Annotated in this window: 57 protein-coding genes (1 of these 57 only partly in view); 31 read left to right on the forward strand and 26 right to left on the reverse strand. The window is 69.3% G+C overall.

Annotated elements, in window-relative coordinates; translation table 11 throughout:
- The 3 genes from OO70_RS45960 to OO70_RS45970 all read right to left on the reverse strand — a co-directional run.
- On the reverse strand, window positions 1–358 hold a 358-nt coding region (locus OO70_RS45960), incomplete at its 3' end, for a DUF2637 domain-containing protein (protein ID WP_158711607.1).
- Between the two features lie 166 nt (window positions 359–524).
- The gene (locus OO70_RS45965; protein ID WP_043686158.1) at window positions 525–1391 is read right to left on the reverse strand and encodes a DUF3558 domain-containing protein; all 867 of its coding nucleotides are present in this window, start codon (window positions 1389–1391) and stop codon (window positions 525–527) included.
- A 118-nt stretch (window positions 1392–1509) separates the two neighbouring features.
- Window positions 1510–2328: a hypothetical protein gene (locus OO70_RS45970; protein ID WP_043686161.1), complete on the reverse strand. Its 819-nt coding sequence runs from the start codon at window positions 2326–2328 to the stop codon at window positions 1510–1512.
- A 288-nt stretch (window positions 2329–2616) separates the two neighbouring features.
- On the opposite strand from OO70_RS45970, the gene OO70_RS45975 reads away from it, so the two are divergent.
- Window positions 2617–3810: an RtcB family protein gene (locus tag OO70_RS45975; protein ID WP_043686163.1), complete on the forward strand. Its 1194-nt coding sequence runs from the start codon at window positions 2617–2619 to the stop codon at window positions 3808–3810.
- 43 nt (window positions 3811–3853) lie between these two features.
- Here the strand turns inward: OO70_RS45975 and OO70_RS45980 are convergent, their stop codons facing one another.
- Window positions 3854–4654 (reverse strand): hypothetical protein, encoded by an 801-nt coding sequence (locus OO70_RS45980; RefSeq protein ID WP_234337098.1) that lies wholly within the window; start codon window positions 4652–4654, stop codon window positions 3854–3856.
- A gap of 171 nt (window positions 4655–4825) precedes the next feature.
- Here OO70_RS45980 and OO70_RS45985 point away from each other — a divergent pair, with 171 nt between their 5' ends.
- From OO70_RS45985 to OO70_RS45995, 3 genes are all read left to right on the forward strand, one after another.
- Window positions 4826–5332 carry a DinB family protein gene (locus tag OO70_RS45985; RefSeq protein ID WP_051742238.1) on the forward strand — a complete coding sequence of 169 codons (507 nt, stop codon included), beginning with the start codon at window positions 4826–4828 and terminating at the stop codon, window positions 5330–5332.
- 209 nt (window positions 5333–5541) lie between these two features.
- Window positions 5542–6909 (forward strand): hypothetical protein, encoded by a 1368-nt coding sequence (locus tag OO70_RS45990; protein ID WP_043686175.1) that lies wholly within the window; start codon window positions 5542–5544, stop codon window positions 6907–6909.
- 180 nt (window positions 6910–7089) lie between these two features.
- Window positions 7090–8505: a PHB depolymerase family esterase gene (locus tag OO70_RS45995; RefSeq protein ID WP_051742241.1), complete on the forward strand. Its 1416-nt coding sequence runs from the start codon at window positions 7090–7092 to the stop codon at window positions 8503–8505.
- On the opposite strand, the gene OO70_RS46000 is transcribed toward OO70_RS45995, so the two are convergent.
- The 4 genes from OO70_RS46000 to OO70_RS46015 all read right to left on the reverse strand — a co-directional run bounded on the left by OO70_RS46000 (window position 8495) and on the right by OO70_RS46015 (window position 11146).
- Window positions 8495–9763, reverse strand: coding sequence for a GNAT family N-acetyltransferase (locus tag OO70_RS46000; RefSeq protein WP_043686180.1), 1269 nt, complete (start codon window positions 9761–9763; stop codon window positions 8495–8497). The two genes, OO70_RS45995 and OO70_RS46000, sit on opposite strands and share 11 nt — an antisense overlap.
- Window positions 9764–9785: 22 nt before the next feature.
- The gene (locus tag OO70_RS46005; RefSeq protein WP_043686185.1) at window positions 9786–9971 is read right to left on the reverse strand and encodes a hypothetical protein; all 186 of its coding nucleotides are present in this window, start codon (window positions 9969–9971) and stop codon (window positions 9786–9788) included.
- A complete protein-coding gene (locus tag OO70_RS46010; RefSeq protein ID WP_043686187.1) occupies window positions 9971–10747 on the reverse strand; it encodes an SDR family NAD(P)-dependent oxidoreductase in 777 nt (258 codons plus the stop codon). Before OO70_RS46010 ends, OO70_RS46005 begins: the two co-directional genes overlap by 1 nt.
- A 63-nt stretch (window positions 10748–10810) precedes the next feature.
- A complete protein-coding gene (locus OO70_RS46015; RefSeq protein WP_043686189.1) occupies window positions 10811–11146 on the reverse strand; it encodes a YnfA family protein in 336 nt (111 codons plus the stop codon).
- Between the two features lie 151 nt (window positions 11147–11297).
- Here OO70_RS46015 and OO70_RS46020 point away from each other — a divergent pair, with 151 nt between their 5' ends.
- Together OO70_RS46020 and OO70_RS46025 are read left to right on the forward strand one after the other, a co-directional pair.
- Window positions 11298–11765: a hypothetical protein gene (locus tag OO70_RS46020; protein ID WP_043686279.1), complete on the forward strand. Its 468-nt coding sequence runs from the start codon at window positions 11298–11300 to the stop codon at window positions 11763–11765.
- Between the two features lie 136 nt (window positions 11766–11901).
- Entirely contained in the window at window positions 11902–12381 is a 480-nt protein-coding gene (locus OO70_RS46025; protein WP_043686190.1) for a MarR family winged helix-turn-helix transcriptional regulator, read from the forward strand.
- Here the strand turns inward: OO70_RS46025 and OO70_RS46030 are convergent.
- Window positions 12332–12787: a winged helix-turn-helix transcriptional regulator gene (locus tag OO70_RS46030; RefSeq protein ID WP_051742243.1), complete on the reverse strand. Its 456-nt coding sequence runs from the start codon at window positions 12785–12787 to the stop codon at window positions 12332–12334. The genes OO70_RS46025 and OO70_RS46030 overlap by 50 nt on opposite strands.
- Window positions 12788–12945: 158 nt before the next feature.
- Between OO70_RS46030 and OO70_RS46035 the strand changes: the two genes are divergently transcribed.
- Together OO70_RS46035 and OO70_RS46040 are read left to right on the forward strand one after the other, a co-directional pair.
- A complete protein-coding gene (locus OO70_RS46035; RefSeq protein ID WP_043686192.1) occupies window positions 12946–13836 on the forward strand; it encodes an NADP-dependent oxidoreductase in 891 nt (296 codons plus the stop codon).
- A 197-nt stretch (window positions 13837–14033) separates the two neighbouring features.
- Window positions 14034–14582: a hypothetical protein gene (locus OO70_RS46040; RefSeq protein WP_043686193.1), complete on the forward strand. Its 549-nt coding sequence runs from the start codon at window positions 14034–14036 to the stop codon at window positions 14580–14582.
- Here OO70_RS46040 and OO70_RS46045 read toward each other — a convergent pair.
- The 4 genes from OO70_RS46045 to OO70_RS46060 all read right to left on the reverse strand — a co-directional run bounded on the left by OO70_RS46045 (window position 14551) and on the right by OO70_RS46060 (window position 18834).
- Window positions 14551–15261: a response regulator gene (locus OO70_RS46045; RefSeq protein WP_051742245.1), complete on the reverse strand. Its 711-nt coding sequence runs from the start codon at window positions 15259–15261 to the stop codon at window positions 14551–14553. The two genes, OO70_RS46040 and OO70_RS46045, sit on opposite strands and share 32 nt — an antisense overlap.
- Complete coding sequence (locus OO70_RS46050) at window positions 15258–16415, reverse strand: sensor histidine kinase (RefSeq protein WP_078651833.1); 1158 nt, start codon at window positions 16413–16415, stop codon at window positions 15258–15260. Before OO70_RS46050 ends, OO70_RS46045 begins: the two co-directional genes overlap by 4 nt.
- A 113-nt stretch (window positions 16416–16528) precedes the next feature.
- Window positions 16529–17962: an MFS transporter gene (locus OO70_RS46055; protein WP_043686195.1), complete on the reverse strand. Its 1434-nt coding sequence runs from the start codon at window positions 17960–17962 to the stop codon at window positions 16529–16531.
- Window positions 17963–18021: 59 nt separating this feature from the next.
- A complete protein-coding gene (locus OO70_RS46060) occupies window positions 18022–18834 on the reverse strand; it encodes a helix-turn-helix domain-containing protein (RefSeq protein ID WP_043686197.1) in 813 nt (270 codons plus the stop codon).
- Window positions 18835–18985: 151 nt separating this feature from the next.
- Here OO70_RS46060 and OO70_RS46065 point away from each other — a divergent pair, with 151 nt between their 5' ends.
- The 4 genes from OO70_RS46065 to OO70_RS46080 all read left to right on the forward strand — a co-directional run bounded on the left by OO70_RS46065 (window position 18986) and on the right by OO70_RS46080 (window position 23109).
- Window positions 18986–20077 carry an LLM class flavin-dependent oxidoreductase gene (locus tag OO70_RS46065; RefSeq protein ID WP_043686199.1) on the forward strand — a complete coding sequence of 364 codons (1092 nt, stop codon included), beginning with the start codon at window positions 18986–18988 and terminating at the stop codon, window positions 20075–20077.
- Window positions 20074–20661: an FMN reductase gene (locus OO70_RS46070; protein WP_043686201.1), complete on the forward strand. Its 588-nt coding sequence runs from the start codon at window positions 20074–20076 to the stop codon at window positions 20659–20661. Before OO70_RS46065 ends, OO70_RS46070 begins: the two co-directional genes overlap by 4 nt.
- Window positions 20662–20892: 231 nt before the next feature.
- On the forward strand, window positions 20893–21663 hold the full coding sequence (locus OO70_RS46075; RefSeq protein WP_078651834.1) for a response regulator transcription factor: 771 nt from the start codon (window positions 20893–20895) through the stop codon (window positions 21661–21663).
- The gene (locus OO70_RS46080; RefSeq protein WP_043686208.1) at window positions 21664–23109 is read left to right on the forward strand and encodes a sensor histidine kinase; all 1446 of its coding nucleotides are present in this window, start codon (window positions 21664–21666) and stop codon (window positions 23107–23109) included.
- A 16-nt stretch (window positions 23110–23125) separates the two neighbouring features.
- Here OO70_RS46080 and OO70_RS46085 read toward each other — a convergent pair whose 3' ends face one another.
- On the reverse strand, window positions 23126–24493 hold the full coding sequence (locus OO70_RS46085) for a histidine-type phosphatase (RefSeq protein WP_043686209.1): 1368 nt from the start codon (window positions 24491–24493) through the stop codon (window positions 23126–23128).
- 104 nt (window positions 24494–24597) lie between these two features.
- On the opposite strand from OO70_RS46085, the gene OO70_RS54990 reads away from it, so the two are divergent.
- Window positions 24598–24774, forward strand: a complete 177-nt coding sequence (locus OO70_RS54990) for a hypothetical protein (protein ID WP_158711608.1) — start codon at window positions 24598–24600, stop codon at window positions 24772–24774.
- Here OO70_RS54990 and OO70_RS46090 read toward each other — a convergent pair.
- Window positions 24744–25562, reverse strand: a complete 819-nt coding sequence (locus tag OO70_RS46090) for an SAM-dependent methyltransferase (RefSeq protein WP_043686211.1) — start codon at window positions 25560–25562, stop codon at window positions 24744–24746. The two genes, OO70_RS54990 and OO70_RS46090, sit on opposite strands and share 31 nt — an antisense overlap.
- Before the next feature lie 431 nt (window positions 25563–25993).
- On the opposite strand from OO70_RS46090, the gene OO70_RS51530 reads away from it, so the two are divergent.
- The 3 genes from OO70_RS51530 to OO70_RS46110 all read left to right on the forward strand — a co-directional run bounded on the left by OO70_RS51530 (window position 25994) and on the right by OO70_RS46110 (window position 29036).
- The gene (locus OO70_RS51530) at window positions 25994–27193 is read left to right on the forward strand and encodes an ice-binding family protein (protein ID WP_051742247.1); all 1200 of its coding nucleotides are present in this window, start codon (window positions 25994–25996) and stop codon (window positions 27191–27193) included.
- A gap of 87 nt (window positions 27194–27280) precedes the next feature.
- Window positions 27281–27973 (forward strand): DUF5819 family protein, encoded by a 693-nt coding sequence (locus OO70_RS46105; RefSeq protein WP_234337099.1) that lies wholly within the window; start codon window positions 27281–27283, stop codon window positions 27971–27973.
- The gene (locus OO70_RS46110) at window positions 27963–29036 is read left to right on the forward strand and encodes an HTTM domain-containing protein (protein WP_051742249.1); all 1074 of its coding nucleotides are present in this window, start codon (window positions 27963–27965) and stop codon (window positions 29034–29036) included. The genes OO70_RS46105 and OO70_RS46110 overlap by 11 nt, the downstream gene beginning before the upstream one ends.
- Window positions 29037–29093: 57 nt before the next feature.
- Here the strand turns inward: OO70_RS46110 and OO70_RS46115 are convergent, their stop codons facing one another.
- On the reverse strand, window positions 29094–30152 hold the full coding sequence (locus OO70_RS46115; protein ID WP_043686214.1) for a LacI family DNA-binding transcriptional regulator: 1059 nt from the start codon (window positions 30150–30152) through the stop codon (window positions 29094–29096).
- A 148-nt stretch (window positions 30153–30300) separates the two neighbouring features.
- Between OO70_RS46115 and OO70_RS46120 the strand changes: the two genes are divergently transcribed.
- From OO70_RS46120 to OO70_RS46135, 4 genes are all read left to right on the forward strand, one after another.
- Window positions 30301–31419, forward strand: coding sequence for a substrate-binding domain-containing protein (locus tag OO70_RS46120; protein ID WP_043686216.1), 1119 nt, complete (start codon window positions 30301–30303; stop codon window positions 31417–31419).
- A 99-nt stretch (window positions 31420–31518) separates the two neighbouring features.
- A complete protein-coding gene (locus OO70_RS46125; protein ID WP_051742252.1) occupies window positions 31519–32553 on the forward strand; it encodes an ABC transporter permease in 1035 nt (344 codons plus the stop codon).
- A complete protein-coding gene (locus tag OO70_RS46130) occupies window positions 32550–33338 on the forward strand; it encodes an ATP-binding cassette domain-containing protein (RefSeq protein ID WP_043686227.1) in 789 nt (262 codons plus the stop codon). The genes OO70_RS46125 and OO70_RS46130 overlap by 4 nt, the downstream gene beginning before the upstream one ends.
- Before the next feature lie 176 nt (window positions 33339–33514).
- On the forward strand, window positions 33515–34558 hold the full coding sequence (locus OO70_RS46135; RefSeq protein WP_051742254.1) for an aldose 1-epimerase: 1044 nt from the start codon (window positions 33515–33517) through the stop codon (window positions 34556–34558).
- Between the two features lie 34 nt (window positions 34559–34592).
- Here OO70_RS46135 and OO70_RS46140 read toward each other — a convergent pair whose 3' ends face one another.
- Entirely contained in the window at window positions 34593–35639 is a 1047-nt protein-coding gene (locus OO70_RS46140; protein WP_043686230.1) for a carbon-nitrogen hydrolase family protein, read from the reverse strand.
- Window positions 35640–35658: 19 nt separating this feature from the next.
- On the reverse strand, window positions 35659–36693 hold the full coding sequence (locus OO70_RS46145) for a phenylacetaldoxime dehydratase family protein (protein WP_043686232.1): 1035 nt from the start codon (window positions 36691–36693) through the stop codon (window positions 35659–35661).
- 228 nt (window positions 36694–36921) lie between these two features.
- Here OO70_RS46145 and OO70_RS46150 point away from each other — a divergent pair, with 228 nt between their 5' ends.
- A complete protein-coding gene (locus tag OO70_RS46150; RefSeq protein WP_043686234.1) occupies window positions 36922–37887 on the forward strand; it encodes an AraC-like ligand-binding domain-containing protein in 966 nt (321 codons plus the stop codon).
- Between the two features lie 267 nt (window positions 37888–38154).
- Here OO70_RS46150 and OO70_RS46155 read toward each other — a convergent pair whose 3' ends face one another.
- From OO70_RS46155 to OO70_RS46175, 5 genes are all read right to left on the reverse strand, one after another.
- The gene (locus tag OO70_RS46155; RefSeq protein WP_043686236.1) at window positions 38155–38967 is read right to left on the reverse strand and encodes a hypothetical protein; all 813 of its coding nucleotides are present in this window, start codon (window positions 38965–38967) and stop codon (window positions 38155–38157) included.
- Window positions 38968–39250: 283 nt separating this feature from the next.
- Complete coding sequence (locus OO70_RS46160; protein ID WP_043686239.1) at window positions 39251–39604, reverse strand: ASCH domain-containing protein; 354 nt, start codon at window positions 39602–39604, stop codon at window positions 39251–39253.
- Window positions 39601–40722, reverse strand: coding sequence for a hypothetical protein (locus tag OO70_RS46165; RefSeq protein ID WP_043686241.1), 1122 nt, complete (start codon window positions 40720–40722; stop codon window positions 39601–39603). Before OO70_RS46165 ends, OO70_RS46160 begins: the two co-directional genes overlap by 4 nt.
- Window positions 40723–40789: 67 nt before the next feature.
- A complete protein-coding gene (locus OO70_RS46170; RefSeq protein WP_234337100.1) occupies window positions 40790–41173 on the reverse strand; it encodes a hypothetical protein in 384 nt (127 codons plus the stop codon).
- 44 nt (window positions 41174–41217) lie between these two features.
- Entirely contained in the window at window positions 41218–41634 is a 417-nt protein-coding gene (locus OO70_RS46175) for a hypothetical protein (RefSeq protein ID WP_043686243.1), read from the reverse strand.
- A gap of 118 nt (window positions 41635–41752) precedes the next feature.
- On the opposite strand from OO70_RS46175, the gene OO70_RS46180 reads away from it, so the two are divergent.
- From OO70_RS46180 to OO70_RS46190, 3 genes are read left to right on the forward strand one after another with little or no spacing between them, the layout of a single operon-like run.
- Window positions 41753–42796 carry a helix-turn-helix domain-containing protein gene (locus OO70_RS46180; RefSeq protein WP_043686246.1) on the forward strand — a complete coding sequence of 348 codons (1044 nt, stop codon included), beginning with the start codon at window positions 41753–41755 and terminating at the stop codon, window positions 42794–42796.
- Window positions 42793–43482, forward strand: coding sequence for a YdcF family protein (locus OO70_RS46185; RefSeq protein ID WP_051742275.1), 690 nt, complete (start codon window positions 42793–42795; stop codon window positions 43480–43482). Before OO70_RS46180 ends, OO70_RS46185 begins: the two co-directional genes overlap by 4 nt.
- Entirely contained in the window at window positions 43424–44371 is a 948-nt protein-coding gene (locus OO70_RS46190) for a WbqC family protein (protein WP_234337101.1), read from the forward strand. The genes OO70_RS46185 and OO70_RS46190 overlap by 59 nt, the downstream gene beginning before the upstream one ends.
- Here OO70_RS46190 and OO70_RS46195 read toward each other — a convergent pair.
- A complete protein-coding gene (locus OO70_RS46195; RefSeq protein WP_019061278.1) occupies window positions 44316–44753 on the reverse strand; it encodes a hypothetical protein in 438 nt (145 codons plus the stop codon). The genes OO70_RS46190 and OO70_RS46195 overlap by 56 nt on opposite strands.
- Window positions 44754–45336: 583 nt before the next feature.
- Here OO70_RS46195 and hemL point away from each other — a divergent pair.
- The 7 genes from hemL (at window position 45337) to ccsB (ending at window position 53189) form a co-directional block, all read left to right on the forward strand.
- Window positions 45337–46704, forward strand: coding sequence for a glutamate-1-semialdehyde 2,1-aminomutase (gene hemL, locus OO70_RS46200; RefSeq protein ID WP_051742276.1), 1368 nt, complete (start codon window positions 45337–45339; stop codon window positions 46702–46704).
- The gene (locus OO70_RS46205) at window positions 46701–47408 is read left to right on the forward strand and encodes a histidine phosphatase family protein (protein WP_051742278.1); all 708 of its coding nucleotides are present in this window, start codon (window positions 46701–46703) and stop codon (window positions 47406–47408) included. The genes hemL and OO70_RS46205 overlap by 4 nt, the downstream gene beginning before the upstream one ends.
- A 179-nt stretch (window positions 47409–47587) precedes the next feature.
- On the forward strand, window positions 47588–48877 hold the full coding sequence (locus OO70_RS46210) for a polysaccharide deacetylase family protein (RefSeq protein ID WP_043686255.1): 1290 nt from the start codon (window positions 47588–47590) through the stop codon (window positions 48875–48877).
- A 113-nt stretch (window positions 48878–48990) separates the two neighbouring features.
- Window positions 48991–49593: a TlpA family protein disulfide reductase gene (locus tag OO70_RS46215; RefSeq protein ID WP_043686258.1), complete on the forward strand. Its 603-nt coding sequence runs from the start codon at window positions 48991–48993 to the stop codon at window positions 49591–49593.
- Window positions 49594–49599: 6 nt separating this feature from the next.
- Complete coding sequence (locus OO70_RS46220; RefSeq protein ID WP_043686262.1) at window positions 49600–50361, forward strand: cytochrome c biogenesis CcdA family protein; 762 nt, start codon at window positions 49600–49602, stop codon at window positions 50359–50361.
- Between the two features lie 3 nt (window positions 50362–50364).
- The gene (resB, locus tag OO70_RS46225; RefSeq protein ID WP_043686264.1) at window positions 50365–52110 is read left to right on the forward strand and encodes a cytochrome c biogenesis protein ResB; all 1746 of its coding nucleotides are present in this window, start codon (window positions 50365–50367) and stop codon (window positions 52108–52110) included.
- Window positions 52107–53189, forward strand: coding sequence for a c-type cytochrome biogenesis protein CcsB (gene ccsB / locus OO70_RS46230; RefSeq protein ID WP_043686266.1), 1083 nt, complete (start codon window positions 52107–52109; stop codon window positions 53187–53189). The genes resB and ccsB overlap by 4 nt, the downstream gene beginning before the upstream one ends.
- 22 nt (window positions 53190–53211) lie before the next feature.
- Here the strand turns inward: ccsB and OO70_RS46235 are convergent, their stop codons facing one another.
- The gene (locus OO70_RS46235; protein WP_043686268.1) at window positions 53212–54753 is read right to left on the reverse strand and encodes a type 1 periplasmic-binding domain-containing protein; all 1542 of its coding nucleotides are present in this window, start codon (window positions 54751–54753) and stop codon (window positions 53212–53214) included.
- A protein-coding gene (locus OO70_RS46240) for a hypothetical protein (protein ID WP_043686270.1) crosses the window boundary here: on the reverse strand, window positions 54750–56235 show its 3' portion. It continues 647 nt past the right edge of the window; the window shows 1486 of its 2133 coding nt (coding positions 648–2133); its start codon lies off the right edge, out of view; its stop codon occupies window positions 54750–54752. Before OO70_RS46240 ends, OO70_RS46235 begins: the two co-directional genes overlap by 4 nt.

Genomic DNA, 56235 nt, shown 5'->3' on the forward strand with positions numbered 1-56235 from the left:
AGACCACGAACAGGATCGGGATCACCGCGTGCATACCGACACCCAGCGGGTCCGGCCAGGCCGCCGCGCCGTTGAACGCGATCGTCGCGACCGTCAGCAGCCACGCCGTCTGACGCAGCAGCGGGAAGGGAATCCTGATCCAGGTCAGGAGCAGGTCCAGGGCGAGCAGGACGCAGATGCCCGCGTCGATACCGACCGGGAAGACGTACGCGAAGTTCCCGAAGCCCTTTTTCAGGGCGAGTTCGCGCACGGCGGCGTACGAACCGGCGAAGCCGATACCGGCGATGACGACCGCACCGGAGACCACCACGCCGATGAGCACCCGGTGCATACGTGTGAGCTGAATGGGCGCGGACACCCGGACTCCCCTCCCCTTACATGTTGTTGCGCGCAACAGGGTGGCACATGTGTGCGGCGTCCCGGGTGCCGGTCTGTCAGGAGCCCGGCCCCCAAAGGTGCCGGGCTCCGTCAAAACGCTTCATTGACCTGCGACTTGAGGCTCGAACGTGATGTGGATGTGACGGTCAGCTCTTCTTGGTCGCTGAGGGGGAGGGAGCGGTGGATGCGGCCTTGGACGCCGACTTGGAGGCGGAGGGGGAGGGGGACGGAGACACCGGGGCTGAGCCGGTGCCGTTGGCCGTCGTGACCGCCGCCACGGCCTCCTTCGCGGCCTTCTCCGCCGCCTTCGTCAACGCGTCCGCGCTCGGCGCCTTCTCGCCCGCCAGACCCGCGCCGTTGTAGTCGATCGTGACGACCACGTTCTCGACCCGCGCCACCACCGTCTGCTGCTTGAAGGCGCCTTCCTTCTTCTTCAGGTCGTAGCGCACAGCCGTGGCCTCGTCGCCCGCACCCGCGACCGGCACCGACTTGGCGTTCTTCGCGCCGGTGACCGACTGCGCCTCCTGCACCTGCTTCGCGTAGTACGCCTGCGCCAGCTTGTCGCCCTCGCCCTGCGTCTGCGACGAGTCGAACCGCAGCAACGACACGTTCAGCCAGCGGAACTGCGAACCCTTGACCCCGTTGTTGTCCAGGCTCGTCCAGGAGCAACTGCCCCGCGACGCCGTGTCGCTCGACGTGCCCTCCTTGCCCGACGTGGCGCCCTTCGGCACCAGATCGGTCAACGTCTTCTTCGACAACACCTGACACGGCTCGGGCAGCTTCTTGTACGCCGCCGCCTGCACCGTCGGAGCGGCCGACGCGGTCGCGGTCAGATCGCTCCCCGCGTTCTCCTTGTTCGCCCCGTCACCGGAGCCGGAGTCGGAGGAGCAGCCGGCCGCGATCAGCATCACCGGGACGGCGGCCGCACAGACAAGGACGCGGCTCAGACGCTTCGCCCGCTGCTGGTCACTCTGGTCTCGCTGTGCTGGTTGATGCATGGTTCCTTCACTCATGACGCTCGTGGTTCCTGCCGTCGGATCGGGTCCGAGGGGCCACGGTACGCGGTGAGTCAGCTGTGCGGTCTCCGTTCACGGCCTTTGCGCGGGGCCCCGAAAGGCGCCGCGCGAGCCCCTAACCGTTCAGCGAGTCGGCCAGCTGCGCGGCCAGTTTCCGCGCCCTGTCCTGCATCTTCTGGCTGTCCGGCACCACACCGACCGTCGCCGGCTGCTCGTCGTACTCGACGGTCACGATGACGTTGGACGTGCGAAACACCACAGTCACCGTGCGCTGCTTCGCCGTCGAACCCGAACTGCTCAACGCGTCGTCCACGAACGCCTCGTCACCGAGATCGGAGAGGGTGCGGGGCTCGAGACCGGTGGGCGACGGAGAGGCGGAGGCGGAGGCAGACGCGGACGACGAGGAGGTGGCGGAGGAGGAAGGCGTCGCGGAGGCCGATGCCGATGCCGACGCGGAATCCGACGCCGTGGCGCTCGCCGTCGGCTCCGGAAGATCCGCCGCCGTCTCCTTCGTCGCGAAGATCGTCTGCGCCTCGCTGTCGTCGCTCACGGCGTTGTCGTAGGACACCACCCGCTCGAAGTCGACCAGCAGATGGTCGGTCGCGTCCGTGGACTCCACCTTCCAACGGCAGCCCACCTTGCGGTCCGTGTCGAACGTCAGCGTCGCGTCGCCCTCGTACGCCGTCTCGCGCTGATCCGTGTCCGTGATCTGCTTGATGCCGGGCAGCAGGGAGTCCAGCGTGCCGTGACTGACCGCCCCGCAGGGCTCCGGAAGCGTGCGGTACTTGCCCGGCTGGGCCACCGCCGTCGCCGTACCGGCCTCACCCGGGTTCGCGTCGTCCGTCGTACCGCTGTCGGCCGAGCCGCTCGTACAGCCGGCCAGCAACGCCACGAGGAGCGCGGCGGCGCCGGGTACGTAGGCCTTCCGCTGCACGGTCGGGCTCCTCTCGACGGTATGTCGGTATGTCGGTATGTCGGCGTGTCGGTATGCAGGTGTGTGCCGGGGGTGTCCGCTGTCCCCCGACGTCCCTCGACCCCTTGAACGATCCAGGGTCTGCCAGTGTCCCCGCTGGTTAATCGCTTGCCGCACCGGGGGACCCCCTGGAGACAATGTGTATCGCACGCACAGCCGTGGACGCCGGTCCGCTGTCCCTTTCGTTGACCTTGGCGCCGGTTTTGCGATGTATGACTTTTGGTGTGATTCCGGGGGAATGAGGACGAGATGTCGTATGTGGAGATGCCGGGCGCGAAGGTTCCGATCCGCATGTGGACGGACCCGGCGACGGTCGAGGAGGGCGCGCTCCAGCAGCTGCGCAACGTGGCGACCCTGCCGTGGATCAAGGGCCTGGCGGTCATGCCGGACGTGCACTACGGAAAGGGTGCGACGGTCGGATCGGTCATCGCGATGCGGGGTGCGGTGTGTCCTGCGGCGGTGGGGGTCGACATCGGCTGCGGGATGTCGGCGGTGAAGACGTCACTCACGGCGAACGATCTTCCCGGCGATCTGTCCCGGCTGCGGTCGAAGATCGAGCAGGCGATTCCGGTGGGGCGGGGGATGCATGACAGTCCTGTTGAGCCGGGGCGGTTGCATGGGTTCGCTACTGCGGGGTGGGAGGAGTTCTGGGGGCGGTTTGACGGGGTTGCGGATGCGGTGAAGTTCCGGGGGGAGCGTGCAGAAAAGCAGATGGGGACGCTCGGATCAGGCAACCACATGATCGAAATTTGCCTTGATCAGTCAGATTCCGTCTGGCTCATGCTGCACTCCGGGTCCCGGAACATCGGCAAGGAACTGGCCGAGCACCACATCGGCGTGGCCCAGAAGCTTCCGCACAACCAGGGCCTGGTCGACCGTGACCTCGCTGTCTTCGTTGCGGACACTCCGCAGATGGCCGCGTACCGGAATGACCTCTACTGGGCTCAGGAGTACGCCAAGCACAACCGCGCGATCATGATGGGGCTTCTGAAGGACGTGATCCGCAAGGAGTTCAAGAAGGCGAAGCCGACCTTCGAAACGGAGGTCAGCTGTCACCACAACTACGTTGCCGAGGAACGCTACGAGGGCATGGATCTGCTCGTGACCCGCAAGGGAGCGATCCGCGCCGGCTCCGGCGAGTACGGGATCATCCCGGGCTCGATGGGCACCAGTTCGTACATCGTGAAGGGGCTCGGCAACGAGAAGGCCTTCAACTCGGCCTCGCACGGGGCGGGTCGGCGTATGAGCCGTAACGCGGCGAAGCGGCACTTCACCGTGCGGGACCTGGAGGACCAGACACGGGGTGTGGAGTGCCGTAAGGACTCCGGTGTGCTGGACGAAATTCCGGGCGCGTACAAGAACATCGATCAGGTGATGGCGCAGCAGCGGGATCTCGTCGAGGTCGTGGCGAAGCTGAAGCAGTTCATCTGTGTGAAGGGTTGATGGACGAGGCCCCGGTCGGAAACCCGGGGCCTCGATCAATTAGTCAGCGGTCACTCGGCAACGGAACCTTGCCTGTGCGTAGGCGCCAGAGGCGGATGTAGCAGCTTTTCTCGGTTCGGCCCAGCGCCTTGGCTGCTGCGGGGTCATTGTTCAGTTCGAGGAGCACTCGGTCTTCGTGGGCCGTCCAGCGCCGGCGGTCCGGTGCGACCCTCATGTCTGCTGGCCGGACCCAGTCGGCCAGGGAGTTGGCCGCCGCTTGCTTGCGACCCAACGACAGGCAGCCCGGGTAGTAGAGGTGCGTGCTCAGCGTCTGGGCCGCCTCCGTCCAGTAGAGGATGTTGTAGATGCTGTCGCGGGCATTGCGCTTGAGGCTTCGCTCGACGCCGGTGACCTTTCCTGCGTAGAAGCACGCATAGGAGCCGATTGCGGTGCTGGCCGTGGTCAGCGACACGAAGGGCAGCCCCTTGCTCGTATACCCCACTGATCCGTCGGCGTCGATGATCCCCCGGAGATAGTCGCGGTGTGAGAACGAGACGCTGGGCGGGGCGATTGCCTTCGATTTGCGGCCGTAGGGCAGCCCGAGTTCGTTGATCCTGGTCCTGGCTTCGAGGGAACAGAGACTCCAGACCGCCGAGTGCAAGGTCTCGGCGAAGTTCGTGGACCGTGTGCGTTCGTTGACGCTGCTGTAGTACGGCGTCAGCTCCTGGAATTTGTGCAGCAGCTCGATGTCTCGGACGTTGATCTCGACGGACAACTTGCCCTTCTGCCCGACGCCTTGCTGCAGATGCCCATCCGCCTGCAAGAACCCGAACATGTACGCGTACTCAGGGACCGTCAGGTCCATGAACTGGTGAGCGATAGGCTCGCAATCAGCCACAGGGAAGCCTCACTTCCGTGCTGGTCAGGCCCTCGGTCGGGATGGCCGTCCCGGTCGAGGGCCGTCGTGTTGATGTTGTGGCGTGAGCCTAGGTCGGCAGTTCGAGCGACGTGCTGGTGATCGATACGGTTCACCCTTGTGAGTGAACTGAGAGATGTGCAGCCGCCCGATGTCGACGGTGTCGACGCCGGCGAAAAGGCGACCCTGGTTGCCTTCCTGGACTACGTACGGGAAGCCGTCGTAGCGAAGGCGGAGGGTATGGGTGAGGAGCACGGGAGGGCGCCCGGTGTTCCCTCCGGGACCAGCGTCTTCGGGCTCGTCAAGCATCTGGCCGCCGCCGAGGTGTACTGGTTCGAGTGGGCGTTCGCCGGTGCTGATGTTCCGTATCCGGACTTCGGGATGGATGTCGGGGACGAGGAGACCGGGGAGGGGCTCGTCGCCGCGTATCGGGACGCCGTCGTGCGGGCCAATGACGTCATCGCGCGGTGTGGTGACCTCACCCGTCCTGCCGCTCGCGCCGCCGGTGGGGCGGATGTCGTTCGGTCGTTGCGGTGGATTCTTGTGCACATGATCGAGGAGACCGCCCGGCATGCGGGGCATGTGGATATTTTGCGGGAGCAGGTGGACGGTTCGGTAGGGCGGTGAGCCAAAAGGGGCATCGCGCTGCGGTCGCTCTGAGATTGCTGTGAATTCGCGTTTCGTTGCTGTGATTTCCTGTGGGTGGCTCATTTCAATAGGTGCGCTATTTGTGAAAGCAATGATTGCGCCCGTTCCTTATTGCTGGCCTCGAAATTCGCTGTGATGCTGCCCGGGTGTTAGCCGAACCCCACCCGTAGCGTCCTGGAGGTCAGCACATGCTTGAGCGGTATCTGAATCAGAGCGAGTTGAGCCGGCGGGCCGTCGTGGCCGCCGGTGCGGCTACCGCCCTCGAGGCGACCGCCCTCGGCACCGCCACCTCCGCCCAGGCGGCCACGCAGGCGGTGGGCGGGCTGAAGGTCGGTGTCGGCAAGGCCGTGTTCACCCCGGCCGCCTCGCTGCTGCCGCTGGACAGCTTCACCGCCGTGCACGACGACCTCAACGTCCGTGTCCTGCTGGTGGAGTCCGGCTCCCGCCGTATCGCGCTCGCCGTGCTGGACCTGACCTCGATCAGCGCCGAGGCGATCGCGCTGATGCGCCAGGCCGTCACTGCCGCCACCGGCATCGCCGCCGCGAACATCATGGTCACCGTCACGCACTGCTTCTCCGCGCCGCACGTCCAGGCGAGCACGTCGTCGGCCGGCGCCGCGGCCTACGTACAGAACATCGTCGCCGCCACCAAGACCGCGGTCGCCGACGCCGTGAAGGGCCTCCAGGACGCCCAAGTCGGCTACGGCAGCGGGAAGTCCGACGTCAACGTCAACCGCAACGTCCTCACCGCCGACGGCTACTGGCTCGGGGTGAACGAGCAACTCCCCTCGGACAAGGGCGTGTACGTCGCTCGCTTCGACGACCTCGACGGCAACCCGATCGCCGTGCTGGCCAACTACAACGTGCAGTCCTGCGTGATGCAGGACTCGGTGATGGCCGACGGCACCCTGCCGATCACCGCCGACCTCGCCGGCGCGGCCGTGGCCCACGTCGAGGCGCAGTACCCCGGCGCCGTCGGCTTCTGGCTCGTCGGGGCGTGCGGGGACCAGTTCCCGGCCTACCGTGCGAAGCGGTACACGATCGACAAGGACAAGGGCTGGACCTACGGCGTCGATCTGCACGACGCCGGGTTCGCGCTGCTGACCGTGCAGGGCGAGCGGCTCGGGAACGAGATCGTGCGGGTGGCGCGGGGGATCACCAAGTACGAGAGCGGCAAGGGAGTTGTCGTGCGGCTGGTCACCGACGACATCACCACCACGCAGGTCGAGGGTGCTCAGCCCGGCGGGCCCACCAAGACGGCCACCTTCACCCCCACCGGCACCGCCCAGGTGCCGATCTGGGTCTTCCAGGTCGGCCGGGGTGTCTTCGCCGGTGTGGAACCGGAGCTGTCCACCACCACCGCGAACGCGATCCGCGAGAACTCGTCCTTCTCCAGCACTTTTGTCATGTCGATGTTCGAGGGCGGCGCCAAGAACATGCCCGACAAGTGGAATTTCGACCACCTCACCTACGAGTCGCTCGACGGCTTCTATATCAAGGGCACCGCCGAGAAGGCCGCGGCGCGCATCGACCGCATCATCAAATCCCTGAACTGAATCGAGGCGATGAGGCGATGAGGCGATGAGGGAATGAGGGAATGAGGGAATGAGGGAATGAGGGAAATGGCTACGAGGCGTGCTTTTTTAGGGCGGGTTCTGGGAGCGGCCGCAGTGGCCACCACAGGACTGGTCGCCTGTGAATCGGGTTCAGCAGGAGGAAGCGGTGGCGGTGGGCACATGAAAAGCGCCACGGCGATCACCAAGGTCTACGGGGAGGGCCAGAAATTCATCGCGGTCGCCGTCGAGTACGACACCGAGATCGACACGTCCGCACTCTCGCCGTCGTCCTTCAAGGTCGAGGGCCGCACGGTCGCGAGGGTCTACGCCAACACCGCCGCGGCGACGGCCGATCAGGGCACCAACGGGACGTACGTCATCGTCGAGTTGTCCCCCGACGACGACAGCGCGCTGCTGTGGGGGATCTCCGGCCCGTACGGGAACGGGGGCGGGGGTGGAAACGGGGGCGGGAATGCCTCCGCCAAGCCTTCGGCGTCCCAGCCCCAGCCCCAGCCCCAGCCCCAGTCCAAGTCCTCGTCCTCGTCCTCGGCCGCTCAGCCGACGCAGTCGTCCGGTACCCCCGGCGTCGTCCCCGGCCCCACCCTCGGTGCGACAGGCGGCGCGGCCAACATCAAGAAGGCGCAGGCGACCGTCATCCAGACGGGCACCGTCACGACCACCGGCGGTTCCACCTACGCGGCCGACAGCGCCGCCAAGGTCACCACCAGCCGTACCGTGAACCCCGTCGTGGACGACTTCAAGCAGTTCACGTTCCAGGACCCGAAGACCGGCAAGTCCCTGCCCTACAACCTCTACATCCCCAAGGGCTACGACAAGGACGACAAGGACGACAAGAGCGGCAAGAGCGGCACCGCCAAGTCGTACCCGCTCGTGCTCTTCATGCATGATGCGAGCGTGGTCAGCACCACGGTGAAGGCGACCCTTGTGCAGGGGCTCGGTGCCGTGTGCTGGGCGGGCCCGGAGGACCAGGCCGTGCGCGAGGCGTTCGTGCTGGCGCCGCAGTACCCGTCCGTGGTCGTCAGCGACGACTACAAGCCGACGGCGTACTTCGACGCGACGGCCAACCTGGTCGAGGAGTTGACGAGCCGGTACCGCATCGACGCGGACCGGCTGTACTCCACCGGCCAGTCCATGGGCGCGATGATGACTCTCGGCCTGAACATCAAGTACCCGGATCTCTTCGCGGCCTCGTTCGTGGTCGCCGGCCAGTGGCCCGCCGCCCAGGCCGCTCCCCTCGCGAAGAAGAACCTGTGGATCACCGTCTCCGAGGGCGACACCAAGGCCTACCCCGGCGAGAACGCCATCACGAAGGTCATCGAGCAGGCCGGCACGAAGGTCGCCCGCGCGACCTGGAACGGCAGGTCCACCGCCGCCCAATTCGCGACGGATGTCGAGGAGTTGGAGGCCAAGGGGACGACGGTCAACTACTCGGCCTTCCTGAAGGGGACGACCCTCACCGCGACCCAGGCCGCGCAGAACCCCAACGCCCTTGAGCACAACTCCACTTGGCCGATCGCCTACACGATCGAGGACATCCGGGAGTGGATCTTCAAGCAGCGGCGGGTCAAGCGGTGAGGCGTTTCTCCAGCAGCGTCACCGAGTAGGGGCTCCCCAACCCGCCGTCCTTCGCCCGCTGTTCGCCCACGACCGTGTAGCCCGCCGACTCGTAGTAGGCGCGCAGGCGGGGGTTGGAGGCCAGACAGTCCAGGCGGGCGAAGGTGCGGCCCGAGGCCGCGATACGGGACTCCGCCTGTGCGAGGAGTCGGCGTCCCGTGCCCGGCGGTGCCGTGTGCGGGGTCGTCATCAGGCGGTGGACGTAGCCCGCGTCGGGCGGGCGCGGGCCCCACGCCTCCAGGTCGTGCCACCAGAGTTCGCAGGCACCGGCCGGCGAACCGTCGGCGTACGCCAGCCAGACCTCGCCCTCCGCGACACGTCTGCGGAAGTGGGCCTCGCCCTTCTCGCCCGGCTTCCACTGGTCGATGCCCCGGGCCAGTTGCCACAGGGCCGCCGTGTCCCGCAGGCGGACAAGCAGGGCGGCGTCCGCGGCAGAGGCCTTGCGGTACGTCAACTCGGGCCAGGTGGTGGGCTGTTGCTCGAGCAGGCCGCGGCGCAGGGTGGTGGAGAGGGCTGCGGTGTCCAGGGACAGGGCCTTGGTGACGTACCCGTCGATCGAGCCGTAGCGGCTCGTCAGTGCTGCGAGGAAGAGCCGCATCACCGCCTCCGGTGCGTGGCCCCAGGCCGGCCAGGTCGGGGCGCGGCCGTCGTGGCGGCTCCGCCATGCCGACAGGAGGGCGGGGGTGGCCAGTTCGGTGAGGGTGAAGTCCTCGATGATCGTCGGTTCGGGGACGCCCAGCAGGCCGAGGACCAGCGCGGCCAGCAGGCCCGTGCGGTCCTTGCCCGACGCGCAGTGGAAGACGAGGGGCGTGTTCTGCTCGGCTGCCGCCGCCACCACGCGCAGCGCCTGCCCGATCTCCTCCGTGCCGTCCTCGGCCACCTCCGCGAACCGCTCCGCCAGGTACGGTCCCGGGTCGATGTCCGGGGTCAGGGACGTCTGGCTGTACGGCCGGTGCTCGATGCTCAGGTTGTGGTACGTGAACGACGCGTGCTCGGGGACGCGGCCTCTGCGCTCGATCTCCCAGGGGTAGCGGAGGTCGATCACCGTGCCGATGCCGAGGGAGAGGAAGCGCCTCCAGTCGGGGGTGCCCTCGGTCAACTCGCCCAGGGAGTCGGCGCGGTAGAGGAGCCCGGGGCGGACCCGGCGGCCGTCAGGGGTCGGATAGCCGCCCAGGTCACGGAAGTTGGGCAGGTTCTGGAACGGTATGTGTCTGTCCACGGAGCCCTTTTGCTTGGTCGGCCTACTTGTTCGGCGCGTGCGTCACCGCGTAGATCATCACGAACGCGACGATGTGGATGCCGAAGAGGAAGTAGCCGAGGAAGTACCAGACTTTGCGCTCGTTCCTGGTCTCCTCGGCCAACCGGCGCTTGTCCATGGCCTCTTGGGAGTTGTCGGGGCGGCCCGGGTGCTCCTCTTCGTCGGGCATCACAGCTCCCGGTGGACCTTGGTGTTCGAGGCCTGGGCTCGGGGGCGGACGACGAGGAGGTCGATGTTGACGTGGCTGGGGCGGGTGACCGCCCAGGTGATGGTGTCGGCGACGTCGTCTGCGGTGAGGGGTTCGGCGACGCCCGCGTAGACCTTCGCCGCCTTCTCGGCGTCGCCGCCGAAGCGGGTCAGCGCGAACTCGTCGGTCTTGACCATGCCGGGCGCGACCTCGATGACCCGCACCGGGGTGCCGACGATCTCCAGGCGCAGCGTCTCGGCGAGGACGTGGGCGCCGTGCTTGGCGGCGACATAGCCCGCGCCGCCCTCGTACGTGCCGTGGCCGGCCGTGGAGGAGACGACCACGACCGTGCCGTCGCCGCTCGCGGTGAGGGCGGGGAGGAGGGCCTGGGTGATGTTCAGGGTGCCGAGGACGTTCGTCTCGTACATCGTGCGCCAGTCGGCGGGGTCGCCGGTCGCGACGGGGTCGGCGCCGAGTGCGCCGCCCGCGTTGTTGACCAGGACGCCGATCGTCTTGAAGGCGGTCGCGAACTCGTCGACGGCAGCGCGGTCGGTGATGTCCAGGGCGTACGCCGTGGCCTGGCCGCCGTTCGTGTTGATCTCCTCGGCGAGCGCCTCGATGCGGTCCTTGCGGCGGGCGGTGAGGACGACGCGGTAACCGGCCGAGGCGAGCTGCCGGGCGGTGGCGGCGCCGATTCCGCCGCTGGCCCCGGTGACGACCGCGATACGGGAGGCGGCGGACGGTGCGGCGGTGGCCATGGGGCTGCTCCTCGGGAGGGATCAACGGGTTCGTGCGGGCGACTCCGTCCAGGATAGGGGGGCTCAGTTTCCGCGCGGCGCCCACATGATCACGGCCATGCCGGCCAGGCAGATCAGGGCGCCGGTGAGGTCCCAGCGGTCGGGCCGGTAGCCGTCCGCGACCGCGCCCCAGGCCAGTGACCCGGCGACGAAGATCCCGCCGTACGCCGCGAGGATGCGGCCGAAGTGGGCGTCGGGCTGGAAGGTGGCGACGAAGCCGTACGCGCCGAGGGCCATGACCCCGCCGACGGCCCACAGCCAGCCGCGGTGTTCGCGCACCCCCTGCCAGACCAGCCAGGCGCCGCCGATCTCGAAGACGGCGGCGACGACGAAGAGGGCTGCGGAGCGGAGGACGAGCATGGCCGCCACCCAATCACGCGGGGTGTCGCCCGCACGCGGGGTGTCACCTGATGGACGGCGCCTGTCGGGCGCTCCGCGTGGGATACATCCGTACGACCGCAGCGGCGGTCGGTGGACGGGCGTACTGAGGAGTGGATGACACGTGGACGGCATGCGGGTACTACGGGTACTACGGGTCGGCGCTGTGGCGGGTGCCGCGCTCGCGGTGATGGGCGCGGCCCCCGGTGTGCCGGGCCCGGAGGCGGATCTCGCCTATCACGGCTCCGCCGCCATGACCGCCGGCCGGTTCGACGTGCGGTTCACCCCGCGCAACCACGGACCGTCCGCGGTCCCCGACGCGACCGTACGGCTGCGCTGGTCGAAGCCGCTCGCGGATCGGCAGACGCTGCCGGAGGGGTGTGCGCGGTCGGGGGACCGGGTGGTGGTCTGTCGGACGGGGGCTTTGGCCGCCGACGAGGCGGGCGAGCGGATCGAGCTGCGGGTACGGCTGGCGGGCACGCCCTCCGAGGTGCTGCTGGAGCTGGACACGGTGTGGGGCGGCGGCGCCGTGGACGGGAACCGGGCCAACGACCAGCAGCGGGTGCTCGTCCTGGACACCAGTGACACCTACTACTTCTGAGCCCCGACACCGGTGACACGTAGTACTTCCGAGCCACACCCGTAGTACCGCTGAGCCACGCCCGCGACCTCGTCGTACGATCTCGATCTCTGCACGGCACAGATCTCCGCACGGCACAGGCGACGAGGGGTACGACATGTCCGGGAACGCGCGGGCGCGGCTGCTGGACGAGTTGTCCTCCGTCTCGCGCCGTTACATGGCGTCGTACGCCCTGTTCAACCAGGCCGTCGCCGACCGCCTCGGGCTGCACCCCACCGATCTGCAGTGTCTGAACCTGCTCACGCTGGAGGCCGGGCCGGTGACCACGGGCCGGATCGCCGAGCTGACCGGGCTGACGACCGGGTCGGCGACGCGCCTCGTGGACCGGCTGGAGCGGGCGGGTTACGTCGTCCGGGAGCGGGACGCGGAGGACCGGCGGCGGGTGCTGGTGGCGACCGTGCCGGAGAAGATCACCGAGTTCGGGCGGATGTGGAACCGGCTCGGCGGTGGCTGGTTCGCGCTCTTCGACGACCTCGACGACTCCCAACTGGCCGTGATCGTCGACCACATGAGGCGTACGACGGAGTTCAGCGCGCGGCAGATCGCGCGTCTGCGCGCGGGGGACGTGGACGTGTGACCGGCTCCTGGCCGTCCCCGTCGTAGCGGTCGCGTGCCTCGTGCACTTCCTCGATGTGGGTCTCCGCCCAGTCCTTCACGGCGAGCAGCAGCATGCTCAGACTGCTGCCGAGCGGGGTGAGTTCGTAGTCGACGCGGACCGGCACGGACGGGGTGACCGTGCGGGAGAGGATGCCGTCGCGTTCCAGTGAACGGAGCGTCTGCGTCAGCATCTTGGGGCTGACGCCGGCGATCTTGCGGGCGAGGTCGCTGTAGCGCATCGGGCCGGGGGCCAGGGCCGCGACGACCAGGCTGACCCACTTGTCGCTGATGCGGTCGAGGAGCTGGTTGGTGGGGCAGCTGCGGATGAACGCGTCGTACTCGACACGCGCCTGTTCGCGCCGCTGGGCCGCCGTCATGGTCGCCATGGGTCGTGGCCTCCGCTCTCTCCGGGTCGCTTCCGGTCACTTGCGGGGTAGGTAGGCACCTTCAGGTAACTACTTCCCCGTGGATAGTAGCTCTTCCTAGGGTTGCCGACAGCTGAGGAGACACCGAGGCGAACACCCCATACGAGGAGCTGTCAGGCATGCGTGCAGCAGTGGTGACGACGTTCGGCGGGCCCGAGTCGGTTCGGGTCGTGGAGACGGAACTTCCCGAGCCGGGTGCCCGGCAGGTGCGGATCAAGGTGGCGGCGGCCGCGCTGAACCCGGTGGACGCCGGGGTGCGGGCCGGCGCGTTCGGCGGCGCGGGCAAGCAGCTCGGGTTCGGCTGGGACGTCGCCGGGACGGTGGACGCGACCGGCGTCGCCACCGCGTGGCAGGTCGGCGACGAGGTGATCGCCCTGGACCACGGCATGATCAAGCCGCTGGGCACGCACGCCGAGTACGTCGTCGTGGACACGGACGCGGTGGCGAAGGCACCGGAGGGCGTCGACGCGGCACACGCCACCACCCTCCCGCTGAACGCGCTGACCGCCGTACAGGCCCTGGATCTGCTGGAGTTGACGCCGGGGCAGTCGCTGCTGGTGACGGGGGCGGCGGGGGCCGTGGGCGGGTTCGCCGTCCAACTCGCCGCTCACCGCGGTGTGTTGGTGACCGGGCTCGCGCGTGCGGACGACGAGGAGTTCGTACGGGCCCTGGGGGCCGCCGAGTTCACGACCGACGGGGTGCCGGCGGGCAGCGTCGACGCGGTGCTGGACGCGGCGATTCTCGGGGAGCGGGCGCTGGAGTGGGTGCGGGACGGGGGTGTGTTCGCGGGGGTGATTCCGCAGGCCGCGCCGGCGTCGGTGCGCGGGGTGCGGACCGGGGCGGTGGAGGTGAGCGCGGACGGGGCGCGGCTCGCCGAACTGGTGCGGCTGGTGGAGGAGGGCGTACTGACGCTGCGGGTGGCGGAGACGTACGCCCTGGAGGACGCGGCCAAGGCGCACGCCCGGCTCGCGGAGGGCGGGGTGCGGGGGCGGCTGGTGCTGGTGCCCTGAGGGGCACCGGGGATCGCCGGGCGATCCCCGGGCTGTCTCTCGACGGCCCCTGACCTGCCCTTAGGGGATGGCTCCACCTTTCATCTCCACCCGGATTTCCACCCGTGGGTCCGGGAGCTTTTCCGGCATCGGCGGCAGAGTCGCACTCAGGAAAACGCACGGCGGACGGACCGCCGGAAACCGAGGAGTGCGACGTCATGACGGACATGGAGCAGGCACTGGCGATCAGCGGGGGCATCTTCGCGGTGATGATGCTGACGCAGTACGGACGCCGGAAGTACGACCTGCACAAGGTGCTGATGCCGATCGGCACGGTGTCGGCGATCGGCTACTTCTATCTGAAGGGGGCGCCCACCCAGCACGTCGACGTGGTCGTCTACCTGGTGGGTGCCGCGATCGGACTGGCCTGCGGTGTCGTCGCCACCTTCACCACCGGCGTCGAGCGGGACCCGGGCTCGGGTCACGTCCACACCCGGTGCGGAGCGGGGTTCGTGGCGATCTGGACGGCGGTGGTCGCCCTGCGCGTCGCCTTCATCTACCTCGCCGAGCACAACACCTGGTTCCGCGACCACCTCGGCACGTTCATGGCGGAGCACCAGATAGTGCAGGACGCCATCGCACCGTTCTTCGTCATCATGGCGCTGGCCATGGTCCTCACCCGGGTGTTCCTGCTGCTGGCCCGCGTGCGCTTCCTGGCACCGGCCGGGGCGGCCGTCACCCAGGGGTCTTCACCAGTCCGTGGATGAACGCGTACTTCACGGCATGCGCCCGGTCCCGCAGATGCGCCTTGGAGAAGAGGTTGTTGATATGCGTCTTCACCGTCGCCTCGCTCACCACCAGCCGCTCGGCGATCCCCCGGTTGGTGAGGCCCTCGCCGATCAGCGTGAGGACCTCGACCTCCCGGGGAGTGAGGTCCGGGGCGAGTCCCGTGCCCGGCCGCTCGACGGGGGTCCCGCCCCGCGCGGCGGCGGCGACGAGCCGGTCCCGTACGGCGGGGTCGAGCACGGACTGTCCGGCCGCCGCGGCCCGCACCGCGCGGGTGATGTCCTGCCGGCCGGACTCCTTGGTGAGGTAGCCGCGGGCGCCGGCGCCGAGCGCGGCGAGGATGTACTCCTCGTCGGCGAAGGTGGTGAGCACCACGACGGCGACCTGCGGGAAGCGCTCGGCGAGCAGCCGGGTGGCCTCCACCCCGTCCATCCGCGGCATGTTGAGATCCATCAGGATCACGTCGGGCGCGTACTCCTCGGCGGCCCGCACGGCTTCCTCGCCGTCCTTCGCCGTCGCCACGACCTCCACACCGGCCTGCAGATCCAGTACGGTCGCCAGCGCCTCACGGACCGCGGTCTGGTCGTCGGCGACGACGACCCGCACCACGGCCTGCTGCCCGTCCTGCCCCCGCTCCTGCCCCTGTCGCTCCTCGCTCATCCCGGGATCACCACGCGCACTCGCCATCCTCCTGTGTCGTCGCCGTCCACGATCGGCCCGGCCGTGACCGTGCCGCCCACCAGGTCGAGGCGCTCGCGCATCCCGACAAGCCCCATCCCGCTCCCCGCACCGGCCAGCGGCCGCGAACCCGCCGGCGGCGCGGAGTTCACCACCTCGAAGACGGTCTCCTCGGGGAGGTGCTCCAGGCGCATGCGGACCGGGGCGCCGGGCGCGTACTTGTGCGCGTTGGTCAGCGCCTCCTGGGCGCAGCGCACGATCACCTGGGCGAGGCGGACGGGCAGTTCCCGCGGCGGCCCGTCGACGGTCAGCGTACCGGCGTCGGAAGCGGACGCGAGCAGGGACCGCAACGTCTCCACCAGCGGCAGCGCGTCCTCGCGGAGGTCCCCGACCGTGCGCTGCACCTCGGTCAGTCCCGAGCGCACCAGGCTCTGCGCCCGCTGGGCCGCCTGCCGGGCCCGGTCGATGTCACCGGACTCCAACAGGGCGTCGGTGACCTCCAGTTGCATGTTCACCCCGGCCAGCGAGTGGGCCAGCACATCGTGCACGTCCCGCGCGATCCGGGCCCGCTCGGCGAGCGCCTCGGCCCGTGCCTCGGCACGTGCGGCCAGCTCGGCCTGCTCGGCGGCGGTCCGCGCGGAGCGCAGCGCCTCGGTGTGGGCGCGGTTGGAGAGTCCGACCAGCACACTGACCCCGCTGAAGGCGCCCACCATCCACGAGGTGCCGTGGCCGCCCCACGGCAGGAGCAGCACACCCGCGCACAGGGCGCTGGTGGCCGCCGCGAAGGGCAGCGAGCGGCGGCTGTCGAGGCGGTATCCGGCGTGCCCGGTCACGAAGTACGCGAACAGGGCCGAAGCCCCGGAGCGGTCCAGGCCCATCAGCGCGGCGGCCCCGAGCGACCAGGTGCACAGCACGGCGAGCTGCACGCGGGGCGCCAGCCGTCCCTCCGGGATCAGCCGTGTGCACATCATCAGCGAGACCAGCACGAGCAGACACAGCACCGCGAGCCCGGTACCGGACAGGCCGATAGGCCGCACCACGAGCGCGGCGACGGTGATACCGACGACGGTGCCGAAGACCTGGATGGGGTTGTTGTCCGCCGTGAACCACCGGATCGCGGCCTGAGTTCGGTTCACCGGGGGCTCTCTTCCCGCTCTGCTCGCTGGCGCTGCTGCTGTCTCTGCCGCTGTGGTCCGGCCGCTGCGAAAGCTACCAGCGCGACCGTCGAGGGCCGGTGCGAGCAGCGCGGTCAGTGACCATGGTCCTCCGGCGCCGTACGGGGCAGCAGCCGTACGAGACACAGGCACAGGGCGACGGCCGCGCCGACCACGGCGAGGCTGACGAGCAGCGCGTGGGTCGCACCACCGTCAACGGCCTTGAAATACACGGTGGTCACGGCCGCCGCCCCGGTCGCGTTGGCGAGTTGCTGCACCGCGTTGAGCGAGCCGCTCGCGCTGCCCGCCTCGGCCGGTTCGATGTCGCCGATGGTCACGTCGTAGACCGTGCTGAAGCAGGTGCCCATACCGAGCCCGACGAGAAGGAGGGGCGGGACGAGGGCCCAACCGCCCACCCCTGTCCCGGAGTTGGCGACCAGCGCGGCGAGGTAGCCGCAGCCCGCCAGGATGATCAGCAGGCCCGTGGCGGCGAGTCGGCGGCCGAAGCGGTGGATGAGCCGGTAGCAGGCGATCGAGGCGACGACGATGCCGGCGGAGAGGGGGATTAGGCCGAGCGCGGTGCCCGCGGGGGAGCGGCCGAGGCCTTGTTGGAAGTAGAGGGAGATGACGTAGAGGAGTCCGGCGACGGCGGCGAAGGCGACGACGCCGAGGAGCAGGCCGGCGGTGAAGCCGCGGTTGTGGAGGAGGGAGGGCCGGATGAGGGGGTCGGGTGCGGTGCGCTGGCGGTGGCAGAACCCGGCGAACAGGGCGAGGCCGAGGAGCAGGAGGACCGACGCGCGCCCGTTCCACCCGTGCTCCGAGCCGTCGATGAGCCCGCCGAGCAGGCCGAGCATCGCGCCCGCGATCAGCGCCGAGCCCGGGCCGTCGACGGCGGCGGTGCCGTCGCCGGTGTCGCGCGGGAGGAGGCGCAGGGCGGCGAGGAGGGCGGCGCCGCCGAGCAGGAGGTTGATGAGGAACATGGGGCGCCAGCCGAGGCCGCCGAGATCGGCGTCGACGAGGAACCCGGCGAGGATCGGCCCGCCGACCGCCGACAGCCCCATCACGGGCCCGAACAGGCTGAACGCCTTGCCGATCTGGTCGCGCGGCCAGCTCGCGCCGAGGATGCCGAAGCCCTGCGGGATGACGAGCGCGCCGAAGCCACCCTGCACGAGACGGGCGACCACGAGGAAGGCGGGACCGGGGGCGAGCCCGCAGGCCAGGGAGGCGACGACGAACCCGGCGAGCCCGACGAGGAAGAGCCGCCGCCGGCCGTACCGGTCACCGAGCCGCCCACCGGGGACGAGGAGCACACCGAGGGCGAGGGCGTAGGAGGCGCCGAGCCACTGGACGAGCCCGGGACCACCGCCGAGGTCCCGGGTGATGGTCGGGGCGGCGATGTTGGTGATCGTCGAGTCGAGGAGGTCGAGGACGTCGGCGGCGAGGACGACGGCGAGGATCGCCCAGCGGGTGCGGGCGGGGAGAGGCGGGACCCCTCCGGTTGCACCTGTGTCATGCAGTATCTGTGTCACGCAGATAAATATCCATACGGACCCTCCGGCCGGTCAACCGGATTACCGCGCGGCGATCGTCAGTGGGCGCCCTGCACGCCCTGTGCGTACGCCGTCGGTGTCACCCCGACCGTCGCCGTGAAGTCCCGGACCAGGTGCGCCTGGTCGGCATAGCCCAGGTCGGCGGCCAGGCCCGCCCAGTCCACGGGCTCCTCGGCACCGGCCCGCTCCAGGGCCTCGTGGATGCGGTAGCGCAGGATGACCCACTTGGGGCCGACGCCGACGTACGCGGCGAAGAGGCGCTGCAGCAGTCGTACGGACAGGCCTTCGGCGTGGGCGAAGTCGGTCACGCGGCGGATGTCGCGGTCGGTGCGGATGCGGTCGACCAGGGCGGTGGCCAGTTCGGCCTGCGGGTCGGGGCGGGGGTCGAGGGCGAGCAGGAAGGTGTCGAGGGCGGCGACGCGGGCGGTCTCGTCGGCAGGGTCGAGGACGGTGGCGGGGTCGATGTCGGGGAACACGTCGGGCTGGCGGACCCGTGCCCCCGTCCACTCCGACACCGGGCGGTCGGGGGCGACGGTACGGAAGGCGCCGGGCCGGAACTTGATCCCGCACACTCGCCCCCGCCCCTCCAGCTTCTGCGCGAACAGCCCGTGCGGGATGCCCGCGATCTCGACGAAGGCGTCCTCGCCGGCGAGGTGCTGGAAGACGATGTGCACGGCCGGGTGCGGGACGACGTGGGAGACGTAGGGCTCGGTCAGGTCCCAGTCGATCAGCCAGTAGTGCTCGACGTACGGGCGCAGCGGCTCGGCGGGTTCGGGGCGGCGGAAGCGCACGCGGGCGAGGAGCTCGGCGGGGTCGACGATTCCTCGGGTGTCACGGTCCGGGGCGGCCATGAGGGGATCGTAGGACGAGCCACTGACAACGGCCGGAGGACGGCATCGATGGCTCGGTCGAGGGTGCCGTCAGCGGTGGGCGGAATATGTGCGGCGGGGTGGCCGTTGGGGGGTATAGTTGAATAATCAACAACCTGGAGGGTGAACGACCATGCAGTTCGGGATCTTCAGCGTCGGCGACGTCACACCGGACCCGACCACCGGACGGACGCCGACCGAGCGTGAGCGCATCAAGGCCATGGTCGCCATCGCGCTGAAGGCCGAGGAGGTCGGGCTGGACGTGTTCGCGACCGGCGAGCACCACAACCCGCCGTTCGTGCCCTCGTCGCCCACCACGATGCTCGGCTTCATCGCGGCACAGACCGAGAAGCTGATCCTCTCCACCTCCACCACCCTCATCACCACGAACGACCCGGTGAAGATCGCCGAGGACTTCGCGATGCTCCAGCACCTGGCCGACGGCCGGGTCGACCTGATGATGGGCCGCGGCAACACCGGCCCGGTCTACCCCTGGTTCGGGCAGGACATCCGCCAGGGCATCAACCTCGCGATCGAGAACTACGCCCTGCTGCGCAGGCTGTGGCGCGAGGACGTCGTGAACTGGGAGGGCAAGTTCCGCTCGCCGCTCCAGGGCTTCACGTCCACGCCCCGCCCGCTGGACGGCGTAGCGCCGTTCGTCTGGCACGGCTCGATCCGCTCGCCCGAGATCGCCGAGCAGGCCGCCTTCTACGGCGAAGGCTTCTTCCACAACAACATCTTCTGGCCGGCCGACCACACCAAGCAGATGGTCGAGCTGTACCGGGAGCGGTACGCGCACTACGGCCATGGCACGGCGGAGCAGGCGATCGTCGGCCTCGGCGGCCAGGTCTTCATGCGGAAGAACTCGCAGGACGCGGTGAGCGAGTTCCGCCCGTACTTCGACAACGCGCCGGTCTACGGCCACGGGCCCTCCCTGGAGGACTTCACCGACCAGACCCCGCTGACCGTCGGCTCCCCGCAGGAGGTCATCGAGAAGACCCTCGCGTTCCGGGACTACGCCGGTGACTACCAGCGCCAGCTGTTCCTGCTGGATCACGCCGGGCTGCCGCTCAAGACCGTCCTGGAGCAGCTCGACCTGCTGGGCGAGGAGGTCGTACCGGTCCTGCGCAAGGAGTTCGCGGTGAACCGCCCGGCGGACGTGCCGGAGGCGCCGACCCATCAGTCGCTGCTCGCTGCCGCATCGGAGAAGGTGACCGTCGCATGAAGCTCGTAGTCGTCTCGGCGGGGCTGAGCGTGCCGTCGTCCACCCGTCTGCTGGCCGACCGGCTGGCAGCGGCGGTGGACCGCCACACCCCCGTCGACATCCAGGTCGTCGAGCTGCGCGACCTCGCCGTCGAGATAGCCCACAACTTCACCAACGGGTTCCCCGGGCGTTCCCTTGCCGCCGTGCTGGACGCGGTGACGGAGGCGGACGGCCTGATCGTGGTGACGCCGGTGTTCTCGGCGTCGTACAGCGGACTCTTCAAGTCGTTCTTCGACGTCCTCGACAAGGACGCGCTGGCCGGAAAGCCGGTGCTGATCGCGGCGACGGGCGGCAGCGCGCGGCACTCGCTGGTACTGGACCACGCCCTCCGCCCCCTGTTCGCCTACCTGCGGGCAGTGGTCGTCCCGACCGGGGTGTACGCAGCCTCGGAGGACTGGGGCGCGGAGGGGTTGCCGGAGCGGATCGAGCGGGCGGCGGGGGAGCTGGGGGCCCTGATGACAGGCCTGTCGACACCCCGCCAGCAGAAGAAGCCGACGGTCGTACCGTTCGCGGAACAGCTGGCGGCACTGTCTCCTTCGAAGTGATAGCTGGGGGCGCGCAAATCAGCCCGTCCGGCGTTTGAGGACGAGGCCCCTTCAGGGCCGAAGCGGGGGTCTGGGGGCGCAGCCCCCAGGTACGCCGGCCACACCCGACCGTGAGAAGACGGTAGGAGCTAAACCCGGGTTGCGTCCACCACGGTGAGAGCCAGGTAAAAAGGGTGATCGTAGACCTGCCCCCACCGGTCAACCGCCGGAGGCCTTGGCACACTGGGAGACGTGCCCCAGACTGTGCTGCTCGCCGAAGACGACCGTGCCATCCGTCATGCCCTGGAGCGGGCCCTGACCCTGGAGGGCTACCAGGTGACCGCGGTCGCCGACGGTGTCGAGGCGCTCGCGCAGGCCCACCGCACCCCACCGGACGTGCTGCTTCTCGACGTGATGATGCCCGGCATCGACGGCCTCCAGGTCTGCCGGGTGCTGCGCGCCGAGGGCGACCGCACCCCGATCCTCATGCTGACCGCCCTCGTGGAGACCGCCGACCGCATCGCGGGCCTGGACGCGGGCGCCGACGACTACGTGGTGAAGCCCTTCGACGTCGAGGAGGTCTTCGCGAGGCTGCGCGCCCTGCTCCGCCGCACCAGCCCGGTCCCGGCGAACGCGGTCCCGGGCACCTCCGGGGACGAACCCCAGAAGTCGTCGTCCGCTTCCGCGTCCGCTTACTCGTCCCCTTCCTTCTCCTCCTCCGACAGGCAGATCGCGGCGGCCGGTCTCCGCATGGACCTCCAGGCCCGCCGCGTCTGGCGCGCGGAGCGTGAACTGGAGCTGACCCGGACCGAGTTCGAGCTGCTCGAACTGCTCGTACGCAACGCGGGCATCGTCCTGGACCACTCCACGATCTACGACCGCATCTGGGGCTACGACTTCGGCCCCGGCTCCAAGAACCTCGCCGTCTACGTCGGCTACCTGCGCCGCAAGCTCGACGAACCCGGCGCACCGCAGCTGATCCACACGGTGCGTGGCGTGGGTTACGTGCTGCGGGAGGACTGAGTGGGCCGCCTGCGGCGGCTGGTGGCCACCCGGCGACCCAGACTGGTGTCGCTCCGCACCACGTTCGTGCTGTCCTTCGCGGCGGTGACCGCCGCCGTCACCCTCCTCGTCGGCGTGCTGTCGTACGGCGCGGCGGCCCGGCTCGTCCGCGTCGACCAGGAGTCCGTGTTCGACCAGGTCGTACAGGATCTCCAGGACGAGGTGCGCACGCACCGGATGACGACCGACGACTTCTCCTCCTCCGCGCCCGGCCACGACATCGTGCGGCCCGCCCGTACGGACGTACAGGTGCTGGGGCGGGACGGCGGTGTCCTCGACAGCGGCAGCCCGGCGCTGCCCGTCACCGGCGACGACCGGGCGATCGCGGGCGACAAGGTGGCCGGCAGGACGGTGGAGCACAAGGACGTCGCCGTCGCCGAGGACGTCTACCGCATCGCGACCGTCTCGCTCGGCGACGGGCGGGGCGCGGTGCAGGTCGCGCAGGAGTTCAGCGACACCGAGGATCTGCTGCGGGCGTTGCAGCAGCGGACGTTCGTGCTGATGGCGGCCGTCGTGGTGCTCGCCGGTCTGTGCGGCTGGTGGCTGGCCCGGCGCATCACGCGTCGCCTCATCATCCTCACCGCGGCGGCCGAGGACGTGGCCCGCACCCGCCGCCTCGGCGTCCAGGTCCCCGTCACCGGCTACGACGAGGTGGGCCGCCTCGGCCGCGCCTTCGACCGGATGCTCGGCCGCCTCGCGCAGTCGGAGGAGGACCAGCGCCGCCTGATCCAGGACGCGGGCCATGAACTCCGCACCCCGCTGACTTCCCTGCGCACCAACATCTCCCTGCTCCGCCGCATGGACGAACTGCCGCCCGGCACCCGCGAGGAACTCGTCGCGGACCTCTCGCAGGAGGCCCGTGAACTCACCGACCTGGTCAACGAGTTGGTGGACCTGGCGGCCGGCCAGTCCGACACCGAACCGCCCCAGCAGGTCGACCTCGCCGACATCGCCGATGACGTGGCGGCCCTCGCCCGCCGCCGCACCGGCCGCGACATCACCGTCCGCGCGAGCGGCGACACCACGACCGACGGCCGCCCCGGCATGCTCCAGCGCGCGATCTCCAACCTCGTGGAGAACGCGGCCAAGTTCGACCGCGCGGGCCAGACCCCCATCGAGATCTCGGTCTCCGGCCCGGCCCGCCCGGGGACGGTCCGCGTCGAAGTCCTCGACCGAGGCCCTGGAGTCTCCGAGACCGACCTCTTCCGTATCTTCGACCGCTTCTACCGCGCGGCCGACGCCCGTTCCCTGCCCGGCTCGGGCCTCGGCCTCTCGATCGTCCGCGAGGTGGCCCTCGCCCACGGCGGAGCACCGTTCGCGCTACGACGGGACGGCGGCGGCTCGGTGATCGGGTTCACGGTGGGCGGTGTGACCGGGCCGGGAACCGGGCCACGCGGCCGAGGCTGACGGCGAGTCCGTCGGGTCAGTTGGCGGTACGCCCGAAGCAGCGCTCCAACTCGTTCAGGTCGTAGAACTTGCTGCCCTTCGCGACGGGACGGCAACCGGCCTTGAAGGCGGTCTCCTTCTCGTTGTAGAGCATGCGGACGAGGTAGGTGCTGCCCTTGCGGTAGACGTCCCACTGGATGTTCGAGCCCAGCGGCGCCACGGATGCGCCCCGCCACGGGTTGTCGGCGTAGGTGTACGGCTGGTCGGCCGTGACCCCCTCCGTGCTGCCCGGCAGGCCCATCAGCGCGGCCAGCGGGATGATCTCCTCGGCGTGGGTGAAGCGGAGTTCGGCGCCGAGGTCGCTCGTGCCGTCGCGCTTGGCCTCGACCTTCTTGAAGAAGTCGTCGAGCAGGACGCCGGCCATCTTGTACGTGATGTCGCTGTCCGCGAAGCCCGGCCCCTTCTCGTAGAAGTCCTCGGCGTCGGAGATGTACCCGAACCAGTCGGCGTCGCGCGCCGAGATGTACCGGTCCATGCCCCAGCCCTTGCCGCCCGGGCTCTCCTCGCTCATCGCGGGGGCGATGGCGTACAGGTTGTAGACGGCGGTGGCGGCCTCGACGTCCGTGCCGATCGACGAGAACTCGCCCGCCGTGATCCGGTCCACGAACGCCGGCTTGAACAGCTTCTTCAGTACGTCACGGGCGGCGCGGTGCGTCTTCGGCTGGTCGGTGACGGCCGTGAGGGTGGCCGCGAGCCGCTTGTCGTTGGCGATGTAGTCGCGGTACGCGGCGCCACCGGCGGCCTTGTGGAAGTAGAGCAGGTCCTTGTCGGTACGGGTCGCGCCGATGAGGGAGGTGAGGTCGGGGTCGGTCTGGGCGAGGGCTGCGCCGTAGAGGTTGGCGCTGTCGATCGCACGCCCCTGCCCCGAACTGACGACGTCGATGGGCTCCTTGTTCTTCGCGATCGACGCGAAGAGACTCGGCAGCCGCTTCTCCATCCGGGTGGCGGTGGCCTGGATCTCCGCCTTGCCGCGCGCGCTGAGGTTGCCGTACCCGATCGTGCTCATGGCGGCTTCGAGGGCCTGCGCCTTCGGCCCGAACTCCCGCCCCTTCGCGGTGAGTTGCCCCTCGGCCTGCGCCTTGTCCAGGAGTGCGAGGATCAGGTCGCCGTCCGAACTGTCGGTCGCGGAACGCGATCCGTGCCGGGACACGTTCTCGGTGAAGACGGGGGTGTAGCCGGCCGGGGCCTTCTGGTACGAGCGGGAGTTCTGCTCCGGCTCGTAGGTGGCCTTCGTGCCGTAGCTGTCGGTGCGGGAGCTGCTGCTGCCGGGGGCTGCCTGGGCGGCGAACGGGGTGGCCAGGAGTGCGGCCATGCCGAGGACCAGGGCGGGGGTGACACGTCTCATGGGCCGCATGGTTCGCGGGGGACATGAACGCCGGGTGCACTTGGGGTGACTCCGGGGGCGACAGTCGCGGGTATCCGGTGTCTCAGGTTTTTCAGGTGTTTCTGGTGTTTCCGGGGCACGAGCTCGACGGCGTCCGTGCCGTCCGCGCCGAACAGGTGCCGCTCGACGAACACCTGCTGTTCCTCTGCGACTTGCTGGACGGCGCGGGCCTGGCGATCACGATGGGCGACCAGCAGTCACCCGCCCACCGTCAAGCGTCCTTGCGGGCCACCCCGCCGTAGATGCCGATGGGCGCGGCGTTCGGGTCGGGAGTCTCCTCGGGTCGCCAGTGCGTGACCCGGACCAGGCCGGGGTCGACGAGGGTGAAGTCGCCGAAGAAGTCCAGGACTTGGGCGTGCGAGCGGAGGTTCAGGGTGGCGGTGGCCCGGTTGTAGACGGACGCCGCTTCCTCGCGATGGTCCTCGTGGACATCACCTGTCGCGTGCGACAGCACGAGATACGAACCCACGGGCAGCGCGTCGCGCAGGGTGGCGACGATGCCGTACGGGTCCCCGTCGTCGGCCAGGAAGTGCACGACGGCCACCAGCAGCACCGCCACCGGCTGGTCGAAGTCGATGGCCTTGCGCACCTCGGGGTGGTCGAGGATGGCACGGGGATCGCGCAGGTCGGCCAGGATGACGGAGGTGTCGGTGTCCTCCATGAGGGCCATCGAGTGGGTGCTGACGATCGGGTCGTTGTCGACGTAGACGATCCGCGCGTCCGGGGCGATGGCGTGCGCGATCTGATGCACGTTGGGTTCGGTCGGCAGCCCGGTCCCGATGTCGAGGATCTGCCGCACCCCGCCCTCCGCCACGACATGCCGGACGGCCCGGTGCATGAACCGCCGGTTGGCCCGGACGCCCTCCCGCACCTCCGGTGCCGCCTTGATGAACTGCTCGGCGGCGTCCCGGTCGACCGGGTAGTTGTCCTTCCCGCCGAGGAAGTAGTCGTACATCCGCGCCGGGTGAGGCTTGCTGGTGTCGATCTGCAAGGGCTGCGCACCGCTGCTGCCGCCGCTGGGAGAGGTCATGAGGCCAGGCTCCGTCTTGGTGAGTGGCTGTCAGATCATCATCCTGACATGCCCGCCGCCGAACCACCTCCTCCTCCTTCTCCTCCCTCCCCGCGCTCCTGGCCGGTGCGTCCGGTGCGAACACGCCGGAGTTGCCTTTCCGTGCGATTTCCCGTGTGAGTGAACTCGCCCGCAGTCAATATGACCGCGGACAGTGCGGTACGGGCACCTGCCGAATGATGCGTCGACCGCCCGCTTTCCTTCGGCCTGCCAGGCACCGAATGGGTTTTGGTTCGCAAGCAACAGGCCCAATAGGCATTTTTATGCATGGTGCGATGCCTCTCGCTGAAATTATCCGTCGGCACACTCCTCAGTAATATGCCAACGTCGGAAAGGCGATTCCGCGCGACTGGGAACCGTCAAGCCATCCGCTCAAAGGAGTTGGCCCCTCGATGACGCTGAATATCCCTGAAGCGCCGCTACGGCGCACCATGTCGGTATGGGTCGCGGCGCTGACGGCGGTGGTGATCGCCGCGGTCGTACTCGCGATGACACCGACCCGCGCAAGCGCCGTTGCCACGCCGGTGCCGCTGGGTACGGCGACCAGCTTCGCCGTACTGGCCGGTTCACAAGTCACCAACACCGGGCCCTCGTCGATCACCGGTGATCTCGGAGTCTCGCCGGGAACGGCCATCACCGGATTCCCGCCCGGCACGGTGCTCGGCGCCCAGCACTCCGCGGACGCGGTGGCGCTCCAGGCCAAGAGGGACCTGGTCACGGGGTACAACAACGCCGCCGGGCAGGCGCCGGACGTCACCTATCCCACCGCTCCCGACCCCGTGGAGCTCGGTGGCAGGACGCTGGATCCGGGCGTCTACAAGGCACCCATCTCCGCGGGCATCACCGGCACGCTCACGCTCGACGCGCACGGCGACCCCAATGCCGTATGGGTCTTCCAGATCGGTTCGACTCTGACGACGGCATCCGGCAGCAGCGTGTCTCTCGTCAACGGTGCCTCGCCGTGCAACGTGTACTGGCAGATCGGCAGTTCGGCCACCCTCGGCACCAACTCCGCTTTCGTGGGCACCATCATGGCCCAGGAGTCGATCACCGTCACCACGGGAACGACCATCGCCGGCCGGGCACTTGCCCGTACGGGTGCCGTGACGCTGGACAACAACACGATCAACCGCGGTACTTGTGCCGCCGGCGGAACCACCGGGGGTCTGATCACGGGTGGTGTGGTCGCCGGTGCCACGTCGGGCGGCGCCACACCGGCCACGACGGGCAGCACCACGGTCGGCGCCATCGGCGGCGTGCCGACGGGCGGCGGAACCGGCGGCGGTCTTCTCGGCGGTGTCCTGACGTCGGGCGGAACCACCGGCGGCGTGCTGGGCGGTGTCATCGCGGGCGCCACCACGAGCGGTACGACGGGCGGCACCGCCGGAACCACGGGCGGTACGGGCGCTACCGCGGGCGGCTCCAACGGCGGTACGACAGGCGGCTCCACCGGTGGGAACGGCCACCACGATCACGGCGGCAAACCCGACGAGCACGGCGGCTACGGCGCTGATCACGGCAAGCCCGGGAAGCCCGGCAAGCCCGAGGGTTACGGCAGCGATCACGAAGGTCACCACAAGAAATCCGCCTGACTCCCCTTGAGCGAGCAGAGACGAGCGGCGCGCGACGGATCAATGTCGATTCCGTCGCGCGCCGTTGGCGCAATCTCAGGAGAAACAATGAGAGAAGCCAGGACGGAAAAGCCGGGTGAGGCCGTGCCGGGCGGCATCGAAACGGTGGAGCCCTCGAAGCCTCCACCCGTCCTCCTGAACGCGGGAACCAGCGCCGCTGTGACCCTGTGTCTGGCGACGGCCCTGGTCCATGTACTCCTCGTGTTTCTGCACGTGGCACCCCCGAACCCCCTCTCCCGGCAGTACAGCCGGCAGATCAACGCGTGGGTCTTCCCCCTGTTCGAGCAGAACTGGCGGCTCTTCGCGCCGGATCCGGAGTCGGTCAACCGGCAGATCTCGGCAAGGACCACGCACACCACCCCGGACGGCAGGGTGCGGGTGAGCGGCTGGTTCGACCTGAGCGGCATCGACGACTCGGCGGTCGAGCACGACGCCTTCCCGAGCCACACCGCGCAGAACATGCTGCGCCGGGCCTGGAGTTCGTACCTCGAGACCCATGGCGACGACGACCGGCCCCGGTCGGAGCGGGCACTCATGATGCAGAAGTACCTGACCGACATCGCGGTGGACCGCATCACCCGCCATCGCGGCGGCGCCTTCGAGTCCGTCCAACTGCGGGTGGTCACCGTGCCCATCGCCGCGCCCGCCGACGGGTCCGGCCCCGGCTCGTCCGGCGCCGCGCCGAAGCCTGTCGACACGCGGTATCTGTCCTGGTGGAAGGTGACCTCCCATGGAAATTGAGCGGGTGACCGAGCGGCCGATCTCCCTCTACGCCGCCGCCGTTCTGCGCATCGGCTACGGGTTCCTCTACCTCGTCTTCCTGCTGCGCGAGTTTCCGCACCGCGACGAGATCTGGGGACCCGGGTCACCGTGGACGCCCGAGCTGGCCAGGCAACTGTTCGACCAGACAGGGTGGTTGAGCATCCTCACCCTCTCCGACAGCCGGCCCTACTTCGAGAGCTGCTACGCGCTGGCCCTCGTCACGTCAACGCTGTTCATGCTGGGCTGGCGGACGAGAGCGGTGTCCGTGCTGTTCGCGGTCGTGGTGGCGTCGTTCCACGCCAGGGCGATCTTCATGACCGACGGAGGAGACAACCTCATCCTCCTGATGGCCGTCTATCTGGTCCTCACCGCGTGCGGCCGACGCTGGTCCCTGGACGCGCGCAGAACCCGTCGTCAAGCATCCGCGGGGAAGGGCCCGGCCGGCCCGGAAGGCTCGGGGACGGGCGAACTCCGGCATCAACTCGCCGCGTCCCGCCGGACCTTGACGGCCGTACTCCACAACTGCGGAATGTTCGTCATCGCGGCTCAGGTCTGCTTCCTCTACGGATCCGCGGGCCTCTACAAGGTGCAGGGCGGCTCCTGGGGCAACGGCACCGCCCTCCACTACGTCCTGAACCTTGACCTGTTCCGCCCCTGGCCCGAGCTCTCCCGCATGGCTGACGAGCACTCCGTACTGATCGCCATCGCCTGTTACCTGACGGTGCTGCTGCAGGTCGCGTTCCCGTTCGTCCTGTTCGGACGGCTCAAATACCCGGTCCTGACCATGCTGCTGGGCATGCACCTGGGCATCGCGGTCCTCATGGGGTTGCCGCTCTTCTCCGGCGCGATGATCCTCGCCGACGCCGTGTTCCTCCCGGACCGCTTCTACCGGGCACTGGGACGACTTCGGCGACGCACCGGCCGGCGGACACACAGCACGGAGGCCGAGGCCTCGTCCTGCGGGGAAGGGCCACTTGTGCCCCCACAGCCCCGACAGGCCCCACCGCCCGTACCGGCAAGCCGGCGATCCTCGGCGAGGTGACGGGGCGCCCGCGTGCCCACCTCCGGGACAGGAAGCTGTCCCGTCGGGTACGGCGGCTCAGTCGTGGCGTGGTCCTCCGGCGGTGATCTCGCCCGACCCCCGCTCGATCAGCCGGGTCGGAATGGTGACGGCGCGGGTGGGTGACCGGTCGCCGTCCAGTCTGCGGAAGAGCATCTCGGCGGCCGTCCTGCCCAGCTGCTCGACGTCCTGGGCGATGACGGAGATCCCCGGGCTGAGGATGTCGGCCAGGGGGAAGTCGTCGAAGCCCACGTGGGCGACGGTGTCCTGCAGACCGAGCGCGCGCAGGGCTCGCACGGCCCCTATGGTGACGAAGTTCTGGCTGGTGAACAGCGCGGTGGGCGGGTCCGGCAGGGTCAGGAGCCGCCGGGTCGCGGCGATCGCGGATTCCTCGCTGGCCCCGGTGTGCCGGACGATCTCGTCGTCGTACGGGATGTGCCCGACCTCCAGGGCGTGCCGATAGCCGTCGAAACGCTGGGCGGCGGTGGAGATGGTCGCGCGGTCGCCGAGGTAGGCGATGCGGCGGTGGCCGGCCTTCAGCAGGTGGTTGACGGCGGTGACGGCGCCCTGCCGGTTGTCGGAGACGACGGTGTCCGCGTCGAGCAGGCTGGGCTCGCGGTCGACGAAGACCACGCAGGTGCCCGACCGCTGCTCGCTGATCAGATAGCTGTGGTCGCGGCCGGCCGGCACGATCACCAGGCCGTCGACCCGCCGGTCGATGAGGGCACGGGCCAGCTCCCGTTCGCGGGCCGGATCCTCGTCGAGGCTCCCGACGAGCACGAGCACTCCGCGCTCTCGCGCCACGTTCTCGACGGTGCGGCTCAGGGCTGCCGAGAAGGGGTTCGCCGCGTCCTCGACGAGCATCCCGATCGTGGCCGTACGGCCGTCCCCGCGGCGCAGGCTGCTGGCGGTCAGGTTGGGCCGGTAGCCCAGTTTGTCGGCCGCCTCGCGCACCCGGGCGGCGATGGCCGGATCGACGGTGGGCACCTCGTTGACCACGCGGGAGACCGTCTTGATGGCGACGCCTGCCAGTGCCGCCACCTCGCGCATGGTGGGGCGGCTGCGGGGGGACGGCGACGGCGGCTCGCCCTGAGTCATCGTTGTCTCCAACTGATTGCGCGTTACCGACTTGTTGCCGACGCATGTTTACCAGTGTCTTGACGCGCTCGTCCATACGGGCCCACTATCCCGTCGAGTCAACGTTGTCTCAGCGTCGACCAAGGGACGGCTCGAAAGGGATCACGTCATGAACCTCTCCTCCAGCCAGGCGTCGGGCCTCCGCAGTCGGCGCACCCGTGCGGCAGCCATCGGCGTCACCATCTGCCTCGGCGCCACCCTCGCCGCCTGCGGCTCCTCCGACTCCAGCTCCTCGTCGTCCGGCAGCGGGAAGGTGGGTGTCTCGCTGATCCTGAAGACGCTGAGCAACCCGTACTTCGTGAGCATGGAGAAGGACGCCAAGACGCAGGCGGCCAAGGACAAGGTGAGCCTCACCGTGGCGGCGGGCACGTCGGACGGTGACACCCAGACCCAGATCACCGCCATCGACAACGCCGTCTCGCGCGGCGACAAGGGCATCCTGATCACCACCAACGGCGACGCGGTGAACACCGCGCTGAAGCGCGCCAAGCAGGCCGGCCTCTTCGTGATCGCCCTGGACACCGCACCGAACCCGGCGAGCGTCGCGGACATCACCTACGCCACCGACAACGAGCAGGCGGGCAAGCTCGACGGCCAGTACGCGGCGGCGGCCCTGGACGGCAAGCCCGCGGTCATCGCCATGCTCGACCTGTTCAACAACCAGGTCGTCTCCGTGGACATCGACCGCGACCACGGCTTCCTGGAGGGCATGGGCATCGACCCGGGCAGCAAGACCGAGAACGGCAAGGAGGCCAAGTCCGGGAAGTACACCGCCGGCAAGGGCGGCACGTACACGGTCGCCTGCCACCAGCCCACCCAGGGCGCCATCGACGGCGGACGCACCGCGATGGAGAACTGCCTCTCGGCCAACCCCAACATCAACGTGGTCTACGCCATCAACGAGCCGGCGGGCGAGGGCGCGTACAACGCGCTGAAGGCCGCGAACAAGGAGAAGAGCGTCGCGATCTACGCCATCGACGGCAGCTGCTCGGGCCTGAAGAACGTCACCAGTGGCGAGTTCGCCGCCGACGCCGTGCAGTACCCCGGCAAGATGGCCGCCCTCGGCGTCAGCTCCATCGCGAAACTGGCCCGCGGCGGCAGCAAGCCCAGCGTCACCAACGGCAAGACGTTCTACGACACCGGCACCGCGCTGGTCGCCGCGAAGGCCCTCGGCGGACTGACGGTCCAGTCCCCGACGCAGGCCGCGTCCGCCTGCTGGGGCAGCTGACCAGGTCGGCCGGGTGGGCCGCCGGTGCCGTACCGGCGGCCCACCCGCACCACACCTCCTACGAAGCCCCGCACGAGGGAAAGAACCGGAAGGACCCCTGTGACCACCCACGTGGACAGTGAAGCGACACCGGCGCCGGCGGAGGACTTCCTCAACCGGCCCGCCACGCCGGCCCAGCGCATCCAGGCGGTGCTGCACCGTCAGCCGGCACTCAGCCCGGCGATCGTCCTGGTGCTCGCCGCCATCGTGTTCTCCCTGGTCAACGACCGCTTCTACGCGTTGCAGAACCTGTCGTTGGTCGCCCAACAGGTGGCCGTCATCGGCTCGTTGGCCGTCGGCCAGACCGTCATCATCCTCACGGCCGGCATCGACCTGTCCATCGGCGCGGTCATGGTGCTGGCCTCGCTGCTGATGTCGAAGCTCGTCGCGGACAACCACCTGCCGGGCGTGCTGGCCCTGCTCGCGGGAGCGGTCGTAGCCATCGCCGCGCAAGCGGTCAACGGACTGCTGGTGACCAGGATCAAGCTGCCACCGTTCATCGTCACGCTCGGCACCCTGAGCATCTTCACCGCGATCACGCTCATCTACGCCAAGGGCCAGACCGTCTCGCTGGACCCGGGCAACATCCTCATGTGGAGCGCGGACACGGTCTCCATCGGGCAGTTGAACCTGACCACCGGCGTCCTGCTCATGATCGCCCTGTACGCGGTGGTGGGCTACGCGCTGCGCTACACCGCCTGGGGCCGCCACCTGTACGCCGTGGGTGACGACATCGAGGCCGCCCGCCTCGCCGGTATCTCCGTCAACCGGGTGCTGCTGAGCGCCTACTTGGTCGGCGGTTTCGCCATCGCCGTGGGCGCCTGGATCCTGGTCGGCCGGGTCGGCGGCGGCGACCCGAACAGCGGGCTCAACGCCAACCTGCAGTCCATCACCGCAGTCGTCATCGGCGGCACCAGTCTGTTCGGCGGACGCGGTGTGGTGCTCGGCTCGCTGATCGGCGCGCTCATCGTCCAGGTCTTCGTCAACGGTCTGGCGCTGGCCGGGATCGACCCCAACTACCAAGTCCTGACAGTCGGTGTCCTGGTGATCGCGGCCGTCTCCGTCGACCAGTGGATCCGGAGTGTGAAGTCATGACGCCTGCCACCGCCACCGCCCCCGTTCTCGAGGCCAAGGGCCTGGTCAAGGTCTTCGGCCGGGTCGTCGGCCTGAACGACGTCGACCTCACCCTCTACCCCGGCGAGGTCCTCGCCGTCATCGGCGACAACGGCGCCGGCAAGTCCACCCTGATCAAGTGCCTGTCTGGGGCGCTCGTCCCCGACCAGGGCAGCATCCTGGTCGACGGCTCCGAGGTGAACTTCAAGCGGCCGCAGGACGCCCGCGAGGCCGGCATCGAGACGGTCTACCAGACCCTCGCCGTGGCCCCGGCGCTGGACATCGCCAGCAACCTGTTCCTCGCCCGCGAGATCCGCCGCAAGGGTGTGCTCGGCTCGGTGTTCCGCATGCTCGACACCGGCGAGATGAAGCGCCAGGCCGCCGACCACATCAAGCGGCTGGGCATCAGCACCCTGCAGAACATCAACCAGGCCGTGGAGACGCTGTCCGGCGGCCAGCGCCAGTCGGTGGCCGTCGCCCGGGCGGGAGCCTTCGGCGGCCGGGTCGTCATCCTCGACGAACCCACCGCCGCGCTGGGCGTCCGCGAGACCGGCCAGGTGCTCAAGCTCGTCCGCGACCTGCGCGACCAGGGCCTCGGCGTCATCCTCATCAGCCACAACATGCCCAACGTCTTCGACGTCGCCGACCGCATCCACATCCAGCGCCTCGGCGGCTGCGCCGGGGTCATCACCCCGCAGTCGCACTCGATGGAGGACGCGGTGGCCATCATGACGGGGGCGAAGAAGCTCGTTCCGGAAGCGGGGTGACGGGCCATGGCGCGGGTGAAGGGGCTCGTTCCGGAAGTCGGGTGACGGGCCATGGCGGAGGTGAAGAGGCTTGTTCCGGGAGCGGGGTGAGGGGCGGTGGCGGGGGTGAAGAGGCTCGTTCCGGAAGCCGGGTGACGGGCCATGACGGGGGCGAAGAAGCTCGTACCGGAAGCCGGGTGACAGGCAGGGGCGGTGGCGCTACGGCCGACACGTTCCGGATCGCCGAGGGCCGCCTCGGCGACGAACCCACGGTGACCGTCTCCGCGCCGGACGGTTCCGCGCGCGCCGTCCTCGCCCTGCGCGGGGCGACGCTGCTGAGCTGGCAGGTCGAACGCGGAGCGGCCGGGCAGCTGACGGAACTGACGGACGGCTACCGCGACGAGGCGGAACTGCGCTCGCAGGACGGCGTACGGGCGGGCCTGCTCGCGCCGTTCCCCAACCGCGTCGCAGACGGCCGCTACCACCACGACGGCCGCGACCACGACCTGCTGCCCGGCCGCCTCGGGGACCGCACGATCTACCACGGCTTCGCGCGCGAAGCGCCGTTCCGGATCGTCGATGCCACCACGACGGCCGACTCCGCGCGGCTGCTGCTGCGCAGCACGAGCATCAGGCCAGGCCAGTACCCCGGTTACCCGTTCGCGCTGGACCTCGACGTGGAGTACACGATCGGCCACCGCGAGCTGGGCATCGAGATCAGGGCGACGAACGTGGGGGAGACCACCGCTCCCTACGCGTCGGGCTGGCACCCGTACTTCACCCTCTCCCGCCCCCGTCCCATCGACGACCTCGTCCTGCAGATCCCGGCCCACACCCTGATCCGCACCGACGCCTCCCTCATTCCCCTGCTCGGAAAGGAGGCCCTGCTGTCCCTGGACCACCGCCCCGACATGGACTTCCGTACGCCCAGGAGGCTCGGCGATGCCGTCATCGACGCGTGCTTCGCAGACCTGGCCCCGGGACCCGGCGGTCGGACCGAGACGGTACTGAGCGACCCCGCGACCGGAGACGAGCTGCGGGTGTGGCAGCACGGCGGGTACCTGCACGTGTTCACCGGCGACACCCTGGCCCGCGACCGGCGGGCGTCCATCGCCCTGGAGCCCGTCGAGGTACCCACGGACGCCTTCAACCGCCCGGAACTCGCCACCGCCTTGTCACTGGAGCCGGGCCGGCGGCGGGAGTTCCGTTTCGGGGTCGCGTACGTGCCCTCACTTCACTGAGCCGGGGCTTACGGGTGGGCGGTGGCGCGGGGCGTCAGCCGACCGCTGTCACCTCCTGCTCCCGCTCCGGCCCCGTGATGATCCCCTCGGCGTCGTCGAAGTGCTCGGCCGACGGGGCGGCGTAGGTGGCGTACTCCACAGGGCGTCGCTCGGTGCGGTTGAGGAGGAGCCGGGTGACGTCGGGGCGGGCGTAGTGCCCGACCGGGTCGGCGGCGGCCTTGGCGAAGGGGATCGCGGTCAGGTCGATGTCGGCGTACAGGATGCCCTCGGCGTCCTCGGGCAGCGGGTCGGCCAGCGGGCTGCCGTCGGGGCCGTAGATCCGGGCGAAGCCGCCGCCGCGCTGGAGCAGTTGCTGCTTGACGGGGGTGTCGCAGAACAGCTCGATGGCGGCCTCGCCGACCACGGCGCACGGGGCGAGGACGAAGACCTGCCCTTCCGCGGCGTAGATCTGGGAGGCGGCGGTGTTGACCTCCGGGCCGAGCGCGTAGGCCGCCCCCTTGTACACGGAGAAGCTGGGCCAGGCGGCCACGTGGACCTGCTCGTGCTGGCTGAACATGGCGTATTTGGTGAGCGGTTGGAGGTGTTCCCAGCAGCACAGCGCACCGACGCGGCCGAGTTCGGTGTCGTGGACCACCAGGTCGGAGCCGTCGCCCTCCCCGAACATGGTGCGTTCCACGTGGGTCGGCTTGAGCTTGCGACGGGCGCCGACGAGCTTGCCGTCGGCGGAGATGAGCGCCTGCCCCATGTACAGGCTGCCGCCGCCGCGTTCGCTGAATCCGAGGGCCACCGCGATGGAGTTCGTGCGTGCGGCGTCGAGGAGGCGCTGGAAGCGCGGGCCGTCCAGGGTGAGGGAGTTCTCGTGGTAGCGACCGACGAACTGCATGCCTGCGGCCGGGGAGTCCAGCCACAGCCACCAGGGGTAGCCGGGGACGAACGTCTCGGGGAAGGCGATGAGTTGGGCCCCCGCGCGGGCGGCCTCCTCGATCAGGCCGATGCTCTTGTCGATGGTGGCGTCGGCGTCGAGCCATACCGGCTCGGCCTGGACGGCGGCCGCCTTGAAGGCGCCTGTGTACTCGACCATGGTCAACTCTCCTCTGTCGTCAGGTGGTTGGGGTGATGGATCGCGCGGCGAGCGGCAGGAAGCCGGTGCGCGGATCGCAGTTGACGTACTCGGCGGTCACCGAACCGCTCGGCAGTACGGAGACCTCGTGCCAGAAGGCGACGTCCAGCGGGCCGTCCCCGCCACCGACCATCCGGAAGAAGCTGGCGTAGATGTCCAGGTGCGTGCGGTGCGACCGGCACCAGGTCATCAGGTGTTCGAGCGAGGCGAACCAGGCGATGGTGCAGGCGCGGTCGAGCGGCGCGCCGTCGGCCGCCTCCTCGGTGAGGTTGCGGGCGGCGATACAGCCGGACCCGGCGTTCTCCGCCAGGAAGTCGACACCCCGGTCCTTGACCGGCTTGACGTCGGCCAGGTACGTCTCGCGGTAGAGCGTGCTGGCGGACCAGTCCTGCGCGGTGCGGATCAGCGCCACGTTTCCCGGTACGTCGACGCTGACGCGGCGGCCACGAGTCTCCCGGGTCCCGGGATCGTGCGGCTCGAAGGACGGCAGCTCGGGCTCCAGCGCCTCGGTGGCCGACGCCGCGATGCGGTCACGCGCGGCGCCCCAGTAGTCGTGCACCTGGGTCTCGGGGAGTTCGAGGGCGCCGGACTGCGAAAGACCGCTGGTCGCGTAGTCCTCGCGGCGGTGGGTGTGCAGCGTCTCGTTCCGCTCGACGTGGATGACCGACTCCTCGCGCCAGTGCCCGACCGGCCCCTGCGCGGGCAGGCCGTCCCAGGCGGCGCGGACGGTTTCCGACTCCCGCCAGCGCCGGTGGCGGCTCGGGTCGTACCAGTACGCCAGCAACGCCACGTTGTGCGCTCCGGCGGTGTCGTAGAACGAACCGCGGTCGACCAGGTCCGGCCCGTCCGGCCCGGTGAACAGCGCGGCGAGGCCCGCCGCGCCCCGCTCGGCCTCCTCCCGGGACGGCGCCTGGCAGCCGTACTGCGCGAAGACGAAGGCGTCCGTGCCCTGCGGGAACCGGGCGCTGTAGGCGGTGAAACGAGGGGTGTGCCCCGGCGGGGCCGTTCTCGGCATGGCGCGCTCCTTCGACGAGTTCGACGAACTGTCCGTGACTCGAAGCGTGGGCCGCGCGGCGGTCGAGGCTTGACCCGCAGCGCATCGGAACTTGCCCGAGAGTGCACTTGTGGGTTCGCGGGTCGGTGGGTCACAAAACCGATACGCGCACGTGACCTCGGAGAAGCGGTGGGCGAGGCTATATAGGACGAGCAAGTCGGTAGTCGGTCATCCGGTGGAGGAGGCGCCGTGAGCCTTGTCCTTTCCACGGACTCCGTGCCCGCGGGCGAGCGGCGGGCCTACTGGCACGATGCCGTCTGGCGCACGTTCGTGCCCCTGGACGTCTCCACCCCGAAGGACCCCGCGGACGCCCCCTTCTCCGGAACGGTCAGGACCGACCGCCTCGGCCACCTCCAGATCTCCACCGTGGACGCCGACCCGGAGCGGGTCTTCCGTACCCCGCGGCTGATCGCCCAGGACAGCGCCGAGTACATGCTCATCGGCCTGCAGGGATACGGCCCCGCCGTCATCACCCAGGACGGCCGGGACGCCTACCTGCGCCCGGGCGACTTCGCTCTCTACGACACGACCCGGCCGTACACGCTCAGCTTCCCCGACCGCTTCCAGATGAAGGTCTTCCAACTACCGCGACAGGCGCTCGGTCTCCGGGAGTCCGACCTGCGCCGTATCACCGGCATCACCCTCCACGGCGACGAGGGACCGGCCGCCCTGGTGGCCCCCTTCCTGGCCGGTCTCGCCGCCGGAGCCCATTCCTGCCGCCCCCAGATCGGCGAAATGCTCGCGCGCAACGCCGTGGACCTGCTCACCACCCTCATCGCCGAGCACCTCGGCCGGGACACCGCCGGCACGGACGCCGCCCACCGCGCGCTGCTGGTGCGGATCCGGTCCTACATCGACCACCACCTCGCCGATCCCGACCTCTCGCCGGAATCGATCGCCGCCGCCCACCGCATCTCCGTCCGCTACCTGCACCGCCTCTTCCAGGACGAGGGCCCCACCGTCAGCCGCTGGATCCAGCACCGCCGCCTGGAGGAATGCCGGCGCGAACTGAGCCGCCCCGGCCGCATGAGCCCGACCGTGACCGCCGTAGCCCACCGCTGGGGCTTCGCCAACCCCGCACACTTCAGCCGGGTGTTCCGGGCGGCGTACGGGATGTCTCCGCGGGAATGGCAGGGGAGGAGCGGCGGGGGCTGATACGCGGGCCGGCGCCCGCATTCCTCGACGATCGGTCCCGTAGGTCCGAAGCGACTCGCCCCGGCCGTCGGAGCCGATGGCGATGTGGAGCTCGACCGGTTCGAGAACACGGACTGCGCGGCGGACTTGGCGAGGACTTCGACGGTCGCCCTCCTCACCGCTCTCGACCGGAATGGCCAAGTGCTGGAAAGCAGCACCATCCCGACCCACCAAGTCGGCCCGAGCGACTTGGTGGACCTCGCGCCTCGGCACTGGACGAGCCGCGGGTCAGCGGTGGCAGGTGGCGCGTTCCTTGAAAAGGGTGAAGCCGCGCTGCAGCATCGCGACCGTGCGGTCCGTGGCCCAGAACAGCACCTTGGGGGAGCTGGTGATCTGCGCGAGGTTCACACGGCCCTGGGTGTCCACGATGTTGCGTTCCAGGATGCTGAGGGTGCCGTAGACGTCCCCGTGGGCCAGGGAGCTGCAGCTGCTCCATACGACCTCGGCCTGGCCCGAGCCCATGGGTGTCAAGGCGCCCGCCTCGCGCACGATCTCGGAGTAGGTCGCCGGCCTGAGGGCCTTCTTGGCGTCGGCCGGGGCTGTGCCCGCGTTGACCACGAGGTCCGTCAGCTGCTGCATCCGTACGTTCAGCGGACGTCGGGGCTGCTGCTGGAGGAGGGTAGCCATGGCGTCGGCGTGCTTGTGCTCTCCGGCCTGCATGCAGAGCCGCCTTTGCACGCGTACGAGTCGCTGGGCGGGGCCGAGCATCCACACCGCGCGGGCGCTGTTCTCAAAGGCTCCGCGCAGGAGCGAGTACTGCCCGTGGGTGTGAAGCGTGACGGACACCGAGTTGTCCTGCGGGTCGCCCGCGAACGTAGAGCGGAAGCAGTGGAGGTGGTCGACGGCCACGCTCAGGGCGTTCCAGACGTTGTGCGAGACCTGGTAAGGGTCGGTCTTGGCGTCGTCGCCGGCCAGGGCGCTGCCGGGCTGAACCTGCCACTGCTTGGAATCGGACTGGGTGAGGCTCTCGTACGGCTGGGCGCTATCCAGCAGCGTCAGGATCCGCCTAAGGAATTGATCTTCCTCGGTCGTGATTGTCATGTCTTGAGCCTATGTGTGAAGGTCACAGCGGTACGCGGCATTTACATGCATACCTGAACTGTCAATCCTCGAAGAGACGGAAGCCCGGCGCCGATCGCAAGTCGGTACTCATGCCTCGGAGTAGCGTCGGTCGGGAGAGACAGCAGAGAGTAAGAGGCGCAGCGCCTGCATCTTGATGCCCCTGGGTTTTCATCGTCAACGGGCCGTCGACCGCGTGCTATCGGGGTAAGAACGGACTCCTGTTGGTGGGGCCGAGTACGGCAGATGCATGGCGGTCTACGAGTCAGTCGAGAAGCCGGATTTCGATGGCCAGAGTGCCGAGGGCTTCCTTGTTCGGTGGGTAGATGGCCCGGATGTTGGCGAGTTGTTCGTCGCGGGTGGCCGTGGGGTTGACGGTGGAGGGGCCTTCGCTGTCGAGCAGGGCCTCGAAGTCGGGGTACTCGGTCACGCGCCTGACCTCGACCTCGCAGGTCTCGTCCGTGCCCTTGATACGGAACTGGATGACGTCACCGGCCGCGAGGTCGGCGAGGTGTGGGTATTTGACCCGTACCTCGATGGTCTTGGTGCCGGCGGTGACGAGGTCGAAGTACTGGCGGTAGAGGTTGAGTTCGCGGACGCGTGGGGCGGTGTTGCTCATGGGGCGGAAACGCTCCTGGGTGCTGGTGCGGTGATCAGGCGGCCGATCTCGGCTGCGGAGTACGAGCGGAAGAAGTGTCGGGGGTCGGACAGCAGGGTCTCCGCCACGGTCAGTAGTTGGTCGGCGTATTCGGCGACCGTGCCGGGCCATTGCCGAGTGTCGAGCATCCAGTCGGCGGTGCCCTCGGGCAAGGGGGCGTGACCTTCGCGAATGAGGGACTTGGAGAGTTTCGCGCCGGTGTCGGTGACGATCTGCGGGCAGAACAGGCGGGCCGGGAGCTGAGCGCGGGTGAGGCCGACGGCTTGGAGGGCTTCGTCGACGAGGAGGGAGCCGAAGATCCAGTCGCCGCCCTTGACCATGACGTGCAAGGTTCCACCTACCCCCGTGCTGGTGAGAGCGAGTTCCTTGACGAGGTTGCGGTAGAGGGTGGCCAGATCGAGGTAGGCGCTCGTGGTGGGCGTGATGGTGGCCTGGTAGGGGCCGTGGTGGAGGCAGACGGCATCGACGCCGGCGGCTTCTCGGTCTGTGAGGCGGACTCGGGTGCGTTCGGCGTGTTTCTCGGACCAGCCGCAGCCGGGGTGCGGGCAGGGGATGCGCACGTGTGGGGTGCCGGTGGAGGGGGCGAGCCACCAGCGGGCGGCGTCGAGGCGAGGCAGCAGCCTCAGCCAGGTGCGGCGGAAATGCTCGCCGGCCTGCTGTTGGGTGTAGGTCTCGACGCGGTGGGGGATGCCCAGGCGCCGGGAGAGAGCCGTGAACAGGGGTTGGTACAGGGCGGCGACGAGGTCGGTCAGGGCCTGGTCGCCGAGGGCCTGAGCGTAGGCGCGTTGGTAGCGGTGCCCGCTGGCCGGGTCTGTGGACAGTTCGTACGGGGCGTTGTCGAGGGCGCTGAAGAGGACCTCGGTGGGGATGCCGAAGCGGTCGCGCAGGCGGGCGGCCATGGCGAAGGAGAGCGCCTGGACGAGCGAGGTGCCGATGTGCGGGGCGCCGTTGATCTGGGTGCCGACGACCAGCACGATCCGTTCGGGCGGGGCGGCCAGGATGCGTGGTGTCAGGACGTCCTCGGCGTGGTGGAGGGCGTTGGCGAGGACGGTGTTCGGTGAGACGAGGTGGGGCGTCATCGATGTCCCCTTGCGATCAGGTCGGACGGAAATAGGTGTTGCCGGGTCCAGCGGGACGTGCCCGGCCCTAGAGACCGGCGTCAGAGCGCGCTTCTTCCTGGGCACCGGTGACGTACGGGTGCTGGAGCGCGGTGCGGAGGGTGTCTGTGTCGGTGAGGGTGTCGTCGTCCGGTAGCTCGCACCAGCCGCCGAACCAGTCGTCGAGCCGCTCCACGCCGGGTGCGACGAGCCAGGAGTTGGTGGAGAGGTGCCGTACCGGCAGGTCGTTCCAGCGGTCGGCGGTGCCGGTCGCGATGGCGTAGTAGAGGCGCTCGTTGGGCCCGTCGTAGAGAACCGGGCCGATCGACGCACCGATGCCGCGAAGGTGGGCCAGGGCCAGGAGGCCGGTCTCGGCTGAGGTTCGCACGAGGTCCCAGCCGTCGCCGACCTTCAGCAGACGCAGTCCTGGCACGTCGCTGACCATAGGCGCGCTTCGCAGCGCGTCGCGTACGGACGTCATGTGTCCCCCTGCGGCTGGAGGTTGTGGCTCGTGCTGCGGGACGGTGCGGACTCGGTGATCGGCTTGAGAGAGCGGACCACGATCAGACGGGTGCCCGTTGCTGTTATCTGTCGCTTCCGTTCGTTGCCGATGCCCCTGGGGCCGAGGTGGCTGAAGGCGGGGACCACGGCGCCAAAGGTGTCGCGTAGTTCGAGGGCGTCGAGCAGCCCGACGAAGGCGGGGGAGCGGATGGCCACCGTGGCGTCGCGGTCGGTGAAGACGCCGCAGAGGGCCAGCTCGTGTCGGCGGCAGTAGTCGGTGAGGCAGTCGACGAGCGCCGCATGGCGGACCAGGCCGCCGGTGACGTGTCGTAGGTAGCCGAAGACCTGCGGGAAGGCGACGCGTCGGCGTTCCGTGATGAGTTCGTCGTTCATGTCCACAGCGTCGGTCGGCCTGAACGGCCTTGAAATGACCCGCTGTTGTACTTCCGTTGCACTTCCGCCCCGAGTCGTGACGGAGAGTGCTTCCATACGTGACGGAGGGAGGTAATCCGTGGTCAGCGTGCAGCAGTGGACGGGCCGGGAAGCGAGCGCTCTGCGGGCTGCCCTGCGGATGAGCACGCGGGCCTTCGCCGAACACCTCGGCGTCGCGCTGCGTACGGTGGCCAAGTGGGAGAGCCTGCGAGCCGAGACTCAGCCCCGGCCCGATACCCAGGCGATCCTCGACACCGCGCTCGCTCGTGCCGACGCTGCCGCCCATGCCCGGTTCGAGGCGGTGCTGTTCCCGGAGCGGAAGAGCGTGCGACCGGCGGACTACGAGACCTGGACCGAGGACATCGAGCGCGCCGTGGTCTGCGTCAGCCGCCAGGACTTCCCCTTCGCCTCCACCCTGTTGAACCGCTGGCTGGGAAGCCACGACCCACAGCGCTTGGACGACAAGGGCCTCTATTTATACGGCCGTTCACTCGTCCTGCTCGGTGACCTTCAGCGGGACCAGGGCGCGATCCTCGGCCCGCTCTCCGCTCTTCACTCCTACCGGACCGCCCGCGGCATGTTCACCGAACTCGACATCCCGCGCCGGGTGGCGCAGATCGAGCTGTCCCTCGCCGTCGTGCAGGAGATGTCCGGTCGGCTCGAAGCCTCCGCCCGCCACTATGAACTCCTCGCCATGGACGAGCGCTTGAGCCCTCGAGACCGCGCACGCGCCCGGCTCTGGGTCGGCACGGCTCTGAGCAAGGAGGGCAACAACGAGTACGCCACCAACGTCATGGCTGCTGCCACCCGCGAGTTCGAGGAACTCGGTGAGCCGGAGGACTGGTCCGTGGCACACCAGAAGCTCGCCCTGGCCCACCGCGGCGCCGGCGACCTGAAACAGGCACTGCACTACATCGACATCGCGCGCACCACCGGCACGGTCGACTCCCCGATGCAACGAGTGCGGTTGGACACCGCGTACGGGCACATCCTTCTGTCGGATGCGGCGACCCGGAATGATGGGCTGTCCGTCCTCGACCAGGCGGCACAGGTGGCCCGGCAGTTCGGGCTGAGTCACCAGCTGCGCAGCATCGAGGGCATCCGAAAGGGCCAGCAGGGATGAGTCAGGGAGTGCCAGTGCCGGAGCACCAGCAGCGTCAGATCACCGACGAGCAGTTCCACGACGCGACGTTGATCTGGAACTTTCACCAGATGGGACACGAGCTGCGCCCCTGCTCGGCAGCGATCGGTCTGGGCAGCCACGACCTGGGTGTGGCCATCACAGCCGCCGACCTCTACCGCGCCGGCCTCTTCCCCGTCGTGGTGTTCAGCGGCGGCAACAGCCCCACCACCCGCGCCCGTTTCCCGCGCGGCGAGGCTGTCCACTACCGCGAGCACGCCCTGGGTCTGGGCGTGCCGGACGAGGCGATCCTGGTCGAGTCGAAGGCGGCGAACACCGGCCAGAACATCACCTTCTCCCGCGAGCTGCTGGCCGAGGCCGAAGTAGCGGTGGAGTCGCTGCTGCTCATCTCCAAGCCGTACATGGAGCGCCGCTCGTACGCGACCTGCCGCAAGCTGTGGCCCGAGGCCGAAGTCGTATGCGCCTCCGAGCCCTTGGAGTTGGACGACTACATCAAGTCGATCGGCGACGAGAAGCTCGTCGTCGACATGCTCGTCGGGGACCTGCAACGGGTGATCGAGTACCCGAAGCTCGGGTTCGCCGTCGAGCAGGACGTACCGGGGGATGTGCATGACGCTTACGAGCGACTTCTGGGCGCCGGGTTCGACAGCCGCCTCATCAACAGCTGACACACGCCGATTCGGGGCGGGTGGCGGGGTGTGCGCGATCCACCAGCCGAACCTGTTTCCTCGGCTGTCCACGCTGGCCAAGCTGTTCGCCGCCGACCGATGGATCGTCCTCGATGATGTTCAGTTCGCGCGCCGGGATTACCAGCACCGCACCCGGCTCGCGGCCCTCGACGACCCGAGCCGGCAGCAGTGGCTTACGCTCCCCACTCACCTGCCCAACGGACGCCCGACGGTCATCAACCAGGCGTTGCTCGTCGAGCCGCGCCGGTCTCGCCGAACGGTCAGTCTCCTGGTTCGCCAGTACTACGGCCGTAGCCGCTACTGGCCTGTCGTGCGGGAGGTCTCGGACGCAGTTCTCGATCGGTTCGAGAACACGGACCGCGTGGCGGACCTTGCGCGGACGTCGACCTTGGCTCTGCTCACCGCTCTCGGTTGGAGTGGTGAAGTGCTGGAGAGCAGCGCGATCACGACCCGCCAGGGCCGGTCCGAGCGACTGGCCGACCTCGCCGTGGCCGTCGGCAGCACCCATTACCTGTGTGGCACGGGCGGCCTGCGCTACCTCGACCACCAGCCGTTCGCCGCCCATGGCGTCACCGTTGCGCCTTTCCACACACCTGTGGACACAGGCGACCGGCTCTGGCAGTGGGCCCGGCGGGTCAGCAGCCTTTGGGCGTTGAGCGAGATCGGCCCGAGCGAACTGGCGACCAAGTTGGCCGTGGAGCGTCCAGCGAGAACCGCACCCGCTCGGCGATCGTCGACGTATTCACGGCCCCTCCAGGGACATGAAAAAGGCGAGGCCCGAAGACCCCGCCCCTCACCCACGAACCCTCAACTCACGGCCACACCAAGCAGTACGGCTGATGCCCCGCCTCATGCAACCGATGGCTGAAGTCCTGCCATTCGTGCAGCAGTTGGTACACATTGAACGCATCCCGAGGCCCGCCCCGGTCCGGCACCGTCGACCAGATGAACGCCGCCGCGCCCACCGCCTCCTCGCCGATTCCGCGCAGGGGGTCGACGACCGTCATCGGGAGTTTGACGACGGCGTAGTCGGGGTGGAGGACCACCAGTTCCAGCGGGGGCACCTTGTTGAGCGGGACGCCCTCGATGCCGGTGAGGACCATCGCGGCCATCGTCTCCGGCTTGATCTTGGTGAACATGCCGTTCATCCCGAGCTCGTCGCCGCCGAGTTCCTCGGGGCGCATCGAGATCGGGACGCGGGCCGCGGTCGCGCCGTCGGGCGCGCCGAAGTATTTGTACGTCACCCCCACCCGACCACCATTCCTGCTCCCCGCCCGCAACTGATCGATCCGACGTTCGATACGTCGCTCATCGCGATCCGACTCACCCGAACTCGAACCCGAGCCAGGACCCGAACCCGAGCCAGGACCCGCACCCGAACCGGAACCTGTACCCGAAACTGAACCCGCCCCCGAACCCATACCGGATCCAGGACCGCCTCCCCGCCGAGCCTCGGCGGCTTCCTCCTCGTCGCGCCGGTGCTTCCCCCGCCGGGCACGCCGAGGACCCAGGTCGTCAGTCCCCTCGCCCAGTCCGCCACCGCGATGCATATCTCCACCCGACTGCTTTTCTAGGACGCGTGGCCCCAGCCGCGCAACCCGATCATCGTGTCAGTGACCTCCCCCACGGCCGCCCGCCGAAACGTGCGCTGAAACACCTGTCCGCAGGATCTGCGCAAGCCCTGAACACCGGCGCCCGCACGAGCTGTGTGTATCTGTGTGTATCACCTCCCAGTCTCGCAGATGGGCGGGGGCCCATGCCCGGTGTCCCGCCGCCTACCCTGAGGAGGTAACTGAGGTCCCGGAGTCCGAGAAGTCGGAGAAGTCGCAGGTCATGAGCCAAACGCCAAGCGAAACGCCCAGCGGAACGCCAAGTGCGTCGCCCGGCGCACTGCCCTATCCATACGAAGCGCCCGTCTCGCAGGCTCTTTTCGACCGTGCGTCGGTCGTCACACCGGGCGGTGTGAACTCCCCGGTGCGCGCCTTCCGCGCCGTGGGCGGCACGCCCCGGTTCATGGTCTCCGGTGACGGTCCCTATCTGACCGACGCCGACGGGCGCGAGTACGTCGACCTGGTGTGCTCCTGGGGTCCGATGATCCTCGGGCACTCCCAGCCCGACGTCATCGCCGCCGTCCAGGACGCCGTCTCGCGCGGGACCTCCTTCGGTACCCCCGGCGAGGGCGAGGTCGCGCTCGCCGAGGAGATCGTCGCCCGGGTCGAGCCCGTCCAGCAGGTGAGGCTCGTCAGCAGCGGGACCGAGGCGACCATGTCCGCGATCCGGCTGGCCCGCGGGTTCACCGGGCGGCCGAAGGTGATCAAGTTCGCCGGGTGTTACCACGGTCACGTCGATGCGCTCCTCGCTGCCGCGGGCTCCGGCGTCGCCACCTTCGCGTTGCCCGACACCCCCGGCGTCACCGGCGCCCAGGCCGGCGACACGATCGTCCTGCCGTACAACGATCTCGAAGCCGTGAACGAGGCCTTCCACCGGCATCCCGGTGAGATTGCCTGCGTTATTACGGAGGCTTCGCCCGGGAACATGGGCGTTGTGCCGCCGACGCCCGGGTTCAATCAGGGGCTCAAGGACGCCTGCTCGAAGAACGGTGCCCTCTTCATCTCCGACGAGGTCATGACCGGGTTCCGGACCAGCCGGGCCGGGTGGTTCGGGATCGACGGGGTCGTCCCCGATCTCATGACCTTCGGCAAGGTCATGGGCGGTGGCTTCCCCGCCGCCGCGTTCGGCGGGCGCGCCGACATCATGGGGCACCTCGCTCCCGCCGGGCCCGTCTACCAGGCCGGCACCCTCTCCGGCAATCCCGTCGCCACCGCCGCCGGCCTCGCCCAGCTGCGACTCCTCGACGACGCGGCCTACGACACGATCGACGCCGTATCCGCGCAGATCCAGGCGCTCGTCACCGAGGCGCTCAGCAAGGAAGGTGTCGCGCACCGGCTGCAGAACGCCTCCAACATGTTCTCCGTGTTCTTCACCGACCGGAGCGTGCGCAACTACGAGGACGCCAAGGCGCAGGAGTCGTACCGCTTCACCGCCTTCTTCCACTCGATGCTGGCGAGCGGGGTCTATCTGCCTCCCTCGTCCTTCGAGTCCTGGTTCGTTTCCACGGCCCACGACGAACGGGCCATCCAGCGGATCGCCGACGCCCTCCCGGCGGCGGCCCGAGCGGCGGCGGAGGCCACGGCAGCATGACCGGCACGAGCAACAACTCCACTGACAACACCAGTGACATCACCGTCGTGCATGTGATGCGGCACGGCGAAGTCGCCAATCCGGAGGGGGTGTTGTACGGGCGGCTGCCCGGCTATCACCTCTCCGAACTCGGGCGGCAGATGGCCGACCGGGTCGCCGAGCACCTCTCCTCCCGCGATGTCACGCACGTCGTCGCCTCCCCGCTGGAGCGGGCGCAGGAGACCGCCACGCCGATCGCCAAGGCGCACGGGCTCGACCTCGCGACCGACGGGCGGCTCATCGAGGCCGACAACGTCTTCCAGGGCAAGACCTTCGGGGTCGGCGACGGGGCGTTGAAGAAGCCGGGGAACTGGAAGTACCTCGTCAACCCGTTCAAGCCGTCCTGGGGCGAGCCCTACGTCGACCAGGTGGTGCGGATGATGGCCGCGTTGGACGCCGCCAAGGACGCCGCCCGTGGGCACGAGGCGGTGCTGGTCAGTCATCAGCTGCCGATCTGGATCGTGCGGTCCTACGTCGAGCGGCGGCGGCTGTGGCACGACCCGCGGAAGCGGCAGTGCACCCTCGCGTCCCTGACGACCTTCACCTACCGCGGCGACAAGATCGTGTCCGTCGGCTACACCGAACCGGCCCGCGATCTCGTCCCGGCCCATCTCCTCGCCGGCGCGAAGCCCGTCAAGGGCAAGGACAAGGCCTTCGGCGCCTGATCCCGACAACGCCCGACCCCGACAAGGCCTGACCGACAACGCCCGACCGCCCGTCGAAGTAGGCGTCACGGACAGTCCTGTGACATTTGTTTCGGAACCCACATGGTTCCCGGCGAACTTTCCCGTCCGTCGCGTCCTCTCACAGGTTGACCACAGAGGACGCGACGGATGGGGAAGCAATGCGGAGTCTCACGCGACGGGGAGCGCTCGGAGTCGGTGCGGGCGCCGCGGCGGCCGTAGGACTCGCGGGGTGCGGCACCCTCGGTTCGGGCGGGCTGGGCTCCTCCGACGGTTCCGGCAAGGGGCACTCCGGCGGTCCCACCAAGGCACTGGAGCCCCGGGCCAAGCCCATCGGTGACGGGTCCACGTCGTTCACCGGCGCGCAGCCCAAGCAGCCCAGCAAGCCGGTGCCGTTGGAGGCCGGGCAGACCCCGCCGCAGTTCGTGATCTTCTCCTGGGACGGCGCGGGCGAGGTCGGCAATGGACTGTTCCCGCGCTTCCTCGACCTCGCGAAGCAGTACGGCGCGAGCATGACCTTCTTCCTCTCCGGCCTGTATCTGCTGCCCGAGTCGAAGAAGCGCCTGTACAACCCGCCGAACAACGCGCGTGGCGCCTCCGACATCGGCTACCTCACCGACGAGCACGTCAAGGCGACGCTCACCAACGTGCGGCGCGCGTGGCTCGAGGGCCACGAGATAGGCACGCACTTCAACGGCCACTTCTGCTCCGGCTACGGCACGGTCGCCAACTGGACGCCCCAGCAGTGGCGCAGCGAGATCGACCAGGCCAAGTCCTTCGTCAAGGAGTGGCGCACCAACACCGGCTGGACCGACCTGCCGGCACTGCCCTTCGACTACGACAAGGAGCTCGTCGGCGGCCGTACGCCCTGTCTGCTCGGCCAGGACAACCTGCTGCCCACCGCCCGTTCCCTCGGCTGGCGCTACGACGCCTCCTCGCCCGGCGGCCGCCAGGTCTGGCCCGTGAAGCGGAACGGCGTGTGGGACTACCCGCTCCAGGCGGTCCCCTTCCCCGGGCACAGCTTCGAAGTCCTCTCGATGGACTACAACATGCTGGCCAACCAGTCGGTCAACTCCACGAACGCGCCCGCCTACAACTACCCGGGCTGGCGTACCCAGGCCGCGCAGGCCTACATCTCCGGCTTCCAGCGCGCGTACGAGTCGAACCGGGCCCCCTTCTTCATCGGCAACCACTTCGAGCACTGGAACGGCGGCATCTACATGGACGCCGTCGAGCAGGCCTTCAAGCACATCGCCCAGCTGAAGGAGAAGGGCGAGGACGTACGGCTGGTCTCCTTCAAGCAGTTCACCGACTGGATCGACGTGCAGAAGCCCGAGGTGCTCGCCCAGCTGCGCACCCTCGATGTCGGACAGGCGCCCTCCGGCGGCTGGAAGTCCTTCCTGGCCGCGAGCCCCACCGCCTCCTCGACGGCCACCGGAGACGCTGCCTGAAGCGTCGCCCGAGACGTTGCCTGATACGTCCTCTGAAATGCGGGTTTCCGCCCGCCCGGCGCCCTTGAGGGGGGCGCGCAAGATCCTCAGAACGGGCATGCGAAACTTTTCACATGAGTGCCGCCAGTCGCGCCCGTAGCCGCGCCGTCCTGTCGACCGCCGGCGTTGCCGTCGCCGCGTTGGTGCTGTCCGCCTGCAGCTCCGGAGGTACCTCCGGGGGCTCCGGCAACACCAACTTCATCACCGGCTCCGACGGCATCGCGACCGTCAAGAAGGGCGACCGCCAGGCCGCCCCCGACCTGTCCGGCAAGACCATCGACGGCAAGACGATCGACACCGCCGACTACAAGGGCAAGGTCGTCGTCGTCAACGTGTGGGGTTCCTGGTGCTCCCCGTGCCGCGCCGAGGCGGACAACCTCGTCCAGGTCGCCAAGGCCACCGCCGGCAAGGGCGTCCAGTTCGTCGGCCTCAACACCCGCGACACCAGCACCGAACCGGCCGTAGCCTTCGAGAAGAAGTACGCCGTCCCCTATCCCAGCCTGTACGACCCGACGGGCAAGCTGATGCTCCGGTTCAAGAAGGGCACTCTCAACCCGCAGGCCATCCCCTCCACGATCGTCATCGACCGGGACGGGAAGATCGCGGCGCGCGCACTCCAGGCACTCAGCGAGGACAAGCTGCGCGAGATGCTCGACCCGGTCATCGCGGAGAAGTGAGCTGACGTGCTGCTCGCAGCGGTCACCGACCCCAACACCACAGTCCGCAGCGGAGCCTTGCTGCTCGCGCTGCCGATCGCGGTCCTCGGCGGACTCGTCTCCTTCTTCTCCCCGTGCGTCCTGCCGCTCGTCCCCGGCTACCTCTCCTACGTCACGGGAGTCACCGGCACCGATCTCGGTGACGCCCGCCGGGGCCGGATGGTCGCGGGCGCCTCTCTGTTCGTGCTCGGCTTCACCGTCGTGTTCGTCTCCGGCGGGGCCCTGTTCGGCTTCTTCGGGCAGACGCTCCAGGAGAACAAGGAAGTCCTGTCCAAGGTGCTGGGCGTGCTCATGATCCTCATGGGCGTGTTCTTCATGGGGATGATGCCCTGGCTGACCCAGCGCGAGTTCCGCTTCCACAAGCGGCCGACGACCGGGTTGATAGGAGCTCCGCTGCTCGGCGCGCTGTTCGGGATCGGCTGGACCCCCTGCATCGGACCGACCCTCGCGTCGGTGCAGGCGCTCTCCATGGACCAGTCGAGTGCCGGTCGCGGCGCCATACTGACCGTCGCGTACTGTCTCGGCCTGGGTGTCCCCTTCGTCCTCACCGCGGTCGCCTTCCGCAAGGCCCTCGGTGCCTTCGGCTGGGTCAAGCGCCACTACGTCTGGGTGATGCGGGTCGGCGGCACCATGATGATCGTGACCGGCGTGCTGCTGCTCACCGGCGCCTGGGACGCGCTGGTGCAGGACATGCAGAGCTGGTCCGACGGCTTCACTGTAGGGATCTGATCGATGAGCAAGACGTCCACGGAAGCGCCCGAGAACCCGGCAGGCGAGGACCAGGACCTCGGCGCCGCCGGCTCGCAGCTCTCCACCGCCCCCGTCGAGACGGCCATGCCCGGCTCCTTCGGCGGCAACCGCGCCCCCGGCCTGACCGGCTGGCTCGCCTGGACCGGTCGTGAGGCGCTCGGCTGGGCCCGCTGGATGTGGCGGCAGCTGACCTCGATGCGGGTCGCGCTGATGCTGCTGTTCCTGCTGTCGCTCGGCGCGGTCCCGGGTTCGCTGATCCCGCAGTCCGGCACCGACGCGCTGAAGGTGTCCGAGTTCCAGGACGCGCACAAGACGCTCGGGCCGATCTACCAGAAGCTCGGCCTCTTCCACGTCTACGGCTCGGCCTGGTTCGGCGCGATCTACGTCCTGCTGTTCGTTTCCCTCATCGGCTGCATCATCCCGCGCACCTGGCAGTTCGTCGGCCAGCTCCGCGGCCGGCCGCCGGGCGCGCCCAAGCGCCTCAACCGCCTTCCCGCGTACGCCACTTGGCGCACCGCCGCCGCGCCGGACGAGGTGCGCGAGGTCGCCCTCCAGGTGCTCAAGAAGCGGCGTTTCCGCGCCCATGTCGCCGGGGACGCCGTCGCCGCCGAGAAGGGCTATCTGCGCGAGACCGGCAACCTGCTCTTCCACCTCGCGCTGATCGTGATGCTGATCGCCTTCGCGTGGGGCCAGCTCTTCAAGTCCGAGGGCGACAAGCTGATCGTCGAGGGCGACGGCTTCTCCAACACCCTCACCCAGTACGACGACTTCAAGTCCGGCAACCTCTTCAGCGACGACGACCTCGTGCCGTTCAGCTTCAACCTGAAGAACTTCGTCGGCACCTACCAGCGCACCGGCCCCAACCGCGGCACCCCGAGCACCTTCCAGGCCGACATCACCTACAGCCTCGGCGCCTACGGCAAGTCGCAGAAGCACACGATCAAGGTCAACGAGCCGCTGGAGATCGGCGACTCGAAGGTCTACCTCGTCAGTCACGGCTACGCCCCCGTCGTCACCGTCCGGGACGGCAAGGGCAACGTGGTCTTCCACCAGGCCGTGCCGATGCTGCCGATCGACTCCAACATCACCTCGCAGGGCGCGATCAAGGTCCTCGACGGCTACAAGAACACCCAGGGCGTCGCCGAACAGCTCGGCTTCGCGGCCCTGTTCGTGCCGACGTACGCCAAGGGCAGCGGCACGATGTTCTCCCAGTACCCGGGGCTCGACTACCCGGTCCTCAACGTGACCGGCTACCACGGCGACCTCGGCGTCAACTCGGGTATCCCGCAGAACGTGTACCAGCTGGACACCAAGAACCTGAAGCAGTTCAAGACCGCCAAGGGCGCCATCCTCAAGGCGCAGCTCCTGCCCGGCGAGACGATGACGCTGCCGAACGGCGCCGGGTCGATCACCTTCGACAAGCAGATCAAGGAGTGGGCGGGCTTCCAGGTCGTCCAGCAGCCCGGCACCACCTGGGCACTGGCCGGTGCGCTCACCGCGATCCTCGGTCTGGCCGGCTCCCTGTTCATCCAGCGCCGCCGCGTCTGGGTGCGTGCGACCACCGGCGACGACGGGGCCACCGTCGTCGAGATGGCCGGGCTCGGCCGCAGCGAGTCCGCGAAACTCCCCGAGGAACTCGGCGACCTGGCCGCGTTCGTGCACGACCGGGCCCCGACGAAGACCGACGACGAACCCTCCGTACCCCCCGAAGGGGCTGAGCAGCAGTGAATATCGCCGCCGCCACCAACGAGCACCTGGCCAACGTCAGCAACACGCTGATCTACTCCTCGATGGCCGTCTACACCCTGGCCTTCCTTGCGTACATCGCCGAATGGACCTTCGGCAGCCGCAGCAAGATCGGCCGTACGGCCGCCGCGCTGACCGGTGCCGAGGCCAAGAAGGCGGCCGCGCCCGCCGTCACCGTGCAGAAGGCCGGCACCACCACGGTGCTGGAGCGGCCGAAGGTCGTCGTACGGGCCGCGTCCGGCTCGCGCGACGTGCCGGACGGTCCCGGCGCGCACGGCGGCGACGAACAGGGCGACCTCTACGGCCGTATCGCCGTGTCCCTCACGGTGCTCGCGTTCCTCGTCGAGCTGAGCGGCGTCCTCGCCCGCGCGGCCTCGGTGGAGCGGGCGCCCTGGGGCAACATGTACGAGTTCAACATCACCTTCTCCACGGTCGCCGTCGGCGTGTACCTCACGCTGCTGCTGCTCAAGAAGAACGTGCGCTGGCTCGGCCTGTTCCTGGTCACGACGGTCCTCCTCGACCTCGGTATCGCCGTCACCGTCCTGTACACCGCCAGCGACCAGCTGGTCCCGGCCCTGCACTCGTACTGGCTGTACATCCACGTCTCCACCGCGATCATCTGCGGCGCGGTCTTCTATGTGGGCGCCGTGGGCACGCTGCTCTACCTCTTCAAGGACTCGTACGAGAGCAAGCTCGCGGACGGCGGCAAGCCCGGCGCCTTCGCCACCTCCGTGATGGAGCGGCTGCCCGCCTCGGCGAACCTCGACAAGTTCTCCTACCGCGTGAACGCGGCCGTCTTCCCGCTGTGGACGTTCACGATCATCGCGGGCTCGATCTGGGCCGAGTCGGCCTGGGGCCGCTACTGGGGCTGGGACCCGAAGGAGACCTGGGCGTTCATCACGTGGGTCGCCTACGCCTGCTACCTGCACGCCCGCGCCACGGCCGGCTGGAAGGGCCGCAAGGCCGCCTACCTGGCCCTGATCGCCTTCGGCTGCTGGATCTTCAACTACTACGGCGTCAACATCTTCGTCGGCGGCAAGCACTCCTACGCCGGCGTCTGAGGTCCCTTTCGAACACGATCTCCTAGGCCGGAGGCAGGCACTCCTTCCCCGGGGGCCTGTCCTCCGGCCAGGCGATCTTCACGAAGCGGGCGGTGCCCCGCGGGGTGAGTTCCACGATCGGTACGGCCTTGTCGTACGGGTTGCCGTGGACGTCCAGGCAGATCCAGCCGCTCGCCCCGCTCACCCGCAACGAGCCCTTGACCTGCGGCCATTGGAGGCCGACGTCGGACAGGGGCGGGATCTTCTGCTGGTCGGGGGTGGCCTCGCGGATGCCGTGGACGGCGAGGGTCATCGCGTCGTAGGAGATGATCGCCTGGCCGTCGTCGAGGGAGACCGTGCCGAGCGGGCCGACCGGTGCGGTCCTGGCGGCTGCCAACAGCTTGTCGAGGTCCTGCGAGTCCTGGGCCGAACCGCCGGTCGCCGGGGCGTTGTCGATCCAGGCGTCCGGGTGGGCGAGGGCGGTGTAGCGGACGGAGACGCCGTGCTGGAGGGCACTGGGGTCGAGCTTCTTGTCGGCGGTCAGGTACGAGCCCTCGTCGCCGGTGAGCACCGTGAACTTCCGTGACTGGCAGCCGCGGCGGCCCAACGCGTTGATGAACTGCCGCAGTTGGGTGTGCCGGCCCGCGAAGAACACCGTGTCCAGCTTCACGTCCGTGTCGCAGACGAGGTCGGTGATCTGCCGGAACGTGTTGGGCGTACTGCCTTCCTGGCTCCGGTCGGCGGGCGGGGTGAACGGCCACGAGCCGTACGGCGAACCCTTGAGCAGGGTGGAGAAGGCCTGTTGGAGCGTCTTCGTGTACGGGTCGCCCGGCTTGTCGTAGACCAGCAGTGCCCGGTCCGCCGTCACCCTGGCGAAGGAGGCGAGGGCGCGGGCCTCGTCGGTGTTGGTGGGGGAGACGCGGGCCAGCCCCGGGTAAGGGTCCTTGTTCCGCTGCCCGTTGGCGAGGTCGTCGGCGGTGATGGAGGAGCCGACCACCGGGATGCCGAGCCGGGTCAGTTTCGCCACGGCCTTCTTGTTGTTGTCGGTGCTGGTCCCTATGCCGGTGACCGCGCGCAGCCGGTCTGAGGTGGTCGTCATCGCCGACAGCTTGTCGACCGCCCGCTCCCAATAGGCGCCGTTGGCGCCGGGGTTGGCGAGCACCAGCCGGATGTACGGGGTCTCGCCGTTGTCGTCGTGGTTGGCTCGGTACTGCGCGAGGTAGGCGCCCTGCAGTTCGTGCAGCACGTCGTTCAGGTTGTCGGTGTCGCGCGCGCTGAAGGGCTCGTACAGGGCGACCGTGACGTACGTGCCGGCCTTGAGGGTGCGGTTCTCGCGGTCCACCGCCTTGATGGTGGCGGTGAGCCGGCGCTGCCCGAAGTCGAAGGCAGACGTCGACACCCCCACGCACTCGGCGCTGTCCTCGGGGCGGGCCACCCCGGCCGCGCAGGAACGGTCGTCGTGCAGGACGGCGCGGATCAGCACGACCAGGCCGAAGACCAGGGCGGCGGCGACCACGAGGGCCGTGTAGCGGTAGATCGGGATCGTCCGGACCCGTTCCGTCAGTTGGCGTGTCCACCGGCTCATCGCAGACCCCCGTCTCCGCTGTCCCCGGCCGGCACCCGCAGCGGACGCCCGGCCAGCGCGTCCTCGGGCCACTGCTGCGCGGCCCGCCACAACGGCTCGCTGCCCGCGGGCCAGATGTTCGACAACTGTTCAAGATCGAAGTGCATCCGCCCCGCGACCACCTCGTCCGGCAGCACCAGCGGGTCCGTCACCTGCCACACCGCGTGCAGCAGCCGCCGTACGGTCAGATGCAGGGCCGCGTCCACGCCGTCCGGGGGCTCCTCCTCGGCGTCCGTGCGGGCGAGCGCCACGGCTCTTCGGTGGTCGCCGGCCGCGCCGATGTCCCGGCCGTGCGGATCGTGCGCGTGGTAGTAGGGCGCGGCCGTGACGAACAGCAGCGTCTCCAGCCAGGCGCGCGGGGCGATGACGCGGAAGGTGTTCCGCAGATACGCCACTGCGAACCCCGTGTCACCCAGGGCGAGTTCGTGGTGCAGCCGGTAGCGGGCGCGGGCCGGGGCGTCCGGGTTGCCGGGCAGGCCCTCGTAGTGCGAGAGCAGCGAGCGGTGCACGGCACGCCAGCGTCCGTGGTCGGCGTCGTCGAGGTGCAGCCGCAGCAGGAGCAGGGTGCGCAGGAAGGGGTCGCCCACGAAGTAGCCCGCGGCCGGGGGCAGTCCCTCGGTCGTGAGCTGGGTGCGCAGCCGGTTCACCCCGGCCGCCCCGAAACTGTCCCCCAGCCGCGCCTCGGCCAGCGCCCGTGCCGAGTCCCCGTCGTGCGCGGTGGCGAGCACGGCCAGCTCCTCCGCGAGCACCGCGGGCACCAGCCGGTCGAGCAACTCCCGGTACACGGGCCGCTGATCGCTCTCCGCGTCACCGTCCGGCTTGAGCCCCGCGGTCAGCAACTCGCCCGGACTGACGGCCCCGACGGGCCGGTTCTGCCGTACGGCCTGCCCCAGCACCGCCGCCCCCAGCGGACTGCCGGCCGTCAACCGGTGGATGGCGTACGGCAGTTGGGGTGGCACCTCGATGCGCGTAGCGTCGTCCGTCACGCACATGTCCGCGATGACGCGTCGCGTCTCCTCGGGAGTCAGCGGCGGCAAGGTCACCAACAGGGCGTGCGAGGAGGGCGAGGCGCCCGGCACCCAGCCGCTCGCGCGGGCCACCTCCGGGAGCGGATGCCGTACGGCGTCCGGCAGTTCCGGGTGACGGTGGCCGCGCAGGGTGGCGAAGAACGCCACCTGGTCGCCGATGCCGTCGGCACGCTCCTTCAGTACGGCCTTCAGCAGCCCCGGACCCGGCCCCGACTGCACATTGTCGACGAGCACGACCGGCCGCCCCACCCGGCGCATCCGCTCCCACCGGCGCCGGTACGTGTCGCCCAGGTCGGCGAGCAGCGCCCGCAGCAGCCAGCGCTCGGCGTCCGCGCGGGAGGTGCCGTCGGCGCGGAAGTCCCGGGCGATCTCGATCAGCCCGCGCCGGGCGTCACCGCTCGCGCCGGGATAGTCC

The sequence above is a fragment of the Streptomyces xylophagus genome, from assembly GCF_000716435.1.
Taxonomy (GTDB): Bacteria; Actinomycetota; Actinomycetes; order Streptomycetales; family Streptomycetaceae; genus Streptomyces; species Streptomyces xylophagus.

Coding starts and splice junctions, on each gene's coding strand:
- OO70_RS46130 (WP_043686227.1), top strand. CDS start 32,550: ATGACGCCTGCCACCGCCACCGCCCCCGTTCTCGAGGCCAAGGGCCTG.
- OO70_RS46105 (WP_234337099.1), top strand. CDS start 27,281: ATGAGAGAAGCCAGGACGGAAAAGCCGGGTGAGGCCGTGCCGGGCGGC.
- OO70_RS46035 (WP_043686192.1), top strand. CDS start 12,946: ATGCGTGCAGCAGTGGTGACGACGTTCGGCGGGCCCGAGTCGGTTCGG.
- OO70_RS46090 (WP_043686211.1), bottom strand. CDS start 25,562: ATGACCTCTCCCAGCGGCGGCAGCAGCGGTGCGCAGCCCTTGCAGATC.
- OO70_RS46005 (WP_043686185.1), bottom strand. CDS start 9,971: ATGCCCGACGAAGAGGAGCACCCGGGCCGCCCCGACAACTCCCAAGAG.
- OO70_RS45965 (WP_043686158.1), bottom strand. CDS start 1,391: ATGAGTGAAGGAACCATGCATCAACCAGCACAGCGAGACCAGAGTGAC.
- OO70_RS46140 (WP_043686230.1), bottom strand. CDS start 35,639: ATGGTCGAGTACACAGGCGCCTTCAAGGCGGCCGCCGTCCAGGCCGAG.
- OO70_RS46065 (WP_043686199.1), top strand. CDS start 18,986: ATGCAGTTCGGGATCTTCAGCGTCGGCGACGTCACACCGGACCCGACC.
- OO70_RS46160 (WP_043686239.1), bottom strand. CDS start 39,604: ATGAGCAACACCGCCCCACGCGTCCGCGAACTCAACCTCTACCGCCAG.
- OO70_RS45975 (WP_043686163.1), top strand. CDS start 2,617: ATGTCGTATGTGGAGATGCCGGGCGCGAAGGTTCCGATCCGCATGTGG.
- OO70_RS46190 (WP_234337101.1), top strand. CDS start 43,424: ATGACGCTTACGAGCGACTTCTGGGCGCCGGGTTCGACAGCCGCCTCA.
- OO70_RS45990 (WP_043686175.1), top strand. CDS start 5,542: ATGCTTGAGCGGTATCTGAATCAGAGCGAGTTGAGCCGGCGGGCCGTC.
- OO70_RS46235 (WP_043686268.1), bottom strand. CDS start 54,753: ATGAGCCGGTGGACACGCCAACTGACGGAACGGGTCCGGACGATCCCG.
- OO70_RS46085 (WP_043686209.1), bottom strand. CDS start 24,493: ATGAGACGTGTCACCCCCGCCCTGGTCCTCGGCATGGCCGCACTCCTG.
- OO70_RS46015 (WP_043686189.1), bottom strand. CDS start 11,146: ATGCTCGTCCTCCGCTCCGCAGCCCTCTTCGTCGTCGCCGCCGTCTTC.
- OO70_RS46030 (WP_051742243.1), bottom strand. CDS start 12,787: ATGGCGACCATGACGGCGGCCCAGCGGCGCGAACAGGCGCGTGTCGAG.
- OO70_RS51530 (WP_051742247.1), top strand. CDS start 25,994: ATGACGCTGAATATCCCTGAAGCGCCGCTACGGCGCACCATGTCGGTA.
- resB (WP_043686264.1), top strand. CDS start 50,365: ATGAGCAAGACGTCCACGGAAGCGCCCGAGAACCCGGCAGGCGAGGAC.
- OO70_RS46070 (WP_043686201.1), top strand. CDS start 20,074: ATGAAGCTCGTAGTCGTCTCGGCGGGGCTGAGCGTGCCGTCGTCCACC.
- OO70_RS46185 (WP_051742275.1), top strand. CDS start 42,793: ATGAGTCAGGGAGTGCCAGTGCCGGAGCACCAGCAGCGTCAGATCACC.
- OO70_RS46045 (WP_051742245.1), bottom strand. CDS start 15,261: ATGAGCGAGGAGCGACAGGGGCAGGAGCGGGGGCAGGACGGGCAGCAG.
- OO70_RS46120 (WP_043686216.1), top strand. CDS start 30,301: ATGAACCTCTCCTCCAGCCAGGCGTCGGGCCTCCGCAGTCGGCGCACC.
- OO70_RS46010 (WP_043686187.1), bottom strand. CDS start 10,747: ATGGCCACCGCCGCACCGTCCGCCGCCTCCCGTATCGCGGTCGTCACC.
- OO70_RS46175 (WP_043686243.1), bottom strand. CDS start 41,634: ATGAACGACGAACTCATCACGGAACGCCGACGCGTCGCCTTCCCGCAG.
- OO70_RS46040 (WP_043686193.1), top strand. CDS start 14,034: ATGACGGACATGGAGCAGGCACTGGCGATCAGCGGGGGCATCTTCGCG.
- OO70_RS46215 (WP_043686258.1), top strand. CDS start 48,991: ATGAGTGCCGCCAGTCGCGCCCGTAGCCGCGCCGTCCTGTCGACCGCC.
- OO70_RS45980 (WP_234337098.1), bottom strand. CDS start 4,654: ATGGACCTGACGGTCCCTGAGTACGCGTACATGTTCGGGTTCTTGCAG.
- OO70_RS46060 (WP_043686197.1), bottom strand. CDS start 18,834: ATGGCCGCCCCGGACCGTGACACCCGAGGAATCGTCGACCCCGCCGAG.
- OO70_RS46115 (WP_043686214.1), bottom strand. CDS start 30,152: ATGACTCAGGGCGAGCCGCCGTCGCCGTCCCCCCGCAGCCGCCCCACC.
- OO70_RS46145 (WP_043686232.1), bottom strand. CDS start 36,693: ATGCCGAGAACGGCCCCGCCGGGGCACACCCCTCGTTTCACCGCCTAC.
- OO70_RS46205 (WP_051742278.1), top strand. CDS start 46,701: ATGACCGGCACGAGCAACAACTCCACTGACAACACCAGTGACATCACC.
- OO70_RS46165 (WP_043686241.1), bottom strand. CDS start 40,722: ATGACGCCCCACCTCGTCTCACCGAACACCGTCCTCGCCAACGCCCTC.
- OO70_RS46210 (WP_043686255.1), top strand. CDS start 47,588: ATGCGGAGTCTCACGCGACGGGGAGCGCTCGGAGTCGGTGCGGGCGCC.
- hemL (WP_051742276.1), top strand. CDS start 45,337: ATGAGCCAAACGCCAAGCGAAACGCCCAGCGGAACGCCAAGTGCGTCG.
- OO70_RS46025 (WP_043686190.1), top strand. CDS start 11,902: ATGTCCGGGAACGCGCGGGCGCGGCTGCTGGACGAGTTGTCCTCCGTC.
- OO70_RS46110 (WP_051742249.1), top strand. CDS start 27,963: ATGGAAATTGAGCGGGTGACCGAGCGGCCGATCTCCCTCTACGCCGCC.
- OO70_RS46020 (WP_043686279.1), top strand. CDS start 11,298: ATGCGGGTACTACGGGTACTACGGGTCGGCGCTGTGGCGGGTGCCGCG.
- OO70_RS45995 (WP_051742241.1), top strand. CDS start 7,090: ATGAAAAGCGCCACGGCGATCACCAAGGTCTACGGGGAGGGCCAGAAA.
- OO70_RS46155 (WP_043686236.1), bottom strand. CDS start 38,967: ATGACAATCACGACCGAGGAAGATCAATTCCTTAGGCGGATCCTGACG.